We start from the raw sequence: 55,771 nt of genomic DNA, 5'->3' as shown, positions 1-55,771 counted from the left end.
ATCTAAGAATCTAAGAATCTAAGAATCTAAGAATCTAAGAATCTAAGAATCTAAGAATCTAAGAATCTAAGAATCTAAGAATCTAAGAATCTAACTGATGGCTATCAGGGCTCAACAATCTAAAGTCAATAATCTAAAATCTAAAATTCTAAATGGGTGCTTTTGTAATTAGTAAAAGATTTAATGATGAATATAAATTTGTTTTTACTTCCAGAAAAGGAAAAATCATCTTTACAAGTTTGAGTTATGAATTGAAGTTCGAATGTGAAGAAGATGTTGAAAAATTTAAATTGAGTATAGATCAGGCAAGGTTTTTAAAATTTAAAGGTTCCGGAGGGAAATATTTTTTTAAGCTGATGTTGGGAGAACTTCATTTTGCAACAAGCCGTAAATACACGACAGAGTTGCTTTTGCAGAAAGGAATCAAGGAAATTGTTACTTATGCTGCAAGGTCGGAGATTTTGGATTTCTCGTCCAGTGATTCGATTTTTGAAGATGAGGTAGTCGATGAGGAAGTGTTAGAATAAAAAAAAAGCGTTTTGAAATTTTCAAAACGCTTTTTTTTATGGATTTTATGCAAAATAAAATTTTAACATAAAAAAAAACCATCTCAAGGATGGTTTTAAAATTTTTAGAACTTAGGTTCTAATTATTTTTTTACTTCTTCTACTTTAGCAGCAGCAGAATCAACTTTAGCAGCAGCAGAGTCAACAGTTGCGGCAGCAGAATCAACTACAGCAGCAGCAGAATCAACAGTAACAGCAGTAGAATCTACAGCGTCAGTAGCTGGAGCATCAGCTTTTTTACAAGATACAACAGTTAAAACAGCAACAACAGCTAAACTTAAAAATACTTTTTTCATCTTACTTTATTATAAAAGGTTAATTATTAATTCGTGGCAAAGATATAAATTTTTTAATATGTAAAATATTTTTTTATTTTTTTTTTAAAATATTTTCATTGCTCACGAATATCTTAGTTATCAAATAATATGCCAAAATACTAAAATTATGTTATATTATTGTATTTTTTGTATAAATTATTTTTCATTGAATATTCAATAAGAAAATTAGCTTTTTTGATTCTCTTACCAATGGTTTGTTTTGCTTTTTATTGATTATTCTGCAGGCTTTAAAGGTGCAAATAAGCTCTTTTGAGCGACTTTTTTATAATTTACGACTCAAAACCTGTCATTTGATATTTCGAGTTGTTAAAAAACGATTTTCATAATGCTGTCTGTAGCTCCCGTATTGTCCTGAATAAACGACTTGCATATTTGAGATTTTTCTTTAAAAAACTTTTCATCTGAAAGTAAGCGATCGAGATTTTGTTTGAGTTCCTCTTTGTTGTTAATTACAATGCAGCCTCGAAGTTTTACCAGCGCTGTAGCTTCTGCAAAATGGGAATAATTTGGGCCAATTATAATCGGGATTCCAAAAGTAGCAGGTTCTAAAATATTATGAATTCCCGGATTTCCAAATCCCCCTCCAACGTAGGCTATCGTTCCGTAACTATAGATCTTGGTCAGTAAACCAACGGTGTCGATAATAAAGACCTGGTAGTCTGATAAATCAGCGTTTCCTTTTTCGGAAAATAAAATGCTTGATTTTGTGATTTGAGATTTAAGACTTGCAATTTGATCTCCTTTTATGTTATGCGGTGCAATAATGAATTTTACATTCTCCGGAGCGTGATTGATATATTCGGCTAATAGTGCTTCGTCTTTTGGCCAGGAACTGCCGATAACAATTGTGGTTTGGTTGTTTTTGAAGTTTTCAATAAAATCCAGTGTATTGTCTCTTTCCAAGATTGCATTGACACGGTCGAAACGGGTATCGCCGGAAACAATTACATTGTGGAAACCAATAGCTTCTATTTTTTGTTTTGAACTTTCGTTTTGAACAAAGAAATAAGTGAAAGTTTTTAGTGCTTTTCGGTAAAATCCGCCATACCATTTAAAGAACATCTGGTTTTCCCTGAAAATTCCGGAAATTAAAAAAGTGGGTGTTTCGTTTTTTTTGAGCTCTCCCAAATAGTTAAGCCAAAATTCATATTTAATGAAGAACGCCAATTCCGGATGTGCTAATTTCAAAAACCGTTTAGCATTGCTTTTAGTGTCCAAAGGCAGGTACAAAGTGACATCTGCAACGGTATTGTTTTTACGCACTTCGTATCCGGAAGGGGAAAAAAAAGTAACAATGATTTTATGTAAAGGATATTTTTCTTTGATTTTTTCGATAACCGGTAAACCTTGTTCGTATTCTCCAAGGGAAGCAGCATGAAACCAGATGGTTTTGTCTGTGGGTTTTATTCTTTCTTCCAAAATGGTAAAAACATCTTTCCTTCCGTTGATAAAGAGCTTGATTTTCGTACTAAACAGTGCGATAATTTTCAGAAAAAAGGCAGCAAGATAAACGGCTAAATTGTATAGAAAAAGCATGGGTGTAATTTTGGTGCTAAAATACGTTTCTTTCGATTATTTTCATTGTTTGAAGGTATTAAATAACTATTTTTGTTCTTCGTTTTGAAGATTGAATTCCGAAAACAAATCTTAAGTTTTAAAATAAAGAAAGATAAATGAAAAAAATTCAAATGGTTGACTTAAAGAGTCAATACGAAAAAATAAAAACAACCGTTGACGCTTCAATTCAGGAAGTTTTAGATACAAATACTTATATAAACGGGCCATTGGTTCATCAGTTTCAAAAAAATCTTGAAAATTATTTAGGAGCAAAAAATGTAATTCCGTGTGCCAATGGTACAGATGCCTTACAGATTGCAATGATGGGACTGGATTTAAAGCCTGGTGATGAGGTTATTACTGCTGATTTTACATTTGCAGCAACTGTAGAAGTAATTGCTTTGCTGCAATTAACTCCGGTTTTAGTCGACGTTGATGTTACAAATATGAATATTGACATTGAAGCGATAAAAAAAGCAATCACACCAAAAACAAAAGCAATTGTTCCGGTACATTTATTTGGTCGTGCAGCTAATATGGATGCGATTATGGAAATTGCCGCGGAGCATAATTTATATGTGATTGAAGATAATGCGCAGGCAATAGGGGCTGATTATGTTTCTAAATCAGGGACAAAAAGCAAGGTAGGAGTTATTGGTCATGTGGCTGCAACTTCATTTTTTCCCTCTAAAAACTTAGGTTGTTATGGAGATGGCGGAGCAATTTTCACCAATGATGATAAACTGGCTCATATTATCCGTGGCATCGTGAATCACGGAATGTACGAACGCTACCATCACGATGTAGTAGGGGTAAATTCACGTTTGGACAGTATTCAGGCAGGAGTTTTGAATGCAAAATTACCTTTGCTGGATGAATATAATACGGCACGTCGTTTAGCTGCAACAAAATATAACGCAGCTTTTGCGGGTCATAAAAATATAATTACACCGGAATTTGATGCCAATGCAAATGATCACGTTTTTCATCAATATGTGCTAAGGATTGTTGATGCGGATCGTAATGCGTTAATGCAGCATTTGTTGGATAAAGCAATCCCGTGTGCTATTTATTATCCAATTCCACTGCATTCACAAAAGGCTTATGCTGATGTTCGTTACAAAGAAGAACAATTTCCTGTAACCAATCAATTGGTAAAAGAAGTAATTGCTTTGCCCATGCATACTGAGCTTGATGATGAGCAGATTAAATTTATTACAGACAGTGTAATTGAATTTTTAAAATAAATAAAACTAAAATATTAGCCATAAAACAACCACAAAATGAAAGTATTAGTAACAGGAGGATTAGGATTTATCGGTTCGCATACTGTAGTCGAATTGCAAAATGAAGGCTTTGAAGTTGTGATAATTGATGATCTTTCTAATTCTTCGGAAGATGTTTTAAAAGGAATTGAGAAAATTACAGGAAAACTGCCACTGTTTGAAAAAATAGATTTAAGAGAAAAAACAGCAGTTCAGGATTTTTTTAAAAAACATAACGATGTTACCGGGGTTATTCATTTTGCGGCTTCGAAAGCAGTTGGCGAAAGTGTTGAAAATCCATTGCTATATTATGAAAACAACATTGGTACTTTAGTGTATTTGTTACAGCAATTGCAGCAAAAACCAGAGGCAAGTTTCATTTTTAGTTCATCCTGCACGGTTTACGGCCAGGCTGAAAAAATGCCAATTACAGAAGATGCTCCGGTTCAGGCAGCCATGTCTCCTTACGGAAATACAAAGCAGATCGGGGAGGAAATTATAACAGATACCGCTAAAGTGACTAATATTAGTGCTATTTTATTGCGCTATTTTAATCCGGTTGGAGCGCATTCAAGTACGGAAATTGGAGAATTACCATTAGGAGTTCCTCAAAATCTGGTTCCTTTTATTACGCAAACCGGAATGGGATTGCGTAAGGAATTATCAGTTTTTGGGAATGACTATCCAACGCCGGATGGAACTGCAGTCCGTGATTATATTCATGTTGTAGATTTGGCAAAAGCACACGTTATTGCTTTGCAGCGTTTGTTCAATAAAAAGAATCTGGCTAAAGTCGAGACTTTTAATCTGGGAACGGGAAAAGGAAGTTCTGTTCTTGAGGTCATCAACAGTTTTGAAAAAGTAAGTAATACCAAATTACCCTATAAAATTATGCCACGCCGGGAAGGAGATATCACTGAAGCGTATGCTAATACCGATAAAGCTAATGATGTTTTGGGCTGGAAAGCACAATTAACATTAGATGAAGCAATGGCAAGCGCCTGGAAATGGGAACAAAAAGTACGATCGTAAAGACTCACAGCAGTGCATCTTTACTGCAAACAAAAAATCCCGAATTATAGTAGTATAGTTTGGGATTTTTTATTTAAAAAAGGAATTTAATTATCATGAAACAAAGTTTAGATTATAAATTAATTTTTGCCTTAGCAGCTGTTGGCATCATTTGGGGAACCACATTTTTAGGAATTAGGGTTGCGGTAGAAACAATTCCGCCCTGGTTTGTAACTTCTATACGCCAGGGATTGGCAGGACTGATAGTAATGACTATTTTGTTGTTTAAAAAAGAACTGAAATGGATTGGCTGGAAAAATTTAAAATACCAACTCGTTCCGTCTGTACTAATGATTGTTATTGCTAACGGATTTACAACTATTGCGGAGCAGAGTTTACCAAGCGGATTAGCATCTGTAATAAGTGCCATGTCACCCATACTTATTTTTATTGGCAGTATTTTGTTCGGACTGCAAAAAGCAAGCTTAAAAGGATTTGTAGGAGTAATTATCGGATTTTCGGGCGTTATTTTTATATTTAAAGACGGACTTAGTTCCTTTTTGGATGAGGATTATAAAATTGGAGTATTATTTATGATTTTGGCCATTTTGGCCTGGGCAGCCGGGACGATTTATACAAAAACGCATGCCTATAAATCTAATAATATTGCACTCAATTTATTTTATCAATTTACAATGGCTTCTTGTATTCAGCTTGTTTTAGCTTTTATCTTTTCACCAAATCCGGATTTGAGTTCATGGAGTTCAAGAAGTATTTTTGCTTCTTTGTATTTATCTGTTTTTGGATCTGTGATTGCGTTTTTCTGTTATAATTATGCTTTAAAACGTGTTACGGCAGTACAGGTTTCTATCCTGTCTTATGTAAATACAATTATAGCTGTTTTTCTAGGCTGGTTGCTTTTAAATGAAAAAATTACAGTTGATTTCATCATTGCAACGATACTTATTATTTTAGGCGTTTTTATTATTAATTATAAAAAGAAAGAAAAGAATCTCCTTTAGACACGAACAACAGTATATATTGCGGCTTCAAAAGAAATTCCAAATGATCAGGATGGACTATTTGGAATTTTTTGATTTAACGAAATTGTTGTAAATTCGTTATCTAAAGAATGGGATTATGAATGAGAAGAATGAAAATCAGAAAAAGAATAAGGCAGAAGAACCTGCGGTAGAATACGAAGTTCAGAAACCAAAATTGAAGGGAATTGATCCTGATACTTTTGATTTTGATGCTGAATTTGCAAAAGGATTAACGCCAGAGCAGGCAAAAGCAGAGTCAATTAGAAGAATAAGAGAATGGTGGGGGAAATAGAAGTTATCTTTACATCAGACATTATTCGATATCTTGATGATTTGGTGATTACATTATATAAAAAAGAATATTTTAGTTTTATTGAATCTGCAGAAGAATATGTTTCTAAGATTTACGATGCTGTTCCGGAAAGGATTAAAAAAACACCTCACAAGAAAACTTCGGAAAAACTCCTATATCTGGGTTCAAATTATATTTTTTATAAAGCCAATGCCAAAACGACCTGGTACATATTCTTTGAAAAGAGAAACCAAAATTATCTGATTACCGGAATTATAAATAATTATTGCAAAGAAGCTAAGGAACTATAAAAATAAACCCTCATAATGAAAATTTATGAGGGTTTATTTTTATATAGCTTTTCAACTGAAAACTAAAAACTGCGACTGATTACTAAAATTTAAGCATTAGCCGTAACAGCTTCCTTATCAATTTTATTAATCAAACCGGCTAAAACTTTTCCGGGTCCTACTTCAGTAAACAAAGTTGCGCCATCAGCGATCATTTGTTGTACAGACTGTGTCCATTTTACCGGAGCAGTCAATTGTATAATTAAGTTCTTTTTGATTTCGTTGGCATCAGAAACCGCGCTTGCAGTTACGTTTTGATACACCGGGCAAACAGGAGCTGAAAAAGTTGTTGCTTCAATCGCAGCAGCCAGTTCTTCCCTTGCAGGCTCCATCATTGGCGAGTGAAAAGCTCCTCCAACAGGTAAAATCAAAGCACGTTTTGCTCCGGCAGCTTTCATCGCTTCGCAAGCTTTTTCAACAGCAGTAGTTTCTCCGGAAATCACCAATTGTCCCGGACAGTTATAATTTGCAGCAACGACAACTCCATCAATAGAAGCACAAACTTCTTCAACAATATTATCTGCAAGGCCCAAAACGGCAGCCATTGTAGACGGAGTAATTTCACAAGCTTTTTGCATGGCTAAAGCACGTTGGGAAACTAATTTAAGACCATCTTCAAAAGATAAAGTTCCGTTAGCAACCAATGCTGAAAATTCTCCTAAAGAATGCCCCGCCACCATTTCCGGTTTAAAATCTTCGCCTAAAGTTTTGGCTAAAATAACCGAATGTAAAAAAACGGCCGGCTGTGTAACTTTTGTTTCTTTCAGTTCTTCGGCAGTGCCTTCAAACATAATATCTGTAATTCTAAAACCTAAAATTTCATTGGCTTTTTTGAATAATTCTTTGGCTAAAGCCGATGTTTCATATAAGTCTTTGCCCATTCCTGTAAATTGTGCGCCCTGACCCGGAAATACGTATGCTTTCATTTGTCTAATTTAAGATTGAATTTTTTTGAATTGAAAAATTAGTTTCAATTGAAAGGCAAAAATAACACTTTTTTTAGCTTGTATAATCCTTAAACATATAAATCCACACTAATCTTGAAAATCGGAGATTGAAAGAAGTACATAAAGTAATGACCACCGCAATAATCGGAATGATTCTCAGGTCGAAATTTCTTTCAAAGAAAAACTGAGCGATACAATAGGTTGCAATGCCCTGAGCGACTGTTAATCCGTAATTTACATACATGGCACCAAAGAAATAACCGGGCTCTTTTTGAAACTTGTAATTACAATGACTGCAGTATTCGTTCATTTTTGGAAAGCCGAAATTCAGAAAAATATTCTTGTCTTTAAAAACTTTTCCTTTATGACAATTCGGACATTCATTTTTCAAAATATGGACTAGTGTATTTGACATGACTTTGTTATTTTTTATTTATACAAAGGTATTTTACAATCCATTAAAAGTCTTTTTTATATCTTCGCTACTTATAGCACAATAAAGACATTTGTTATGAAGAAATACCCAATTTATACTGTTCAGAATTTTAGTTGCAATGATATTCATCGTGATTTCTACGTCAATATTTTTAAGGAGCATTTAAAAAGCCACAGTTTTATCGAAGAACCGCATCGGCATGATTCATATTTAATGGTATTTTTTACGAATGGGTCGGGGCAGCATGAAGTAGATTTTGATCAATTCGAAATTAAAAAAGGGAGTCTGTTCGTTTTGCAGCCCGGACAAATGCATCATTGGAGTTTGTCTGAAGATATTGAAGGTTTTGTGGTTATCTTTTCGCAGGAGCTTTATAATCTGTATTTTGGACAGAAAAATATCAATGAGTATAATTTTTATCATTCCATTCACAATCGGCCGGAAATGGTTTTTGAAGAAAAAGAAATTCCGAAGATCCTGCCTTATTTTGATTTACTAATTCACGAAAACAATCAGGATGGTAAATATCAGCTGGATAAAATGCTGAATTTATTAGACTGTATTCATATCGAAATTGCCCGTAAGTATGGAGAAACCTATTCTCATCAGACACATTCCTATAATATAAAGATCAGCGCATTTGAAGTTCTTTTAGAAAAACAGTTTAAAACTCAAAAACTGCCTTCATTTTATGCAGAACAATTGCACATCACCTTAAAACATCTGAATAGAATTTGTAACGAAATTTTACAAAAAACAGCCACAGAGGTAATTATGGATCGTGTAATTCTCGAAATAAAAAGAATGCTTGCCGACAAACAATTAGCCATAAATGAAGTTGCGTATGCCGTTGGTTACGAAGATTATTCGTATTTCTCCAGAGTTTTCAAAAAACAAACCGGATTATCACCAACTGAATTTAGAAATAGGACTATTCGCTAAAGGTTTTTTTGCCACAAATTGCACGAATTTAGACAAATTATTTTTTACTTTTTAGACGTAAAAATTAGCGCAATTCGCGGCAAACTAAAAAAACAAAAGCCTGCACTTTCTAAAAAGTGCAGGCTTTTAAAACCAACCAAATTAAAACCTAATATTCTGATTATGCTTGTTTCGCAAATTGTAATTCTATGTTCAGTTTTACTTCTTCTCCAACTAAAACACCACCGGTTTCAAGAGCAGAGTTCCAGTTTAATCCCCAGTCTTTACGGTTAATTTTCCCTTCAATGCTTAATCCAACTTTTGTATTTCCCCATGGATCAGTCATGATTCCGCTGAAGTCTACCGGAAAAGTTACTGATTTAGAAACACCTTTAATCGTTAAGTCTCCGGTGATTTCATAATCTCCGGCGTCAATTTTTTTGAATGAAGAAGATTTGAAAGTTAATTTAGGATTGTTTTCAGCGTCAAAAAAATCAGCGCTTCTTAAATGACCGTCTCTGTCTGCATTTGCGGTATCGATAGAAGCGATATCACCTGAAAATTCGATTGCAGCGTTTTCGAAGTCATTATCTTCTGTCGTAATTGTTGCATCGTAAGTTCCAAATTTTCCTGAAACATTTGTAAACATCATGTGTTTAACTTTAAAACCAATTTCTGAATGTGTTGGGTCAATTGCCCATTTTGTAGTTGCCATAATTTTATTTTTTAAATAATAATAATTTCATTTTGATAGGACAAAGTTACGTCGGGAGTAATCGAAAGACACTTAACCTAGATTAAGAAATGAAAAACTGTTAATTTGATCCTTATTTTTTTTGCTGCAGATTTACGGATTAAGAATGGTTTTTTGTTTCCCGCAGATTTTGCAGATTGGGCAGATCTATTTGTTAGAGTGCGTTTATAAATGATCTGCGCATGCTGCTTATTTTTCTAAAAAAATCTATCTAAACAAGGAATAAAATCCGCTGAATCTGCAAAATCTGCGAGAGACCTTTTTTTGCCTGCTTTTAGATTTAAAGTCTTCTATTGTCCACTTAAGATAATTTGTGAAATATGTAAGAAAAAAAACGATAACAATCTGATAAACAGATTTATTATCGTTTCCTGAAAAAAAAAGTATGTGTTGTTTATGAATTAATAGTTCATCGGAATATCCATCAATAAAAATTCAGCATCAGTAGTTGCTTTGATATTTAAAGTATCAGTTCCTGAAATTCCAACAGCATCACGAGTGTTTAACTCCTGACCGTTGATTGTTACATTTCCTTTTAAAACGAAAGCGTAAACGCCGTTTCCTTCTTTTTTGATTTTGTATTCTGTTGCAATTCCGGCATCAAAATTCCCCATGTTGAACCAGGCGTCCTGATGAATCCAAACCCCTTCATCGTCTGCATTTGGAGATAAGATTTGAGACAGTTTATTGTGTCTGTCGGATACATTCAGAGTAATTTGCTGGTAACGTGGTGCTACGTTTCTTTTGTTTGGAAACAGCCAGATTTGCAATAATTTAGTTTGCTGATCAGCATTTGGATTAAACTCACTATGTTGAACTCCAGTTCCGGCACTCATAACCTGAATATCACCATTTTTGATGATTTCAGTATTTCCCATGCTGTCTTTGTGGGCTAAATCGCCTTCTAACGGAATGGTAATGATTTCCATATTATCGTGAGGATGCGTGCCGAAACCCATTCCTCCCGCAATTGTGTCATCATTCAAAACGCGAAGTGCTCCAAACTGAATTCTGTCCGGGTTGTACCAGCTTGCAAAACTAAAACTGTGATAAGCGTTAAGCCATCCGTGATTTGCATTTCCTCTTGTTTCCGCTTTATGTAATACTATATTTTCCATGATGATAAGTGTTTTGTTATTTTAATAGTACAAATTTACGATCAACATGCATGAAATGCACTTAACCTAGATTAAGAAAAAAAGGTTCTGAGGTTCATAGTTGCAAAGGTTCAAAGGTACAGAGGTTCAACTGCGTGAATAAGGCTATTATAGTCTAAAAATCTAACAATCCAGGAAATTCAACAATCTAAAAAGTCTAAAGATCTAAGAAGTCTAACAATCTAGCTGTATTGCGAGATATATTGCTGTACAACTGCATCGGTATTTTCGTGACGTTTTTTCTTTTCCAGTGCAATTGGAAGTGCGGCTCTTTCCAGACAATCCTTTACGTCGCAGGTTTCGCAGGTAACACCCACAATTCGTTTTACGAGCGGCTTTCCTTCGATGAATTTGAATTTCTTTTTCATTGTCGGATTGATTAAAATTCCAACTGAAATACTGCGGATATTATTGTTTACAAAAGGATCTTTTGTAGCCGATGAAAAAACCAGATATTCATTTCCACTATGTACATAACTGGAAATCTGAGCATCAAAAAAGTGTGATTTGTTTTGCCTGATGGCTTCATCTATGGTTTTTACTGAAACCCATCTTCTGCAATAATGCTCGTTGGTTTCGTTTGCATGAGGTTCCTGCTGATTGGTAATGTGTAGTTCTTTTTTGATTTGATACACGTCAGAACCAATTCTGTGAGACATTCTTAAAAAGAATAAGTTTTTCAAATGAAAATCTTTGGGCAGCAAATTGGTCAGTCTCTGATAAAAGGATTCGGGAGAAACTTCGAAACTTTCGATCAGAGCGACAAATTCTTCCGGATTTGGCTTTTCATTATGTAAGAAGTCATTGATTTTGCCCACTACCAATTGTCTTGGTAATAATAAAGCGCCGGCAAAATAAGAAGCGTAAAAATTATGCAGGACCTGATCGAAGTTTTCAAATTTGATCCAGCTAAAAGTCAGCAAACGATCGGATATTTTTAAATAATTGTAGGCGATTTCTTTGGCGAGAATAAAAGCTTTCTGTGGATTGTCGATTTCTGTTGAAAGCAGTAAAGTCCTGCTTTTCGGAACATAAATAGATCGTAAATCTTCCAAAGCTTCCTGATCTGTAAAAGCGATTTCTTTTATCGTGTAATCAAATTCCTCTGTAAGAATGGCCTCCAGTTCTTCAATCGTGATTTTAGAATCCAAATTAATCTGGAATGATTTTGAAAAAGCAATCACTTTATCTTCAAGATCTTCAAAATAATTGCTGTGGGCCTCCTGGTAAGATCTTAAGGCAGCCAGAAAAAAACTTTCCCTGCTAAGATTATAATGCTGCGCAATTTCAATTATAGTACTGATAAAGGCATTGACTTTGGCGGGAGCATTGGCAATAATATCTATTAAATCCGCTTCCTGAATGCCGAAAAGCTCTAACGGAATCTCTTTTAAAATTCCGGATTTTAAAATTTCTCCAATCGGAGCAAGGTTGTTATCAAGTTTTAAAGAAACCATTTGGTCGTAAGTAACGTCCAGATGTTCGCACAAAAGCAAAATTTTATCTGTTTTTGGATATTTTTTACCCTTTTCAATTTCGTTTAAGTACGATTTTGAAAGATTTGTCAATTTGGCTAAGCCAAAAAGAGAAAGATTTTTTTGTGTTCTGACTTGCTTGAGTTTTAGCCCAAAGATCAGCTTTATATAGTCTTTTTCGATATCCATAAATCAAATATAGCAATTAAAAAAAAACAATCGCCAAAAAATTATTTTAAATATTTAGCGAACGTTCGCTTGTTTTGTAAAAAACTTTTACCTAACATTGTACTGTGAAACTGATTAGCTATTTGTTCGCTATTGTTAAAAGTGTTTTTAAAAAGGCAGAAATAGCAAATACGAAGGTATCTGATTAATGAAAAATAAAATTTGCAGCTATGAAAAACCAATTAGAGATTACCGACACGGCAATGGAATTTTTAGCCGAAAAGAACCTTTCTTATCCGGAGATCTGGACAGAAGAAGCGATTGTTTTTATAACCGCCTTACATCGAAAATTCGAATCGCAGCGAAAATTGTTGCTGGGGCAACGCAATCAAAAACAAGTTTTGTTTGATAAGGGTGTCATGCCATCTTTTCCTTCAGAAACCAAAACCGTCAGAGAAAGTAATTGGATGGCTGGAGAAATTCCGAAGGATTTGTTGGATCGAAGAGTAGAGATTACCGGACCGGTTGATCGTAAAATGATCATCAATGCTCTTAATTCGGGTGCGAAAACGTTTATGGCTGATTTTGAAGACAGTACTTCTCCGACCTGGCAAAATTTAATGGAGGGACAGCTGAATTTAATTGATGCTGTAAAAAAGACAATTTCTTATACAGATGCCGCTAAAAACAAAAGTTATCAGCTAAATGAAAGAATCGCGACATTGATTGTTCGTCCACGAGGATTGCATTTAACAGAAAAGCATCTTTTAATAGAAGGAAAGGAAGTTTCAGGTTCTTTGGTAGATTTTGGATTGTATGTTTTTCATAATCATAAACAATTATTAGAGAATAATTCGGGACCATATTTCTACATTCCAAAATTAGAGCATTATCTGGAAGCGCGCTGGTGGAATACAGTACTTGATTTTACCGAAGATTATTTGAAATTAGAAAGAGGCACTATCAAAGTGACGGTTTTAATTGAAACCATAACCTCAAGTTTTCAGCTGGATGAGATTATTTACGAATTGAAAGAGCATATTGTTGGCTTGAATTGCGGGCGTTGGGATTATATTTTCTCCTACATCAAAAAATTCCGCAAGAACCCGAAATTCATCGTGCCGGATCGCGATCAGGTAAACATGACTTCGCCTTTTATGAATGCATATTCCAATTTAGTGATTCAGAGATGTCATAAACGAGGAATTCATGCGATAGGCGGAATGGCCGCTCAAATTCCGATTAAGAATAATGAAGAGGCCAATGCTGTTGCTTTCGCCAAAGTAAAAACCGATAAAGAACGCGAAGTTCGAAACGGTCACGACGGAACCTGGGTGGCACATCCGGATTTGGTTGCAATAGCCAAAGAAATTTTTGATAAAGGAATGCCAACTCCAAATCAAATTCACATTAAAAGAGAACATCGCAAAATTACGGAAGCAGATTTGATAGAACCACCAATCGGAATCATAACGGAAAACGGCGTTCGTAAAAACATCAATGTAGGGGTTTTGTATCTGGCTTCGTGGCTGAACGGACAAGGTGCAGCGGCATTGCATAATTTGATGGAAGATGCAGCAACTGCCGAAATTTCGAGATCGCAATTGTGGCAATGGCTTCAGAATAAAGTGATTTTGGACAATGACAAACAGCTGAATGTGGCCTATTATCACGAATTGGCATTAGATGAATTCGATAAAATTAAAACGGAATTAGGAGAAGAGAATTACGAGAAAAGACAATTTCCTCTGGCTGAAAAAGTATTGGAAAGATTGGTTGTAAATACCGATTTTATTGACTTTTTAACTATTCCGTGTTACAAATATTTATAAAAAAGTATACCGATCAATACTTTTTTGAGTCTCAGTTGAAAACTGAAAACTGCGACCGAAAACTATTTACTTACTAACCAACTTAACTATATTATTTATGAAAACAACAGAAGACAGAATTCAGGAATTGATTAACGATTGGATCACGAACCCAAGATGGAAAGGTGTTGAACGTCCTTACACGGCTACAGAAGTGGTTACGCTTCAGGGTTCTTATAAAATTGAGCACTCTATTGCCAAAATGGGAGCGGAGAAATTATGGAGAAAGTTAAAAAGTCAGGATTATGTTGCTGGTTTGGGCGCTTTAACAGGAAATCAGGCGATTCAGGAAGTCGATGCCGGATTAGAAGCGATTTATTTAAGTGGCTGGCAGGTTGCGGCCGACGCAAATCTGGCAGGAGAAATGTATCCGGATCAATCCCTTTATCCGGTAAACAGTGTGCCGATGGTGGTTAAAAAAATTAATAGTGCTTTATTGCGAGCTGATCAGATTCAGGTGGTAAATGAAGTTGAAGATAAAAAAGATTATCTGGTTCCGATTGTGGCTGATGCCGAAGCTGGTTTTGGCGGAAATCTAAATGCTTTCGAATTAATGAAATCGATGATTGAAGCCGGGGCTTCAGGGGTTCATTTTGAAGATCAGTTAAGTTCTGCTAAGAAATGCGGACATTTAGGAGGGAAGGTTTTGGTGCCGACTCAGGAAGCAATCAATAAACTGATTGCAGCACGTTTGGCCGCAGATGTAATGGGGGTTTCAACTTTAATTGTAGCAAGAACCGATGCTGACGCTGCTAATTTACTGACCAGCGATGCTGATCCAAGAGATGCAAAATTTATTACAGGCGAAAAAACCAATGAAGGGTTCTTTTATGTAAACAGCGGTATCGATCAGGGAATTGCCAGAGGTTTGAGTTATGCACCATATGCCGATTTGATCTGGATGGAAACCAGTAATCCTGATCTGGTTTATGCTAAAAAGTTTGCCGATGCCATGAAAAAAGAATTTCCGGATAAAATGCTGGCCTACAATTGTTCACCTTCTTTTAACTGGGCTGCAAAATTATCAGTGGCTGAAATGGAAACATTCAGAGAGGATCTGGCTGCGATGGGGTATAAATTCCAGTTCATCACTCTGGCAGGATTCCATGCTTTAAATACGAGTATGTTCGAATTGTCAAAAGCGTATAAAGAGCGTGGTATGGCGGGTTACTCTGAATTACAGGAAAGAGAATTCGCGCTACAGAAAAACGGATTCCGAGCGGTTAAACACCAGGCTTTTGTAGGGACTTCTTATTTTGATGCCGTTCAGAATACGGTAACCATAGGAAAATCAACCACAACAGCAATGAAACATTCTACGGAGGTGGAGCAATTTTAATTCAATAAAAAACACGGCTGTTTAGCCGTGTTTTTTTTTGCCACAGATTTCACGGATTAAAAGGATTAAAAAAATGTTGCCACGAATTACACGAATTTTCACGAAGCAAAGCAATTAAAAAAAAATTGTGAAAATTCGTGTAATTCGTGGCGAACAAAAAAAATCTGTTTAATCCGTGAAATCTGTGGCAAAAAAAAATTATTTTTTCAAAAGCCTGGCTTTCATTTTGCTGAAAAATTCAGGCGTAACACCAATAAAAGAAGCGATTTGTTTTTGAGGGACTTTATGAACCAGTGTTCCGTATTTGGTACAGAATTTCTCAAATCGCTCTTCTGCAGGCAAGCTCAAATTGTCCATTAAGCGCTGTTGATTGGCCACTAATGAATTTTCGATTAGAATCCTGAAAAAACGTTCTAATTTTGGAATTTCAAGGTATAATTGTTCCTGATTTTCTTTCGATAGTGAAACCACTTCCGCCTCTTCTAAAACTTCTATGAAAAGCTGTCCGGGCTTTTGTGAAAAGAAACTGTACATATCACTCATCCACCATCCGGGACATGAAAATGCCAGAACATGTTCGACAATATTATCGTTGATATTAAAGCTTCTTAAAATTCCGGAATTGACAAAATACGAATGTTTGCATACCTCACCGGCATTTAGTAAAATGGTTTTGGCTTTATAGATTTTTGTCTCTGTTCTGGATAAAAATAGTGCTTGTTCTTCAGGTGTCAGCGAAACGTGTTTTGCTATGTTTTCAAGAATTAACTCCATTATTTTTGTTTTACCAAAGTGAATGATGTGGCTTTGAAACGATTGTTTTCTACTTTTCCGGTAACTTCGGCTTTGCGGATCGCATTACAGAAACCGTCTTTTGCATGCGCATCACCATGTTCATCAATAGTAGTTCCGTCCACAAAATAAGCTTTTCCATCAATTCGAACGGCTAAATTACAGCCATTGCCTTTCATCCCAAATTGACATTCGCCACAAGCGGTTTCAACGATCTGAGGTTTCTCGGTTGTTTTTTTATCCTGAGCCTGAGTGGCAATTCCGATAAACAGGAATAACATAAATAATACTTTTTTCATCTTTTAAGAATTTACGGTGATTAGTTTTGAAGTTGCTTTGGCACGTTCTGTGACTTCTTCAATTGGAGTTGCCAATGAATCATGACTTAAAACAACGCCCATTCGGCGATACGGTCTTGAAGTTGGTTTTCCAAAAATCCTGAAATCGGTTTTTGGTAATGCCGCTACTTTTTCGATTCCGGTAAAGGTTGGATTAGCAGAATCTTCGGATGCTAAAATTACGGCACTTGCTCCGGCTTTTTCGAGTATGATTTCGAAAATCGGTAAGCTTAAAATCGCACGCAAATGCAATTCGAATTCATTAAAGTTCTGGGTTCCGGCTAAAGTAACCATTCCGGTATCGTGCGGACGTGGTGAAAGTTCAGAGAAATAAACACCTTCATCAGTCAGGAAAAATTCAACGCCAAAAAGGCCGGCGCCTCCAAGCGCTTCGGTGATTTTTTCCGCCATATCCTGCGCTTCATATAAATCTTTGTCTGAAACTTTTGCGGGCTGCCAGCTTTCCTGATAATCGCCGCGCTCTTGTCTGTGTCCGATTGGAGCGCAAAAAAGCGTTGGATTGTTATTTTGGGTAATGGTTAAAAGTGTAATTTCTGAATTGAAATCTACAAAAGCTTCTACAATAACTTCAATAACATCGCCACGGGAACCTGCAACGGCATATTGCCATGCTTTTTCGATATCGCTTTCGGTTTTTATTGTCGATTGTCCTTTTCCGGAAGAAGACATTAATGGTTTTACGACACACGGAATTCCAACTTCCTGAACGGCTTTTTGTAACTCTTCAGCGGAAGTTGCGTATTGGTATTTCGCTGTTTTAAGTCCAAGTTCTTTTGACGCTAAATCACGAATGGCTTTACGATTCATGGTAAAGTTGGCGGCTTTGGAAGAAGGAACTACGGTAATGCCTTGCTTTTCGTAGTCGTAAAAACGTTCGGTGCGAATGGCTTCTATTTCGGGAACGATAAAATCGGGTTGGTGTTTGGCTACAATCCGGTCAAGTGCTTCGCCATCCAGCATGTTGATGACTTCAAATCCGTGAGCGACCTGCATGGCCGGAGCATTTTCGTAACTGTCAACAGCGATTATGGTTTGTCCGATTCGTTGTGCGGCAATGACAAATTCTTTGCCTAATTCGCCTGAACCGAGGAGGAGTATTTTCATTTTGGAGTTTTGTAATGTTGGAGTAGTAAAAGTAGCGAAAAATGTTTTTAACCGCAATGTTCGCAAAGATTTACGCTAAGAACGCAAAGTTTTTGATATTAAGTTAAAAGAAAAGGTTCGCAAAGATTTTAAAATAATCTTTGCGAACCTTGCGTATTGCTTTGCGCTCTTTGCGGTTAAAATCCTAATAAAAATGATCTTCTTCTATTTCAAATTCAGCATCTTTTTCCCAGATTTCCATTTCGCAGGGTTTGCAGTTGAATTTTAGTTTGTATTCAAGCTCGCCTTGTTTTAAAACCAATGGTTCTTTTACTTTAACGCCCATAATATCTTTTTGGTGTATCGGACATTTTTTCAATTCGTATTTGATACAATATTTTGTTGTCATTACACGGGATTTTCCGGGGTCCCATTGCAATTCAAATGCTTTTTCGATTTCGGTAACGCCGTGACGTTCGTAGAATTTACGAGCTGTTTTGTTCGAAACATTGTACATGAAATCTAACTTCGTTTCCGGATAAGGATGCGAGGTTTTTACTAACTGATGTTCTTCACGTTTGTAATTGGCCAAACGAATTTCTGATAATTGTTCGTAAACGGTTCTTCTCATTTCGTTGATTTTAGAAATAGGAAGGAACCAGTTTTCAGAGAACATTACATTTATTTCATCGGCACTGTAAGGTGTAAAACCGGTTTTTGCCAATTGAACCTTGATGTTTTCTTCAATCGATTCGTTGTTTTTGGTTCTTTCTTTGGCATGTGCAAGTTTTACAATACTAACATTTTCGTCTTCATCTGTCGCGATTAATTCAAAACCTTCTTCATTTTCTGTAAGCAGCAGCGTAGTGCCAATTTTTCTGATCGCACTGTCTTCTCTTTCTACAATTTTGATAAAAGCAGCGTCGTTATTGCGATAAATAAAGGTTCCGTCTTTTACTTCTTTTAAAACGTTTGGATAAATTTTACCGTTCTCCGCTTTGTTTACATAAATTCCGTCTGCTTCGTTATTTTCGTTGATAAAACAAAGTCCGTCGCCGTTGTTTAATAATTCGCCATTTTCGATTTCGTAAGCATTTCCCACGGTTCGGATTAATTTACCAATATATTGTCCTTTTGATTTTGGGCTTTCCCAGGAACCAATACTGTTATTTCTATCGTTTACGAAATAATCGGTATAACCACGGTTAAAAGTTCTGTTTAAAGTAGAGTCAAAAGTAAAAGTACATTTTCCGGAAGAAGCTTTGGTATATTTATCGCTTCCTTCTAAATAACTGTCTAATTTCTGACGCAGATAAGATACATTATTTTTTACATAAACGATATCTTTCAGACGTCCTTCAATTTTAAAAGAAACAATTCCGGCTTCAATCAAATTTGGAATCTGATCAGAAACATCTAAATCTTTAATCGAAAGTAAGTGACTATTTTTGATTAAAGTTTCTCCGTTTCCGTCGATTAAGTTATAAGGTAAACGGCAGTTTTGAGCACAAGAACCACGATTGGCGCTTCTTTCTCCGTTAGCCACACTCATGTAACAGTTTCCGCTGAAGGATACACATAAGGCTCCGGTTACGAAAAATTCCAGTTCAACATCTGCTTCGTCGTAGATTTCTTTTATTTGATGTAAGTTCAATTCGCGTGCTAAAACCACCCGTTTGATTCCGGCATCTTTAAGGAATTTGATTTTGTCGGCATCGCGATTATTGGCTTGTGTACTGGCGTGAAGAACAATAGGAGGTAATTCCATTTCCATGATCGCCATATCCTGAATAATCAGGGCATCAACACCGATATCATACAATTCGTATATCATTTGACGACAGGTTTCCAATTCATTGTCGTACAAAATAGTATTCATTACTACAAAAACCTGAGCATTAAATAAGTGCGCATATTTGACCAAAGCCGCAACATCTTCAATCGAGTTGGTGGCATTTGAGCGGGCTCCAAATTGTGGGGCACCAATATAAACAGCATCGGCACCACTATTTATGGCGGCCATTCCCTGGATTAAATCTTTAGCAGGAGCTAATATTTCGATCTTCTTCTTCATTTCTAAAACTTTAGGCTTTTGTGGTATTCACGGAAAAAAGTGTGCAAAGTTCTTATAAATAATTCGGGATTACTAATGCTGAAGTGACTTTTTTTGAAATAGTTAAGTAATATGGAATGATGATGGTTAATCTTTTTTAATTTATTGATGTAACTTATTAAATTCGTTTCTTTCTTCATTTGAAAAATAAAATTTAAATCCGGTTTGTTTTATTTTTATATCAAAATCTCGTTTGATTGAAAAACTGGTTTCAAAAACTGTTGCAAATAAGATTTCAACACCCAATAATAGTACTGCAATTACGTAAATGAACCTTAGTAGGTTTCTTTTTATTTTGATTTCAGATATATATATGTTTATCAAAAATAATATTGTCGATAAAAAGGCAAAATAAAAAAGAAAATCAATTAAGAGTTCCATTATAAAATATTGTTCTGCCATAGAAGTATAAAATGCGGGAGATTTATAAATTAGTGGGAATCCATACATAACACCGTCAGTTCCATCTACAACATCAGCAATCCACCATTTTGTAAAAAGAATAAATGTGATGATGCTTAATGGTAAGGCTAAATTTAATATTACTTTTTTGTTTGTCATTTTTTAAGTCAAACGTATAGTTGAGATTTTACAGTAAATTAATCTAAGGGAAAAGTATATCCTACAGCAAATACCCCGGATGATTGTTTAGCTGCCGGATGAAAGTAGCCCGAAACAGCAATTTCAAAATTATTCCTTCGACCAATGGCTAATCCAACATTAAAAGGAATATGCAATAAGATATCGCTTTTGTTAAAATTAACTGCGGGTGTAATGGTTTCGAATTTACCTATTGACGTACCGATACCTCCTTCAATAAAAGGTGCTACCCAAGGAATTGGCGCACACAGACGAAGTTTTCCTCCAAGTAAAAAGGCATTGGTTGTTACTTTGTATTGCGGTTGATTTTGTAAATTTTGATTTTTATCAACGGATGTAAATATGGCTCCTGCGTAAGGACGTAAACTAAGCCATGATTTTATTCCAATGATATATTCTCCCTGAAAATATAAACCACCTCCCATGACATCTATTTCATCCTGACTGCCGTAATTTTCAATGTAATAAGAACTACTTGAGCCAAAACCTATTGACGCTTTTATGGCATTACCCGTTGCCTGGGCTTTTGTTTGGTTAGGAAATAGAATTGTAAGAAGGGTGCAAATAAAAATACTGCGTAAAGTTAATGCCATAAAATTTAGTTTTTATTTTAGAAATTGGTTGCGACGAAAATAAGATTTATTTTTCAGTTTTGGCCAAAAACAAAAAAACTACCCAGTTTAATAAACCGGATAGTTTCATTCTCAAAAAATAGTGTCAATTATTAAGACAATCTTTTCGCTTTAATTTTCGTCAAAGTATTCTCGATACTGTTCAATTGTTTTGAAACAATAGCAATCTGACTAGCTTCAAGTTCATTTTTCGCCAAAGCAGATTTATATTTATCGATTGCTGCTTCTTCCCCCGTTACACAAGCATTGATGATCGCTTCTGTATCACCACTTGTGAAAGAGGATTTAATATCAATCCAGGCACGGTGTATTGCTCCTAACGGACCTCCACCTGCTGTATCAGTTGATTTTCCCAGTTTGTTGATTTCGTCTTGTATTTCTACAATAAACAACGCGCGTTCGCGGGCATATTCTAAAAAGTCGGTTTTAATTGCCGGACTGTCTACATGTTCTGCAGCATTGGTATATCCTAGTTTTCCGTCTTCCAGAATTGAAATTAATCCTTCTAATGTACTAACTGCTTCTTTTGTGGTTTCATCTGTATGTATCATGATCAATAATTTTTAATTAATGTATATTACAAAGTTTGGGTTTTATGAAGCGTTATGTCTTACAGAATTTTGGATGTTATTTATAATATTGTAGAATGGGAATTTTGAAAGTGAGTATTTGTTTTGAAAATAAAATTTCCGTGTTTACCGATTTGGGTTAGGGATAGAAGCGGTATCCTTTTATGAAGAGCAACGAAATAAAAGATATAGCGGATAGCCCGGCCGAAGGCAACCCCATAAAAAAGCCTTAGGATTTCCTAAGGCTTTTGGTGTATAAAACAGAAGTTTGAATTATGCCAAAGCTTCTTTGATTCTTTTTAATGCTTCTTTTAAGATATCGTCGCTTGTGGCGTAAGAGAAACGAATACAATCCGGATTTCCGAAAGCATCTCCGGTTACTGTTGCTACGTTGGCTTCAGCTAAAAGATACATCGAAACATCGTTTGCATTTTTAATTTCAGTACCTCTTAATGTTTTTCCGAAGAAAGAAGAGACGTCAGGAAAAACGTAAAATGCGCCTTCCGGAACGTTGATTTTTACACCTGGAATTTCTTTTAACAGTCCAACCACTAAATCTCTGCGCGTGTGGAAAGCCTGAACCATGTGATTCAATACACTTGGATCGGCATCTACAGCCGTAATTGTAGCGCGTTGTGCCACCGAGTTTGCTCCTGAAGTTACTTGTCCCTGAATTTTTGTACATGCTTTAGCGATAAATTCCGGAGCTCCAATATAACCAATTCTGTATCCTGTCATGGCGAATGCTTTTGCCACTCCGTTTACAGTGATTGTTCTTTCTAACATTCCCGGGATTGAACCGATGCTGCAGAAAGTTCCTGAAAAATTGATGTGCTCGTAGATTTCGTCAGCCACTACATATATATTTGGGTGTTTTTCTAAAACTTTTGCCAAAGCGGTTAGCTCTTCTCTGCTGTAAACAGATCCGGATGGATTACAAGGAGAACTGAACCACATCATTTTTGTTTTTGGTGTGATGGCTGCTTCCAGTTGTTCCGGAGTAATTTTGAAATCAGTATCTACAGACGTTGGAACTTCAACAGGAACTCCGCCGGAAAGTTTTACAATTTCGAAGTAAGAAACCCAGTAAGGTGCCGGTAAAATTACCTCGTCACCATCATTTAACATTACCTGCGCAATGTTGTATAAGGATTGTTTTGCTCCCGTAGAAACTACGATTTGACTTGGTTTGTATTCTAAATTATTATCTCTTTTGAATTTTCTGCAAATTGCTTCTCTTAATTCTAAATAACCTTCTACCGGTGAATAGGTACTGTAATTTTCATCGACTGCTTTTTTAACAGCTTCCTTAATAAAGTCAGGAGTATTAAAATCTGGTTCGCCTAAACTTAAACTGATGATGTCTTTTCCCTGTGCTTTTAATTCGCGTGCTAAGGCAGCCATTGCTAAGGTTTGCGAAGTCGCTAAGTTGTTGATTCTGTCCGAAAGAATATGATTCATTATAAAAATTTTGAATGTCCTTAATTATCTACGCTAACTAAGGAAGGTTAATTATTAATAGATTTTTTTGGTTTATACGGATAATTCAGGTTTCATTCCAAGTTCTTTCAAATGCTTGTAATGTGCAAGAACAGCTCCTCTCATGGTTTTAAATTCATAATAAGGCAGGTTGCATTCTTTTGCAGTCTGTTTTACAATTTCAGCAATTTTAGTGTAGTGAACGTGACTGATATGTGGGAAAATATGGTGCTCAATCTGATGATTTAAACCACCGGTAAACCAATTGACAATTTTGTTTTTAGGAGCAAAATTGGCAGTGGTGTACAATTGGTGAATTGCCCAGGTGTTTTCCATTTCCCCTTCTTCATTCGGAATCGGATTTGAAGTTTCTTCGACTACGTGTGCCAATTGAAACACGATACTTAAAATTAATCCTGCAGTGTAATGCATTACGAAAAACCCAATAACCACTTTCCACCATGTTACGCCTAAAAGCATTGGCAAAGCCATCCAGATCAAAACGTATATTATTTTAGTGATTACTAAAACCGTCCATAGCTTAGCAGGACTCTGAGGTGTTCCGTATGATAATTTTCTTCTCAGATAGTTTTTCATTTGCTTGAAATCGGTTGTTAGCGCCCAATTGAAAGTCAATAATCCGTATAAGAAAAAAGAATAATAATGTTGAAATTTATGAAAACGATGCCATTCTGCATTTTTTGTAAAACGAATAATTCTTCCCGCATCCAGATCTTCATCATGACCGTGAATATTAGTATAAGTATGGTGTAGTACATTGTGTTGTACTTGCCAGTTGTGTACGTTTCCGGCTAAAATATAAATACTTCCTCCCATGATTTTGTTAATCCATGATTTAGAAGAGTATGAACCGTGATTTCCGTCGTGCATCACATTCATTCCAATTCCGGCCATTCCGATTCCCATAAGAATGTTTAATAACAATTGTGCCCAGAAAGGCATGTCAAGTGTTAGTATCAAAAAGTACGGGGTCAGAAAAATGGCAAAAAGAATAATGGCTTTTAAATGCAGCTTCCAGTTTCCGGTTTTCTGAATGTTATTCTCTTTGAAGTAATTGTTTACTCGTGAGTTAAGGGTTCTGAAGAACTTCAGATTGTCTTGCTTGGCAAATGTTGGCGCAGTGTTATTCATAATTGTTTTAAATAGGTCTCAAAGGTAATTATTATAAATTTTCAATTTGCAAAATTGAGTTAAATATTTCAATCGTAAAGTATTACTTTTGTTAAAAAATTAGAGCAATGGACGAGATTCTGAAATATTTTCCTGATTTGACCGATATTCAAATCGAACAATTTCAAAAATTAGACTTTTTATACCACGATTGGAATGAAAAAATCAATGTTATATCCCGTAAAGATATTGATGCCTTATATACAAAACACATCTTGCATTCACTTGGAATCGCAAAAATCATGAAATTTGAACCGGGAGCAACTGTTTTGGATGTTGGAACCGGAGGAGGATTTCCCGGTATTCCGTTAGCCATTCTTTTTCCGGAAACGCGTTTTTACCTGATTGATGTAATTGCCAAAAAAATAAAAGTAGTTCAGGGTGTTGTTGATGCCTTAGAATTGAAAAATGTAAAGGCCGAACAAAAGCGTGCTGAATTGGTAAAAGGTGATTTTGATTTTATTGTAAGCCGTGCCGTAACCAATATGCCTGATTTTGTTTCGTGGATTAAGGATAAAATCAAAAAACAGCACAAGCATACGTTGAAAAACGGAATTCTATATCTTAAAGGTGGAGATTTGACAGAAGAATTAAAAGATTTTCCAAAAGCTACTTTATACGATCTGTCTACCATCTTTGAAGACGAATTTTTCGAAACCAAAAAAGTAGTGCATTTGCCTTTGAAGTTTACTATTTAGGTATTCTCTGGACTATAAAATCTGAAAGATTTAATGAATTAAAAAGCCGAATTTGATTTCAAATTCGGCTTTTACTATTATGTATTAAGAATTGACTTTCAATAAAAAATCTTTTTCGATTTTGAAATTAAAAGACTCAACGTAATAGTTAAATCCAGTCCTTTTAACGATTGTTTATTAAAAATATTTAATTAGCTTTTAGTTCCTTGAATTGCTCAGTATACATATCTTTTACTTCCACTTCGGTATTGTCTTTTAATCTGCGTATTTTATAAGATATTGGGGCTGATGATGAAACTAAATCTGAAGGAGTAGGAGCTTTTAAAAATTCTACAAAACTATTATAATCGGTTACTTTTCCACCTAAAGCTAATGGACCTCCAACAATCATTATTTTTATTTTATTTTGTGCAAATAATTTTTTAAACTCTTCAGAGTAGTTCAGATCCAGACCAATATCTACAACTTTTAAGGCCACCCCGACAGATGCTTTTACCATTGTATTATTATAAGACTCATTTTTAGTTGTCTCAATTAGTATGTAAGCAACCCTTCCATAATCTACATTACTTACATATACAGGTTCGTGTGTTCCAAAATTGTTAGCGCTAATATCTCCATCAATCCAATCGGTGTAATATTTTGGATCGATAGTCATGCTGTACAAACGTTGTCTGACTTTTACCATTACATAAGATTTGGTATTGGTTGAGCCACTATTTTGACTATAGCCGAAATTAGCTTTCACTAAACCTCCCAACACATTTACATTTAAATGCGCATCAAGTGCTTTTTTAAAACTGTCTTCAGTTGTTATTTCATCACTTTGATATTCATAATAAGTGGGAATAGAGGTATAATCAATTAAATTTTTATTTTTACTTATAAGACCGTTAATAACAGTGTTTACTTCACTGGGAGTTGGCAAAGAGTTAGCACTAATTGATAAATCCCCTCTTAAAGACATAGATAAAGTGACTGGTTTAAATGCATTTTTTAGGACAAGAGGATCATAAGTTGCATTTATAAAACTTGAGCCGCGCAAGATACTTCCCGGGTAGATAACGTCTAAATTTGCTTCGTTTATAATAGAAAGCGGTGATAGAGTTGTTTGTTTTTCTACAGTAGTAAGGTATACATACTCATTGTTTCCTGTAGTAGGGTTTAATTCTTGCACTCCTGTTTTTTTTGAGCTGATCGTTTTGTCCGGTTTAGTTGCAAAAGTTACCGGTTGCAAAGAGTTTAAATTGCTCTCTGTGCTGTCTTTACTGTTCTCATTGCTGCAAGCAGTAAATAAAGTTGAACCAATCGCCAATGCTAAAACTATTGTGTGTTTCATTTGCTTTTTCATATTTTGGTTTTTAAGTTACTATTTCTGGATAAGGATTAAATTATTGTAATTAATAATGTTATCAGGTTCATGATTTCTTTTTTGTGTTATTTTAAGTTCGGATAATATCCAGTTCGGTACAACCTGGGCACCTTTCTGCGTGTTTATTTTCTCGCTAAATGTCATTGGCTTATTTATAGAAATACTTCCATTGTATTTATTCCCGTTATATAAGGCCACATATGTATTTTCTTTTGAGTCACTGTTGGTGAGATATGTATCGTTTGTTTGATCTCCATCGTCTATGATAAATTCGTAATAACGGCTGTGCTTCGAATTTGAAAACAGGGTAGAATTGTCCGTTTGTTCGTTCCATGTATACACTTCAATTTTTACAGCAGAAAATAGTATTTCCTGAGTAGATCCTGCAACATACTTGTTTGCTGACATTTTACGTAATTCGTATTGTTGTGTGAAATTCCCGGGATTTAAAATGGAAACAAAAAAGGAGGAATTAGGTCTTTTGATGATGATACTATCCTTAGTTTTCCTAATAAGAATACTGTCTTTTGCAGAAGAAATGATACCAGAAGCGGATACTTTTATTTCTTCCTGAAAATTATAGTCAAGTTTATTGCGCTGATGTTTTGTTACGTCTGTTGTAATTGGTTTAAGGACATATTGTACATCGGGACTAGTGTCAAAATCTTTGATTTTGACATCAAACTTCAGGAGCTCACCGGTTTGAATATTGCTCCAGTCAATTCTTTCAATGTTTTTAGTTAAAATGAAATCAGCTTTATGATTTCGAATTTCTGATTTTGAAGAACGGTCTTCTGTACTACAAGAGAATAGTATTGCTAAATACATAAAATATAAATAGTTTCTCATTTTTTTATTTTTTTTTAAAGAAATAACTATTTATTGTGTTCGATAGACCCGAAAGGACATTAAAATACTATAATAAGACAATTTTAAAAACTGGATGTAGTTGTAATGCTTCGGAGTATTCTATGCTTAAAAAGCAGAAACCCGAAAAGAATAGATATTCTTTCCGGGTTATTTTTTTTCAGTGTCGTTTGAAAATCGACTATTACTGGCAGCTATTTATTCAGTCTGCTTTATTTTAGAATAATTGTCTCTAAATGACTTAGCCAATTTTCTTTGTAACTATTTCCAATGGGAATTTCGATCGTATTTATTTCAACTTCATTTTTAGAATACGCGGTGAGTTTTTTGGTTTGAATAATAAAAGAACGATGAACTCTGACAAAATTAGCATCTAACAATTTCTCAAAAACAGAAATATTTTGTTTGATATGATGTGATTTCCCGTTTTCCAGGTGAATGGTAATATAATCTTTGAGGCTTTCGATGTATAAAATTTCGTCAAATATAATCTTAATGTTTTTACTTCCGCTGGTCACAAAAATATGATTCTCGTTGGTTGGTTTTATTTCCTTTTTTGGAAGCTGTAACTGTTTGAATTTCTCTACTGAAACAAAAAAACGATCAAAAGTAATGGGCTTCAAAAGGTAATCGATCACGTTGAGTTCATATCCTTCAATCGCATATTCTCTGTAGGCGGTCGTAAAAATTACCTTAGGCGGATTTTTTAGTTTTTTCAGGAAATCATTTCCTTTTAATAAGGGCATTTCGATATCCAAAAAAATCAAATCGACTGTATTTGTTTCTAAAAAAGCATAGGCTTTTAAGGCATTTTCGAAAGAATCGACTAATTCAAAACTTTCAAAATTCATCAAATGGGAGGCAATTAATTCTCTGGCTAAAGGTTCATCGTCAACGATAATACATTTGTATTTCATTTAAAAATAAAGGTTTTTTAATGTCTAAAATCTAATTTACTGCATTGGATTGTCTTTTGCCAATCTTTCTAAAACTTCTTTTCCGTTTTTATTTTCAGGATTTAATTCAACAGATTTCCGGTACATTTTTATCGCTTCTTCTTTTTGGTTTGTTTTTAATAAAGCTTCGCCATAACTGTCGTAAGCATTTGCACTTGCTGGGTTTAATGTCAGATTTAATTTAAAAACGGCTGCTGCTTTTTGGGTTTCTTCTTTTCGTAATAAGGCGTAACCCCAGGTATTTAAATCATCTTCTGAATGATAAAAAGCCAGATCTTCCGCTTTTTCTTCATTACAAGCTGTTACAGCATATTGCAGCGCACGTTCCTGAATCTCCGCTTTTTGTTTAGACGTATTGGCATACATTTTTGCTATTGTAGTGATTACCAAAGGTGGATTGCCAACCCAGATCCCATGTCCGCAGTCATTTGCTGTAATGCCAGTAACGTTAGGATGGTTTTCTACATATTTTTTATGGCATTCTTTCCAGCGTTCAATTTCCTCAGGTGCTTTCAAAAAAGGAATTCCGTTTACAAAATCAACAACCGGAATATGCTGTGGAATTTCTATTTTGCTCATTATCCTGACTGTTTCAAGAATAGTGGCCGACATATAATAAGTTCCTTTGTTGTTTTTCTTCCATTCCGGAATCAGCTTTTCCTGTTTCGCTAATTCCTTTTCGATAACACCATCTTCAAAGTAGTTGTGATTCACATCAATAAGTACAATACCTTTCACCAATTTGGGATGTCTGGAAGCATAAAGAGCCGAAAGGTAACCGCCATAAGAATGTGATATCAATACGATTTCCTTATCATATCCCAGTTTTTTTAATCCAATTTCCAGATCTTCAATACTACTCATAATTCCGTGTTTGGAATCATCGGTTTGTAAGGTGTCAATAGTACTTGTCCCAAATCCGGCACGATCGTAGGTGATCAGAGGGGCATTTGTTATGGTAGAAATCTGATCGAGAATAGAATTCCAGACAGCGCCGTTGTTTCCGCCACCGGAATCAAATAGTATTGGTTTCCCTGTACCTTTTACAATCTTAAAATGAATTTTATGATGACCAACATCAACCAGTGTATCTATGACTTTAGATTGACTCCTTGCAGCAAAAGTGCTGAAAATTAAAATAGAAATTAAAAAAAGGTTTTTCATATTAGGTGTTGAGATAAAGTTTGACTTTAAAATTGTTTTGTGTTTCTTCAATTTCCAGCTGATGTTTTTTCGGATACAATAAGTCCAGTTGTTTTCTCACGTTTTCGAGTCCAATTTGAGATTTGTCTGTAAGGAAAGCCGATTCATTTTGAGGTTTTGTGTTTTCAATACAAAATACAATCTGGTTCTTTTTACTTTCCAGATTCAATTGAATTTTGGCTTTTTCGGTTTCGTTTACGACTCCATGTTTAAAGGCATTTTCGATGAAAGTCAAAATTATTAACGGAGATATTGTATTGTTTTCTGAAATGTCTTTTGTAAACGAAATGTTTAATCTGTTTTGGTCATAACGAAGTTTTTCCAGGGCGATATAATTTTCAATTAAAGCAATTTCTTTTTCTATTGAGACATAATCCTCAGTGCAGCGGTAGAGAACAAAATCTAAAATCTCCGATAATTTTGCAATTACTTCAGGGGCTTTATCATCTTTTTTCAACGTCAGTGTGTAAAGATTATTTAAAGTATTGAAAAGAAAATGAGGGTTGAGCTGGTTTTTCAGGAACTTCAATTCCATTGATTTTTTTTCTTCCTCCAGTTTTAAAAGGCGTTGCTGCTTGCGGTTAAAACTGATAAACCCCAGGATGATAATAGGATAGGTGATAAAAGAAAACTCTCTGAAGATTAATTTAAAAGAAGTCAGTCTTTCGGGAACAGTCATTTTCTGACCCAGCCAGCCGTCAAAGAAAGCAGGGAACCTGGGTTGGAGATAGTAATATTTAAAAGTCATTAAAAGAGCAAAAACCAGATAAAGCCAACCCGTTGCGCCTACAATAAAAAGGAGATATTTCTTTTTATTAAGTGTCTGCGGAATAATCCAGTAAATCAATCCGTAGGCAGCGGTAACCTCGGCTAAAATTTTCCACATATAAATAAATGTGAAAACAAAATAAGTGTCTTCTTCAGACTTGCCGGAAATATATAAAAGCAAAAAAGAAATCCAATATACACAATGCATAAGGACTCTTTTTAAATCAAAGTTTTTCAGAAAAATCATATTCGGTTTTAAGTGGCGGCAAGATAATAAAATATAGGAACGGGTCTTCTTCGTCAGGATAAATAAGAGGATTTAGCTTCCGAAAATAACCCTTTAGCATACGAATGAACTATTCTTTGAAAATTTAGTATTTGAATGCTAAAACGGTGTTTTCATTTGCGCATAAAACAGCATAAACATTTGAAGATTATATTCGATTAAAAATAAATAATCATGATTAAAATTATTCTGCTAATAGTCCTTTTTCTGGGAAGTAAACTGAACTAAAAACTGAATTTTAAAAGCCGAAAAACAATTAAAATCGAAACAAGAAAATGACGAAAATAATTAAAAACACAGTTGCTGTTCTGATCTTAATCAGTACGACAAATTTATGGGCACAGAAGGGCAAACAGGAAATTATGTATCGTGAGGATTCAAAATTTATACAACCCACTTTATCTGAAGACCTTATAATACCTATATTGTCTGCCGAAAAAGTAAAAGTGAGCAAAGTTGATGCTGCCCTAAAAGACATGATTCAGAAAAACAATATTATTGGATTGCAATTAGCGATTGTCAGTAATAATAAGATTGTCAAAACAATGAATTATGGTTTGGCTAACATTCAGGATTCTGTCTGGGTTGACAGCAAAACCGTTTTCAGTATTAATTCAATGACCAAAGCGTTTACCGGAGTTGCTCTTATGCAATTGGCAGAAGAGGGAAAACTAAATTTAGATGATCCCATTTCAAAATATTTGGATAGCCTTCCCAATACCTGGAAAAATATCACGATAAAACAATTAGCCGGCCATACTTCAGGAATTCCGGATATTTGGAATTCGGAGCGAAATATGATAACCGAAAATAATCAGATAGCATTGAAAAAAATAAAAGAGCTGCCAATAGTTTTTCAACCCGGAGAGCGCTTTGGTTACAATCAGACGAATTATCTTTTGCTTGGCATGCTCATTGAAAAAATTAGCGGGAAATCATTTGAAAAATATCTCACAGAAAACCAGTTCAATAAGGTTGGAATGAAGAATTCAGCCAAAGCCGGATTGGCAGATTATTACAAAGTAGTTCAGCATTCCGCAAGATCTTACACGCATTTTAGAAACGGCAGTTTAACGAATATGTATGAGGAAATTCCTGAAAATTTAAGAACGGCAGCAGGAATTTATTCCACCGCAACAGAAATAGCGGAATGGATAATAGCTTTACAAAGCCGCCAGTTAGTCAAAGAAGAAAAGAATCTTGAAGCACTTTGGACGCCAATGGTGCTTACTAATGGAAAAACACAGGGAATGAGTGATTTTTTAAACGGATATGCCATTGGTTTTTACACCAGTTCAGGAACAGGAAATTCTGTTATTGCTTCATTAGGCGGCGTGAGATCAGGGATGTACATTTATCCAAAAGACAATATTTCGGTCATAATTTTAACCAACTCACAGGGTTTCCATCCGGAAGACTATCTGGAAGAAATCGCCTGTTTGTATCGTACAGAAAACAAATAGCTCCTGGCTATGCGAGTGCTAAATTTCATTCATCCCCTATTATTTTCCTTTCCTGTACTTTTATTTGTCCAGTCTGTATTAGAGAAATATCTTTACTACAGCACTAACAACTTTTATTTTGAAAACAGGTACAGGAATATCGGCATATTGGAAAATTCAGCTCACAGGATGGATTACGACTTCACTGTATTGGGGCATTTCGGCTTTTTTCAGCGGTAATTTTATTTGGAAAATAGGCATTGCAGATGTAATAATGGACGTATTTGTTGGTATTACACTGACACATATTTACAGGAATTTTGCCTTAAAAAAAGGATGGAATAAAGTAAACCTGAAAACTTTAGTCCCAAAAATGGCAGTTAGTGTTTTAGTACTTTCTTTATTATACATGTTTTTGATTGTAAGCAAGCTTTATCTGATACGCTTGTTTGTTCTACAAAGTAATCCGGTTTCATTTATCACGTTTTTTAAAGTAACACAAGTGCAGCTTTTTATCACGGGTATCAGACTCATGTCTATTTGGATATTGGCGTACCATCTGTACCATTATTCCAGGCTTGAAATACAAACGGTGAAAGAAAATGCACGATTGTCAGTCGCAGTACAAGAAGCACAACTCAATAACCTGAGTGCACAACTGAATCCGCATTTCTTTTTTAATTCTTTGAATACGATAAAATTCCTAATATTAGAAAATCCACATTCAGCCAGAAGAGCGATAGACCTTTTATCTGATTTACTAAGGAATTCCTTAAACGGGAACATTAAAACAGTAGTACCCTTAAATGACGAAATTAATCTTGTCAGAGACTATCTGGAATTAGAAAAAATACGATTTGAAGAGCGTTTGCAAATAGAAATCGAAACAAGCATTGATTTATCGAAACATTTAATCCTGCCTTTGAGTATTCAGTCCCTGGCTGAAAATGCAATAAAACACGGAATTGAAAAAAGAAAAGCCGGCGGATTTATTAGTGTAAAAGTGGACAAAGAAAACAATTTTATAAAAATCAGTGTTCAAAACTCCGGGAAGCTAAATAAAGAAAGTACAGATTCAGGTATCGGACTACATAACCTGAAAGAAAGGCTGTTGTTGCAATATAGCGAAAAGGCTTCTTTTGAAATTAAGGAAATGGAAGACGAAACGGTTTTGGCAACTATTTTAATACCGTCGAAATGAAAAAAATAAAAGTGATAATAGTCGACGATGAACGTTCATCGAGGGAAGAACTCAAAATAGCATTAAAGGCGTATGAAGACTTTGTTCTTACAGGTGAGGCAGAAAATGCCGATGAAGCAAAGGATTTGATTGAAACGACAATGCCTGATCTGATTTTTTTGGATATTGAGATGCCTGAGAAATCCGGTTTCGATTTACTGGAATCTTTGGATAACGTGCCGGCAGTATTATTTATTACAGCTTATAACCAATATGCGGTGCAGGCATTTGAAGTAAATGCACTGGATTATTTAATGAAACCTATACGGAAAGAACGTTTTGCAAAAGCAATTGAAAAAATAAGGAATACCATTACACCAAAATATTCTTTAGAGAATGTAGCAAAAGACCGCAAAATTTTCATTAAGGATGGAGAGAAGCGATTCTTTGTCCGTATAGATGAAATTTACCGGATAGAATCACTTGAAAATTACACCAGACTCTATTTTGAAGGTAAAAAAGCACTGCAAAGACGTTCCCTCCGCCAATGGGAAGAGATGCTGGATGAAACTATTTTTTTCAGAATAAACAGAACCGAAATTGTAAATATTAAATATATACAGGAAGTAAACAGGGCAGTCAGCGGTAGGTTAGAAGTAAAACTAAAGACCGGAGAACTACTGGAAGTATCAAACCGGCAGGCGGTCAAATTCAAAAACCTCAATAGTATTTAATAAATAAATAAAGTATTCAATCTTTATACTGCTTAAGCATAGCTGATAAAGTAAAACCTAATTAGAAAACTCCGAAAAAAGCCGTTCGATGAAACCAATCTTAAATTTTGCATTCCTTATTTTAATACTATCAAACGCATTCGCACAGCAGACCAGTGTAACAAAATCAGAAGATTTAAAAACTGCTTATGATATTCAGGACAGTGTGATGATCAAAACACATGATGGTGCTTTTATATCAGCGATCGTTGTTCGGAAAAAGGGAATAGTTACTCCTAAACCCGTTATACTTCAGTACACGATTTATGTACGGGACAAAGGGAGAGATATTAAATCCCTAAAGGAAGCTGCTGATCATGATTATATAGGTATAATGGCCTATACCAGGGGAAAACGATTCAGTACGGATGAAATATTTCCGTATGAGAATGACGGAAATGATGCTTATGATGTTATTGATTGGATCAGTAAACAAAAATGGTGTAATGGAAGCGTGGGAATGTATGGCGGAAGCTATAACGGATTTACGCAATGGGCAGCCTGTAAAAAAATGCATCCGTCACTTAAAACGATAGTGCCTTATGTGGCCAACAGACCCGGAATGGGGCTGCCGATGGAGAACAATGTTTTTGTAAATCCAAATTACGAATGGTCTTTTTATGTAGGGAACAATAAATATTTAGATACTCTTACAGGAAATGACAGGCAGCGTTTCAGGAAGATGATGTTTAAATGGTGGGAAACCGGAACTGCCTACAAAAAAATGGATAGTATAGACGGTACACCAAACAAGCTTTTCCAGCGATGGCTGGAGCATCCCTCATTTGATGCCTATTGGCAAAAAATGGCTCCTTACGGAAAAGAATTTAGAAAAATAAATATCCCTGTCTTAGCATTTGACGGCTATTATAACGACTCTCAAAATTCAGGTTTGTATTATGTAAGAGAACTGCAAAAATACAATCCGCAAACTCCGGTATATGTAATTATTGGGCCCTACGGTCACTTTGGTACGCAAGTTGGCGGTGAAAGTGAATTGTATGATTACAAAGTTGATTCAATAGCATTATTCAATATAAAAGAAATAACCTATCAGTGGTTTGATTATATTCTAAAAAACGGTACTAAACCGGAAATGCTGAAAGATAAAATCAACTATGAAGTGATGGGAGCGAATGAGTGGAGAAGCGCACCTTCTTTGGATAAAATGCATAATAGTTTCCTGAAGCTGTATTTGACCGATAGCAAATCAGGAAAATTTTACGCCTTGGAGGACAGGAAACCAATTCAAAAAAAATACCTGTACCAGGAGGTTAATTTTGCGGACCGGCAAACACAGAATAATGAATATTATCCGGATCCGATTATTAGGAAAGAAATTGATACCAGTAACGGATTTGTTTTTATAAGTGAACTGCTCAAAGAACCCATGTTGATTAATGGTTCGTTTTTAGGGGAAATAAAAGCAAGTATTAACAAAAGAGATATGGACATTGGCGTTACGCTATATGAAATAATGCCAAATGGAGAATATTTCCATTTGTCTTATTTTTTAGGTCGTGCGAGTTATGCTAAAGATAGTACGAAAAGAAATTTGCTAAAACCAGATACCATAGAATCAGTTCCTTTTTCGAATACGCATCTGATAAGTAAACAACTAAGAAAAGGAAGCCGTTTGGCTGTTGTTATAAATGTCAATAAAAATCCCTTTTCGGAACTCAATTACGGCACTGGAACAGTCGTGGCAGAAGAAACCATAAAGGATGCAAAAGAACCTTTAAAAATAAAATGGTATACGGATAGTTTCGTGAAAATTCCAATTTTAAAATAAATATTAATTCAAAAAAAAAGGAACCCCACCAGTTTTTATACTTGTGGGGTTTTATTGGATTTAATCTTTTAAAAGATATACCCGCATTATATTTTATTGTAGAGTTTATCCATTTATAAACTTTTTGTTTTTGCTGCAAAATAGATTTGCTTCGTAATCTATATTTAAAATAAAATCAGTTAATGCTGATTTTGTTGCTTCATTACAATTGTTAAACATGGGTTCGAAGAAAAAGTCACGACAAATAAGTGCTTCACCGGACGAGTCGTAAACGGCATCTTCAGAAAATGGAACTTCCGGATTTTGGTTTGGAAATTGATTGACAAGCTTATAAATTGTGCCTTCAAACCATTTGTCAAATTTCTTTCTCTTCGGCGCTACATGTCGCACTAATAGCACCAATCCAACCAATTCACTCTGAAGCATAAAGGATCTTTTTTTGTACAAAACATCAATTATCCTGACATTCATAAGCGCAATCCATATCGGGCCGTTTATAAAACCGGAAGCAGGAATGTCTAATTCTGCATCAAAGAGCAGTGGTTTGGTGTTTTCAGGATTTTCAACAGAATACCACAATGATTCAATTCGGTGGCGTATGTCATCAGACATTGTGGTGTAATCTTTAAAATACCAGTAAATCCATTCAAGCAAGGAGGCAGTTAAGCCTATTGCGGCTTTGTGACCAATTTTGTTTAGTATATTGTCCAGTTCATCATTTCCTTCAAAAGGATCCAATAATCCTAACATGATTTTTTCATTCCACTTGTAATCAATAATGTGGTTCATACACTTTGATTTTTGAATTACTTCGGGTACTTTTTCTAAATTTCTCATATTCATACTCATTTGTTAAAATTAATTTCAGTTTATAAACATTGTATAATCCTACACAGATGTTTAGTTTTAGAATCAAGGACAAAATTATCCTTAGTAATCTTTTGAATATGTCTGTAAAAGCTTTTAAAATAATAAAATAAGGTTTTTTTTCGATTATAAATGATTAATATTTAATAAAATAAGAAAAAGATTACATATTAATTAGGGTTAAAAACTAAGTAAGAAATAATTTTAAATAAAAAACCCGCAAATTTCAAATGCATTGAAACTTACGGGTTTGTACTTATTGGTGTTTTCTAGAATATTATCCTAAAAACGGGTATCTGTAATCTTCCGGAGTTACAAATGTTTCTTTGATCGTTCTTGGAGAAGCCCAACGTAATAAGTTCAATGCAGAACCTGCTTTGTCGTTAGTTCCTGAAGCTCTTGCTCCACCAAAAGGCTGCATTCCTACAACAGCTCCTGTTGGCTTATCATTGATGTAGAAGTTACCGGCAGCATTCTGCAATTTGGTAGTTGCTACTTCAATCGCATAACGATCCTGGCTAAATACCGCTCCGGTTAAAGCGTACTCAGAAGTAGTATCAACCAGTTCTAAAGTTTCTTCCCATTTGGCATCTTCGTACACATAAATAGTCATTACAGGCCCGAATAATTCGGTTTCCATTGTAGTATATTTAGGATTTGTAGTGACAATAACCGTTGGCTCAATAAAGTATCCTACAGATTTATCGTAATTTCCTCCAACGATGATTTCGGCATCAGCATCTTTTTTAGCCTGATCAATATAACTGGCCAATTTATCAAAAGAACCTTCGTGAATTACTGCTGTAATAAAGTTTCCGAAATCTTCCGGAGAACCCATTTTAAAAGATTTTACATCAGCAATTAATTGTTCTTTAACAGCTGGCCATAAACTTTGCGGAATATAAGCTCTTGACGCCGCAGAACATTTTTGACCCTGATATTCAAATGCACCACGACTAATTCCGGTTGATACTTGTTTTGCGTTAGCGCTTGGATGTGCAATGATAAAATCTTTACCACCAGTTTCACCAACAATTCTTGGGTATGTTTTATAGTTGTGAATGTTTGCCCCAATTTTAGCCCAGATATCTTTAAATACATGAGTAGAACCTGTAAAGTGAATTCCTGCAAAATCACGACTTGCCAAAACAGTATCAGTAATCATTAAAGCATCACCAAAAACAACGTTGATAACGCCATCCGGAACACCCGCTTCTTTAAAAACTTCGATAATGATTTGTGTAGAAAATACCTGACTGTCACTTGGTTTCCAGATTACCACGTTACCCATCATAGCGGCACTGGCAGGAAGATTTGCAGCAATTGCAGTAAAGTTAAAAGGCGTAATTGCGTAAACAAAACCTTCAAGGGGTCTGTATTCTAAACGATTCCAAACCGTAGAATCTGATTTTGGCTGATCGTTGTAAATTTGCGTCATGAATTCTACGTTGTAACGTAAAAAGTCAATTAATTCGCAAGAGGCATCAATTTCTGCCTGATGAATATTTTTAGACTGACCGATCATGGTTGCAGCATTAATGCGGGCTCTGTAAGGACCGGCGATAAGTTCTGCTGCTTTTAGGAAAATAGCTGCACGTTGTTCCCATGCCATGTTTGCCCAGGCTGTTCTTGATTCAAGAGTATTAGCAATCGCTTTTTCGATATGTTGTTTTTCAGCTAAGTGGTAAGTTCCTACGATATGTTTGTGATCGTGAGGAGCTGATATTGTTTTCGTATTTCCAGTTTTAATTTCTTCACTCCCAATATATAAAGGAACATCAATTTTAGAGTTCCACATTGTAGTGTAAGCTGCCTGAACAGCTGCTTTTTCTGGTGAATTGGGTGCGTATCCTTTTACTGGTTCGTTTACCGCTTTTGGTACATGAAAGAATCCTTTTAGCATGTTATTTAAAATTAGATAATTAGACAATTTAACGGTTAGAAAATTTGATTTGTTACGAATAATCTAACGCTGCACAAAAGTACAAAGGATAAATTAATAATTTGATAGTTTTGTGAATAAGATAACTATAAGAAATATAGTTTTAACTTAGATTTAATTTAAAGCAAACGGAGCACACATCCTGAAGGTAGGAACGATAACTTTGAATGTTTTTGTAGTGGTAAAATTAATCATATTAAAATGACCTTTCATGGCTCCGTAAGGAGATGATAATAAACAACCGGAACTGTAAGTGTGATTTTCTCCAGGTTTTAAAACTGGTTTTTTACCAATAACACCTTCACCGTCAACTACTTCAATGTCATTTAAGGAGTCGAAAATTTCCCAGTGACGAGACGTCAGCTGAACAGAATCTTTACTGTGATTTTCGATTGTGATAACGTAACTAAAGGCAAAATGAATCTTGTAGTTTTTGAAGTAAGTACCTTCAAAACTAGTTAAAACAGATATTTTTATGCCTCGTGTTATCTGAGAAACCATACTAACGTAGTATATATGTGTGTGTTATAGTTGCAAACTTACAAAAAAAAATCCTTTGACCGAAATCCTTTAACAATGTTTTTAATTGGTGATATTGACGGAGTTAGCAGTTCCTTTTCCAATAACTCTTTCATAACGATCCGAACTTTGCTTGTAATAAACCAATATGATGTAGTCATTTTCGGTTTGGTAGAAGTTTCCGTCAATCGCATTTTCATAATCAATAACTCCTTTTTTATCCGCAATCTGATATTCAAAATTGGTAAAACCCTGTTTGATCATCACGGCTTTTTCGTAAACCCCTTTATCGGCATTGTAATCCATTTTGTATTCCGGAGTTAAACTGTAATTGTTAAACATTCCCGTTATGTAAATGTCTTTATTTAATCTAAAAGCAGGGGCAGAAAGTGTAAAATAGACCCACGCATAATCAGCTTCAATCTGGTTATTGGATCCGTTTATATTTTTAACCACAAAGTTTCCGTTTACATCCTGATTCAAAGTATAAATCTGATTGGCTCTTGCCTGATTGGTATATAAGTAAGAATTGTAAATATCACTATTAGAACCCACTTTTCCAACATTGTTGCTTGCTGACCGGATGTCTTTATTCTCAAAATACAGAAATTCATTTCCGGCCCAGAATTGTGTTTCTTTATCGTACTTGTAAACCAATTGGTTTCCAAGGGTGTATTGTGGTACAATGTTTTTAATGGTCGTGTTAAAATCTCCATTTTGCAGCAAAAGCACTTTTACATTTTGCAAAGGATTCTGAAAAACAATATCATTAGAGAGTATGGCAAAATCAAGATTCTGTTTATAATCGATATTGCTGAGGTTTCTTGTCCTTTTTACCTGAGCAGTTACGGTCGAATGCTCTTCATATAAAATGAATTTTCTCGAAAAAACCACATCTTTATCCTCATTCAGGATTTTTAAGATGTAATTGCCTGAAATTCTTAATTGCGTTGTAAACTGGTTGGGGAAAGCAAGCCTGTAATGCGAATAAATCTGAAGCGTATTGAAGGAATTGGAATAATCAGTAATCCTTTGATTATCAAAACCAAGAACATAATCCGTTTTCGGAATATCGCTTGGTTTCCAGTTGTAATCGCAATGGGTGATATCAAAATAATAATTGGCTTCACTGCCAAATAAGTCATCAAACTGGAGTTCAAAAGCAGAACCCAATTCAAATATCGGAATAACATTCGCACCATTCTGAACAAACGAAACCGTTTTAATATTGTAGGGAGGCGGAACTTCATTTTGTACTTCCTGTGCCGTCACCGAAGCAAAAAAGAAAAACAAAAGCAGGTTCTGAAACAAAAATTTAGGCATCTTATTAGGTTGTAAGATTGTAAATATAAGAATTTATGCCACGTAATGAGAGGTGAGCTGCAATTTATTAAGAACCCAGAATGTATTCCAGATTAGCTTCGATTTCATCATTAATATAGCTTTCTTCTAAAAGCGAATCAGACAATAGCTTTTTGTTTTCCTGCAGTTTGATTATTTTTTCTTCGACTGTATTTTTCGAAATAAACCGGACAACATTTACTTTATTTAATTGTCCAATTCGATGCGCCCTTCCAACTCCTTGTTTTTCAGCAAAAGGATTCCACCACGGATCCAGGAACAAAACATAAGACGCTTTGGTGATGTTCAGGCCGACACCACCTGCTTTCAGCGAAATAAAAAACAGTAAAGGCTCTTCGTTTTCCTGAAACAGATTGACCTGCTGCTCTCTTTTTCCGGCAGGAGTGGCACCTGTAATTTCACAAAATGCGATCTTATTTTGTTTGCACCAGTTGGTGTAAAAATTCAAATTAGTAACAAACGAGCTGAAAATGATCGTTTTTTGTTTCTCTTTTACTAAAGTTTCCAAATAATTAGTGACTGCTAGATATTTTCCGGAATCAATTTCCGAATCCTGATCTACCATTTTTGGATGATTGCTCAGTTGTCTTAACTTCATCAGCGTGTTGATGATACTAATTTTGTCAGATGTTGATCCGTCTGTCTTCAGTAAAAAATTCCGTGCTTTAGATTTTTCTTCTTCATATAACTTTTCCTGTTCAGGATCCATATTGCAGTAATAAATCTGTTCAGACAGTTCAGGTAAGTCTTTCAAAACCTGTTCTTTGGTTCTTCTTAAAATATAAGGCTGAATAAGGTTTTTTAATTCAGACAAACTATTTCCGTCCTGCTTTTTCTCAATCGGAATTTTAAAATTTTCTGCAAAAAAGGCATAACTGCCCAAAATATCCGGATTTATAAATTGCATTTGAGACCATAAATCATCCAGTGAGTTTTCGATAGGCGTACCACTCAGCGCCATTTTATGAGCCGTATTTATTTTATTAATGGCTTTGAAAATCTTAGAATTTTTATTTTTGATGTACTGACTTTCATCCAGAATTAGATAGCGGAAATTGTATTTTTCCAAAATTGAAATATCGCGATGAACAATGTTGTAGCTGGTAAAAATTAAATCTGACGCTTCCAGTCTGTTCAGCAATAGTTTCCTGTCGTTACCAATATATTGCATTTTTGAAAAATGCGGTGTAAATTTCAGTGCCTCGTTATACCAGTTGAAAACCAGTGAAGAAGGCAAAACAATCAAAGCTTTTAATGGTTCTCTTTCAATAACAGTTTCGTTTTGAAACAAATCAAAATTTGTAGTTTTAGTTGTAAATGCTAACTGTTCCTGTACGGCAACCAGAACTGCTAAGGTTTGTAATGTTTTTCCAAGCCCCATATCATCAGCCAGACAAGCACCTAAATTCGAGTTAAAATGACCTAAAAGCCATTTTACTCCATCGATCTGATAAGGCCTTAAAGTTGCTTTCAGCAAATCAGAAGAGGTATATTCTGCTTTGTGAATTACATCTTTTTTGATTTCCGGAATTGTATCCAAAGCAGCAAAATTACTTTTACGCAAAAAGAGATTTCCGTTTTCTGTTTTCGCCAGTTTTGCCAATGCGCTATATTTGCTGAGCCATTCTGAAGGAATCAGAAAATAACTTCCGTCAGGTAATAGAAACAGCCTTTCTTTACTTTTTATGTTCGGGATAATTTCACTGAAATTAATCGTGCAATTTCCAATTGTAATGATGATTCGGATGTCAAACCAATCTTCTTTTGTTTCTTCTCTTGAAGCTGAAATGGTATAGTTTTCTGTGCTGATTTTCCTGCTTTCCAGTTTTAAATTCTCTATTGTAAACCCTAAACTTTCCAGTTCTTCCTTATAATCAATAATCCATTGAATATTGGAATAAGGATCATGAATTTCCGCATCAGTATTAGATCCAAATAATTCGTTTTTGACTTTTGTTAAACCAATTTCAAGTAATTTGTCGGTGTATACAATTTCATCAGAACTGCGTTTAAACTGAATTATTTTGGGTTCATTGGCAACGCTGAAATCGACAAACGAATGTGTTTTTTTAGTTTTACCGGCCTCAAATACATAACCGTTATAATCAAAATAAAGGTTGAGGTAATAACAGTTTTTAAAAAAATCATAAACCGGCTGAATCGTGCAGGAAATGATTTTATCCCGATGTTCAATTTCAAAACCGGTGGCTTCGATATCTATTTTTTTGGCTATTTGCGGAATGAAATTTTTAAAATAATCATCGACTAATTTTGAAGGTATTTCGATGGATTGCTTCTTTAAAAAAGGAGAAAGTTTTTTTGAATTAAGCTCTTTTAACTGCCCTAATTTTTTATCGATAATCAACCATCCCGGCTCATCCAGCAGCGCCTCTGCACTACAATTCATGGGAAAGAATGTAGTTTCGTTTTCTTTTAAGGATAAAGTATACGTAATTCCGTCGGCATGTTTGTCAAATTGAATCTGAGGTTCGAAATAAAGTGGATTCGTAGCAACTCTGGAGCGATAAAAATCCTTTTCAGCTCCCATGTTTACAGATAACGGAAACTGTTCCTGTACAATCAGGGTGTAAAACGAATCTAAATTTATTTTTAAATGCTGACGAATTGCAAAATCAATTTTGGAATCTTTTTGCAGGTCAGCAATTGTTTTTGCGGACTTGATTTTTGCACTGAATTTTTTGAAAATAAATTCAGGTTTTAAGGCTTCGCAAATCGTTAGTATTTTTTTTGTATTGGAATCTAAATTTTCAAAAACGATTCCAAAACTTTCCAGCACGTCCGTAGTTGCTTTTTTATTCAAATACTTAATTTCATTGGTGTTTTCAACGATATAAGCGGTTGGCGTATAAACATTCAGATTTTTTTCAAAACTGATGTCAAAACAAAACTGAAATGATTTTGAAAGTTCCAAGGGTAATAATTTAATTCTGTTGGAATTGGAGAAAGTAATTTAGTTTTGTAACCATATAAGTGATATAAGTTTATTTAAATTTGAAGCAGAAAGCTTTAAATCAAATGCTTATAATTTATTGTATCACTTATATGGTTTAAAAAAATCGAATTGTTTTAGTTTTCCTGTTTGAAGCAAAGCGGAATGATTTCGCCTTTTGCCAGACAATATTTTTCTACCAGTTCGGGTGAGATTTTATGCGTATAATCTTCTTCGATTACGATAAAACCAATACTTCTTAATTTGTCAAAATAATCTCGGCCATACACACGAACGTGATCGTATTGTCCGAAAATTGCAGCACGTTCTTTCTGATCTGTGATGGAATCATCAGCAAACGTAGTCGCTCTTGATAAATCCTGCGGAATCTGAAGAATTGCCATTCCGCCCGGTTTCAGTACGCGGTACAATTCCTGCATGGCTTTGGTGTCGTCCGGAATGTGCTCTAAAACGTGATTACATAAAATCACATCGTATTCGTTATCCTTAAAAGGCAAATTACAAATATCTGCTTTTACGTCTGCCAAAGGCGAAAGTAAATCAGTTGTAGTATAATCAAGATTTTTCTGCTTGCGGAATCTTTTATAAAAAGCCTGTTCCGGAGCAAAATGCAGCACTTTTTTTGGAGCTGTAAAAAAATCAGTCTGATCGTTTAAATACAACCAAAGCAAACGATGTCTCTCTAATGACAAGGTGCTTGGCGAAAGTACATTCGGGCGTTGTTTGCCATATCCGTAAGGCAAAAACATCCTGAAACTTTTTCCGTCAATCGGATCAGTATATTTATTCCCTTTTAACGAAAGAGCCAAAATCGGACGGGCCACGTAACTCAAACGAATTAATAATGGACGTGGTATTGTGTTAAGTATTAGTTTAAAAAGTTTTTTCACGGTTAAATAAATTTGAACACGAATTTCACAAATTAACACAAATTAATTGCATGGGTGAAATTTCACGAACCTTGATTGGGGTTAAAGTATTATTCTTTTATATTTAAGGCTATCTTCTCCAAAATTGATTAATAAACCTAGTTTGTTTTTTGATGCAGCTAAATAATTCAGTGTTTGTTTAATTTCACTTGTTGACAGTGCTGCAATTGCTTTTAATTCTAAAATAATTTCGTCATAAATAACAAAGTCGGCAAAATAATAGCTTGGTAGTATAATGTCTTTGTAGGCGATGTTATATTTTAATTCTCTTTTGTAAGGAATTTTATTTCTTTGAAACTCATATTCCAGAGCATCACTATAAACTTTTTCACTATGTCCTTTCCCTAAAATTTTATGGACTTCCATACAAATTCCAATAATTTTATAAGACTCCTCTTTTAAATATAATTCACTCATCATTCTTCTAGTGAAATTTCAACAAAATATTATTTCGTGCTAATTTGTGGAATTTGTGTTATAAAACCAACTGCACTTTTCTAAATTCGTCTTCTTCATTGCTTTCAATACCTAAAGCTTTATAGATATAATAGAAAGTCGATAAAATTTCCGGTTTTCCATCAATTAGGGCAACGTCGTGTTCGAAATGCGCACTTGGTTTTCCGTCAGCAGTCAGGATTGTCCAGCCGTCTTTTAATTGTTTGATGTTTCTTGTTCCCATATTGATCATCGGTTCAATAGCAACTACCATTCCTTCCACGAAAAGTTTTCCACGGCCACGTTTCCCGTAGTTTGGCATCTCTGGTTCTTCGTGCATTTTCTGCCCTAAACCATGACCAACCAATTCGCGAACAACGCCGTAACCATGAGACTCTGTATATTTTTGAATCGCATTTCCAACATCTTCCACGCGATTTCCGGCTTTAAATTCTCTGATACCAACGTAAAGAGATTCTTTGGTAACTTGTAAAAGTTTTTTAGTTTCCGGAGCAACGTCTCCAATTTCAAAACTATAGGCATGATCTCCGTGATATCCATTTTTGTAAGCACCGCAATCTACAGAGATAACATCGCCGCTTTTTAAAGGGGTATTGTTAGGGATTCCGTGTACAACCTGTGCATTCGGACTCATACAAAGTGAATTCGGAAAATCATATAAACCTAAAAAACTAGGTGTTGCACCGTGATCACGAATGAATTCTTCGGCTAATTTGTCAAGATATAATGTGGTAACGCCTTCCTTAATTTCGGAGGCAATCATTCCTAATGTTTTAGAAACGATCAAGGCACTTTCGCGCATTAATTCAATTTCTTCACGTGATTTTACAATAATCATAATTTCGGATTTTCAGTTCGCAAAAGTACAATTTTAATATAAATTTTTCGTCACGAATTTCACGAATTAGCACGAATTGAATATTAATAGAAAAATTGAATTCAGAAATTGCATTGCATTTAAAATTCACACCTTAAATAATTTATTGGAAATTAATGAAATTCGTGACGGACCTTTTTAATTTTCATTACTTTCCTTAAAAACTCAACGCTTTTTCAGCGTATTATTTAACAGAAAAAATGTAAATTAGTAATAAAAACATTTCAATAATGAAAACTACTGTCGATCAGGAAAATATATCCAAAGAAAAAGCTCTTAAAAGCATGAAGAGAAATGCTCTGGCACTTTTGGGAGTTGCCGTACTTCTTTTTATAATTGCTATTTACTTTAAAATTCCGATGCTGCAGGCTTTTAGCGAAGCCGCAATGGTAGGGGGAATTGCCGATTGGTTTGCCGTCGTTGCCTTATTTCGCCATCCGTTGGGAATTCCGATTTGGCATACGGCTATTATTCCCACGAAAAAAAATGAGATTGGGGAGAATCTGGGAAATTTTGTTTCGGAAGAATTCCTGAATCGTGAAAAATTAGAAATTAAACTGGAGGAATTTAACTTTGCTACAAAAGCTTCCGATTGGTTATCGCAGGAAGAGCATGCAAATAAAATTGCTGATTTAGTTGTCGTAAACGTCATTCCCGGCATTCTGAAAACCATAAAAGATGAAGATGTAAAAAGATTTATACAGGTACAGTTTGCTGCAAAACTGGAATCGATAAATTTCGGGAATTGGGTCGCGCTGGCTCTGGAACCTTTGCAGAAAGGAAATGTAAAAGATCAGTTGCTGACCAATCTTCTGGAAGTAATGAGTAGCGAATTGAGTAATAATAAAGACCTGATTCAAAAAAAAGTAAAAGAATCAACCCCTTTTCTGAGTTTTGGCTTGGCTGATAAAAGTATTTCAGAAGGGGTTTTTAATGGATTACAGGATTTCCTGGATGAAGCTAAAAATCCGGAAAGTGACATTAGGATTAAAATAGACGAATACGTTTATAATTTTCTGGATAAAGTTAAAAACTCTGAAGAAATGAGAGTGAAAATCAATACAATGATTATGGATTTTGCCGGAAAAAAAGAAGTTCAGGAGTATGTCAACGGAATTTGGGATGAGATTAAACTATCAATAACGAATGATTTAGAGAAAGGGGATGAGTCTTCCATTAAAAAGAATCTTTCCAGTTTGATTCAAAGCTTTGGAAACGGACTTAAAGAAGACCAAGTGATGATTGACAAAATCAATAATTTCATCAAAAACGATTTGTTGTCGGTTCTTCTGAATAACAAAAAAGTAATTGGAGACCTGATATCCTCTACAGTGAAAAGCTGGGACGGAAAAGAAGTTTCTGAAAAATTAGAATTAGAAATAGGGAAGGATCTTCAGTATATAAGAATCAACGGAACTTTGGTGGGCGGATTAATTGGTATTATCATTTATAGTGTCGAATGGATGTATCACCATTTTTTGGTTTAATACCTTTATTTCAAGACACGAATGTCAGGCTGAGCGAAATCGAAGCCCTTTCTGTGTTAAAAGCCTTCGACTTCGCTCAGGGTGACATAACGTAATGATAGAAACAAAAAAGAGACAAATTATAAAACTTGTCTCTTTTTTTATGCTTCAAAGTATTTTTTACAATAGTGAATGACAAGTCATTGCAGCTGGTTGCTGAACGCCCATTAATTCTAAAATAGTGGGAGCGATATCTCCTAAAACACCATCGTTGATATTTTTCAGTTGCTTGTCAACCAGAATAATAGGTACCGGATTTGTGGTGTGTGCCGTATTTGGGCTCCCGTCAGGGTTAATCATGGTTTCACAATTTCCGTGATCGGCAATAACAATCGTGGTGTAATCATTGGCCAAAGCAGCTTCGATCACTTCTTTTACACAGGCATCAACAGCTTCACAAGCCAGAATTGCGGCACTCATAATTCCCGTATGGCCAACCATGTCACCATTAGCGAAATTCAGACAGACAAAATCAACCTCTCCTTTATTTAATTCAGGAACAAGTGCATCTTTAAGCTCAAAAGCGCTCATTTCCGGCTGTAAATCGTAAGTGGCTACTTTTGGAGAGTTTCTTAAAATCCTTGATTCGCCTTCAAACGGCGTTTCTCTTCCTCCCGAAAAGAAAAATGTCACGTGCGGATATTTTTCTGTTTCAGCAATACGAATCTGTTTTTTACCCGCTTTCTCTAAAACTTCACCCAGCGTTTCGGTAATATTATCTTTATTGTAAACTACTTTTACGTTTTGATACGTTTCGTCGTAGTTGGTAAGCGTAACATAGTACAAGTTTATTTTGTGCATGTTTTGCTCGTGAAAGTCTTGTTGCGATAAAGCTTCTGTAAGTTCGCGCCCTCTGTCAGTCCTGAAATTGAAGAAAATGACAACATCACCTTCAATAATAGTTGCCAATGGTTTTTCCTCCTCATCCACCATTACGATTGGTGCAATGAATTCATCAGTTACATGGTTGGCATAACTGTCAAGAATGCTTGCAACGGCATTGTGAGATGGGGTTCCTTTTGCATTTACCAGCAAATCATAAGCCAGTTTTACACGTTCCCAACGCTTGTCACGGTCCATCGAATAGTAACGGCCAATGATAGAGGCGATTTTTACCGGAGTATCTTTAATATAATCTTCTAAATCATGAATATATTTTGCACCCGATTTCGGGTCAACATCGCGACCATCTGTAAAAGCGTGAACAAAAACATTTTCTAAACCATATTCCTGCGAAGCATCAATTAAGCCACGTAAGTGAGAGGTATGGGAGTGAACGCCTCCGTCTGAAACTAATCCCAAAAAATGTACTTTTTTATTGTTTTCCTTAGCATAGGTAAAAGCATCAACAAGAACCTGTTCTTTGGCAAGTGTCTGGTGTGCTACGGCTAAATTTATTTTGGCTAAATCCTGATATACAATTCTTCCTGCTCCAAGATTCATGTGACCTACTTCGCTATTTCCCATTTGTCCTTCAGGCAGACCAACGTTTAGACCATCAGTTCTAAGTTGGGCGCTGGGATAATTTCGGTAAAGACTGTTTATAAAAGGAACATTTGCATTGTCTATTGCAGATACTTTAGGGTCAGGAGATTTTCCCCAACCATCTAAAATCATAAGGATTACTTTCTTGTTCATTATTTTTTTGTTTTCTACAAAGATAAACCATTTATAAAATGCGCAGGTAAGCACGGGTTACAATTGTATTTAATAAAATGAACTGTATTGAAAAATACTAATTTAATTATAGAAGTCTTTATTTTTTAAAATTAATTCAGACTAAGCTCTGTTTCTAATCTTATTTTTGACAGCATTATAGTCAATAAAATATTTGACACTTACAGAAAAAATATGTTTTAACGCATCGTTATTAAGCAAATTGGTAACGCTTGTTTTGAATTCCTTATCAATAACACGTTCAAAATTAGAAGCATTATTTCGATATAAAACCGAAAGCTGACTTCCGGGAGCAAACCACCAGGAATAAGATAAATCGGTATTCCACGAATAAAAACTCGAGTTTTTGTTTTTGGTATATTCGGTATAAGGTGTTAAAGTTCCGTCCGGCTCCAGTTGCAGAATGTCTTTATTCTCCGCATAAGACCAATACTGGCGTACGGAAAGATTAAGTGTCATGGCGCTGTTTAAAGCATATTTTCCGCCTAATATATTGGAATAGGTAATAACGTTTCTATTAGCAAAAACAATATCCTCCGGCGTATTTTCATTATCGTCATTATCAAAACTGTCAATGTATCCTTTATTGTTGTTTTTTCTGAAAAAGCTAAACGTATACGTTAAGAGCAGTTTGTCGCTAAAACGATATCTCGGGCCAATATCAAAACCATAATTCATTCGTTCGCTTTCGTCAAAAAGAGCAATAGAAGGATTTAGATCCAATGCGAATTTATGATTGTAATTGGTCGAGATACTTCCCCATGCTTCTATTCTTCCCGGAACAATCAGATATCTGTTTTCTGCGCGGGGTTCGTAATAATCATTTCCTTTTGTGTAAACGGTTATTCCGGCTCCATAATAATTATTTTTAACGGTCGTCAGATTAAGGTTGACATTTATATCGCTTTCCTGAACTTTTCCGGATTCTTTATTATACTCAGCATACATATTGTAGTTGAGTTTAAAAGTATTGAAAAGCTTGGTAGGGTTTAGAATCCTGTAATTGGCATTTCCGTAAAAGTTGTAATAATTGGTATAGAAATTAATTCCCAGATCATTGGGGTCAAAATTTTTCGTAACAAAATCAGACCCTACACTATAGCGGTATTTTCCGCTGGTTTCTGCAAAACCAATTGTGGTATAAAGTCCTTTTGTGTCTTCAGTATCATTGATAGTGCTGTACTTGATATTTCCGGATAAATTATAAGTATTTGCTTTTGTGTTTAAATCCCAGGCCAAACCGGACACATTAGAATCCCTGAAATGACCATTTCGGGTGACATTTGTATTGATAAAAGTGACCGATGAGTTTTTACGAAAACGCTGATCCAGGACCAAAACATTATAATTCATTAAAGGCTCGACGATCTCTTTTCTGGTTTCGCCGGTGATAGTGTCTTTTATAGTAGCAAATGTTTTTTCGGTTACGGCATTTAAAATCCCGACTCCAAGTCCCTTTTTGGTTCTTCCGGAGACCTTTAAAGCATTAATAAGGTTTACGCTTTGCGGGTCTTCAATTCTCTCCTCATTCTCCTTTAAATCCGGTTCGACAGAAGGTTTTCCGCCAATTCTTCTCGAGTAAAACATTCCTCCTTTGTTAAAAAGGTCTGTTCCTTCCGTAAAAAAAGCTCTGTTTTCGTTGAATTGTTGTTCAAACGGACCCAGGTTCAAAATCTGATCATCGTATTTGGCTTGTCCAAAATCAGGAATCAGAATAGCATCAAGCGTAAAAGCATCGTTAATGCCGTATTTGATATCCATTCCACCTTTCATAGTGCCATACGTTTTCTGGCCATCAGCAGCGTTCAGGTAATAAGAAGCATAAGGCATAAGAAACAATCGGGTAGGAGGTTTGATGTTTTCAATTCCTTCCAGATTCCCATTTTGCTGTGTAAAAGTGCCAATTTTGGTATCAATTAACGACCAGGTATATTTTTTTCGTTCCCTTTTTATTTCCCTGAAAAAATTAATTCCCCAGGTTTGTTTGTTGCCTTCCGAAAAACGCAAAGCGGCATATGGAATCTTCATTTCTACCGTCCATCCTTTATCTGTAAGTACTGCTTTACTGATCCAGATAGCATCCCAGGAATAATCTTCACCGTTGGAATCCGTCATGATGCAGTCTCCCTGCACATCGGCTGCAGACACAAAAAACTCAAAATTCTGCTGACCGTCATTAAAACCGTTTATAAAAACACCAAAAATATCTGCTGTTCCGAAATTATCCCTTTGTGAAATTTCTTTTAATACTTTATTTGGTTCATCATCGTACATAACGGCGCCAATATAAAGAGCGTCATTATTGTATAAAACTTTCACTTCTGTTTTTCTTCCCTCAGGGATTGGTTTTCCATTATCAGGTTCAAACATGACAAAATCTGAGGCTATAGTTGCATGCTCCCATTCCGGTTCCTCTAATTTCCCATCTATGGAAATACTTTGCAAAATTTGCTGTGCCTGCAAAGTTTTCTTTTGGCTGTAAGAGTACAACGAGGAAAGAAAGAGAGTAAAAAAGACTAATTTTTTCATGTGGTTTTTAAAACGTAATTTTTGGAATAATTTATTGTCGGAGTAATAGACAGTCTTTTTTTATAATTGTTACACTTTAATCTAGAGTATTTCAAGGGAACAAATTTATATTATTTTCAGAAAAAGTTATATAATTAAAATTCCAATTTCACTTTTTGTAAGTAAATATCTGGTAAAAATAACGTTTTCATGCTTTTTTGCTAATTTTTTGTTTTAGAATTGTTAAAGTTTAAACAAAAATGCACTGATTGACAGACTTTTATTTTGTCCCCTGTATTTTTTGTCTATTTTTGTCATGCCCAAATTTTTTATTAACCTAAAGGAATTCAATGATTTACAAAATTTATCCATTATTGGTGTTTTTACTATTGTCTTTTGGTAAAGATTCAAAAAACACAATCGAATTAAAAAAGGTAACATCGAAGAGTATTGCTAAAGTTGAAAAACTTGCAATTGACACAAAAATTGAGAGTGTTTACAGCACTTTAAAAACCAACAATTTTTCGTTACCGGAACTTAGGACTTTCTCAGAAGCTTTAAAAGGTTTTTACTTATTGAAAGAGAAAGGTGTCGTTCAAAAAGATATTTTAACGTTAATTGATTTTAGTTTATCCTCAAACACCAAACGTCTTTGGGTGATTGATTTGTCTACTAATACCATTTTGTTTCATTCTCTGGTTGCGCATGGCAGGAATACAGGAGAAGAATTTGCCTCGGCATTTTCTAATTCAAATTCCTCTTTCAAAAGCAGTTTAGGGTTTTATGCCACTGGTGAGATTTACAAGGGAAAACACGGAGCATCGTTGCGTTTAGACGGCCTGGAAAGAGGTGTTAATGACAATGCCCGCGAAAGAGGTGTCGTGGTTCATGGTGCAGATTATGTGTCGGAATCTTTTATCAATAATAATAAAAGATTAGGAAGAAGTCAGGGATGTCCGGCTCTTCCGGTTGAATTGACTAATAAAATTATTGAAGTTATTAAAAACAAATCGTGTTTGTACATCTACCATCCGTCAAGAAGTTTTGCGATGGAAGAAAAGCTAATTTCTTAATTTAGCATACAAATCCGAATCTAAATTATAAATATCAGCTCTGAAAATGAGCTGATTTTTTTTGCTCCATGCGGTCCAGTACCATTGATATAAGGCGTATTTTTTTGTGATTTTGAAACTCATCGTTTTTTTAGAAGCGATAATAGTATCAATTCTGTCTTGAGGCCAATTTCCTTCTTCATCCAAAATATGCCGCGCCAGTTCTAACGGATTTTCAACACGCACACAACCTGAACTCATAGAACGATTATTTCTTTCAAAATAATTACGATGATTGGTGTCGTGCAGGTATACACTGTGATGGTTTGGAAACAATATTTTCATCAATCCTAACGAATTGTTGTAACCCGGACTTTGTACATAACGGTATTTACCTGGATTTTTTTCATTCCATGCGGCAGGTGCTACTACATTTCCGGAACTGTCATATATGGTAATATTTTTTTTAGCCAGATAATTTCGGTTACGTTTCATTGCCGGAACAACATCTTCCTTTAGGATTGTAGGCGGAACTGTCCAGGTAGGATTAAAAACGACTGTTTTGAGCTTAGAGGTTATGATTGGTGTTTTTCTCTTGCTGGTTCCCACTACCACATTTCGAACCAGGGTAGTGTCTTTGCTTTCAACAACATGTAAACTGTAATCCGGAATATTGATGATAAAATAATTTTCGGCAAATTCATTATTATACCATCTCCAGCGTTCTAAATTAGCAATGATTTGTTCCTTTCTTTTGGTTTTAGAAAAATTTAAAGCGCTTATAGTTCCTGCTCCGATCACGCCATCAGCAGCCAGGCCATGTCTTTCCTGAAATTTTTTAATAGCTTCGAAAGTTTTTTGATCGTAAATTTTGGTCAGGCTATCCTTTCTTCCGGACATGTCTTTCCAGAATAAAAGTCTTTTTTTGATATTTATTAAAGCAGGATTGGTGTCATGGAGTGTTATTTTTTCAGCAGATTCTATCTTGCCAATATTGTCCTCCGGAAAAGTTTTAATGATCTCAAGTGCTTTCAGTAATTGTTTGTAGGTATCTGATTTCGATTGAAGACGATCTGCAATACTGTCCAGTTTGTTTTTATTGAATGCTTTTATCAGTGTATTGTTTACATCAAATGGTTTCTCTGCCAAATCCCAATTGCCGTATAATTTTTTTGGATCTAATTTGCCTTTGTACAAATGGGTTAAGTATAATTCAAAATTATAAGTAAGCAATATGTCATAAGTGGCTAAATCAGCATCGCTCAGGGCACTTATCCTTTTCTCCAGTTTCTCGAGTTTTCCAATTTTATAATCATTTGAATTTAAACCCAGTTCGTCTGATTTTTTCAATAAAGATAAAATGTAGGTTCTTTTTTTAAGATTTCCCCAAACCGTTTTATTTTCAGAAGAATTATAAAATTGTTTCAGTGTTTCGCTTTTAAAAGCATTGATTTTTGCGGTATCGATTTGAACTGTTCTTTCATCAGTAAGTATGATTGCAGGCTGGCTTTTTTTTACAGGAACAGCTTTCGGCTTATCTTTACAGCCGATAAAAATGCATAATACTAATAAAAGATAAAGTTTCTTCATGTTACAATTTTTTAAACATTAAATAATGTTCGCCCACATCTTTGATATCAAATGCTTCGCCAACGGTTTTGTAATTCATTTTTTGATAAAATCCAACAGCAGCTGTTCTGGCGTTAAACCAAATCAGGTCTGTGTTTTTTTGCAGGCAATAGTTTTCGCAATGTTTGACCAAAGCTTCACCAATTCCTTTTTTCTGGTGTTGCTCTAAAACCGCCATTCCGCGGATCTGAGCCTGATTTTTCTGTGCAAAGGTAGTGTTGATTTTCGAGTATAACGAAATAATTCCTATTAATTCACTGTCAAGAAATAGGCCGAAATGATGTGTAGTTTCTAAATCATCCCCCTCGAAGAGGCAACTTTCCAGAGGTTTTCCTTTTCTTAAAACAGGGTGACGAACAATATAAGTTTCTTTTGATTGTATTTCTTGAATGATATTCATGATTTGTTTAAATAAAATAAATGTATAACTTTTTAATTTTAAATAGGTTATGGAAAATTGTTGTTTTTAATTGATTTTTTTTGAAAAAAAGCTTGTTTTGAACTTAACTTATTTTTTATATTTGCACCACAGTAATGCGAAAGTAGCTCAGTTGGTAGAGCTCCAGCCTTCCAAGCTGGTTGTCGCGAGTTCGAGCCTCGTCTTTCGCTCTAAAAAACCGAAACTTAATTGTTTCGGTTTTTTTATCAAAGTTAAAATAATTATTGATTTTTGTTTTTTTAAATGATTTAATTGTTTTACATTTGCACCCTGTTAATGCGAAAGTAGCTCAGTTGGTAGAGCTCCAGCCTTCCAAGCTGGTTGTCGCGAGTTCGAGCCTCGTCTTTCGCTCTTCAAAATCCTCAAGCAAATTGTTTGGGGATTTTTTTTTATGCTTTTTTTTTAAAACCCTATAAGTGATGTAAGTTATTGTAAGTTTTTTGTCAGCCTTACTTAAATGAACTTACATCCCTTATAGGGTTACAAATTAGTTTAGATTGCTCAAATCACTTTCAGTTGCTAATTCCTCCGGATTTTGATTTTTCAAAAATAGACGAGCGGATAGATCTCCCTTTAAAGTAATCCTGCTTCCTTTTACTTCCAGCCAGCTTCCTTCCCGTAATCCTAAAACAGGTATGGAATTGAAGGCATGAAATTCTTTAATCCTTGTTTCGCGTGTTTCTCCCATATGCTTGGACTGTGTTTCGGGATCTAAATAGTGCGGATTTAAATTGAAAGGAATTAATCCTAAAGTTTGAAAACTTGGAGGGTAAACAATAGGCATGTCATTGGTTGTTTGCATCGATAAACCACAAATATTGCTTCCTGCACTGGTTCCTAAATAGGGAGTTCCGTTTTTCACTGTCTCAGAAAGAAGCTTCATGATGTTTTGCTGGTACAATTGTGTTACCAGAAGAAAAGTATTTCCGCCTCCTGTAAAAATACCTTCTGCATTTTTTATGGCGCTTTCTGTATTTTCAAATTCATGAATTCCTTTTACGGCAATATTGATTGTTGCAAAGGCGGCGGCTGCTTTTTCAGTGTATTCGTCGTGTGTGATTCCGCCCGGTCTCGCAAATGGAATAAATAAAATGCTTTTGCAGTTGGCGAAATGTTGTTTTAGTGTAGGTAGTAAGTATTCTAAATAGCTGCCTCCGTGTAGGGTAGAAGTGCTGGCGATAATAATGCTTTTCATAAAATTTTAACTCAGATTGATGTCGTTAAAGATATTAAAAACTCTTTTTTGATGTTGAAATTTCAAACTTTAATTAACATATTTTTACCATGCCGTTAGTATTAAATTTGGAAGACATTAAGATATTTTTACACTTTTAAGAATAAATCTAATTTTTTTATTTTGAGCGATAAGTTT

General features: G+C 35.1%; 51 protein-coding genes and 2 tRNA genes (1 of these 53 cut by a window edge). 19 read left to right on the top strand and 34 right to left on the bottom strand.

The window, feature by feature from the left end:
* Window positions 1-152 precede the first annotated feature (152 nt).
* Window positions 153-527 (top strand): DUF1508 domain-containing protein, encoded by a 375-nt coding sequence (locus tag EV142_RS20860; RefSeq protein WP_132037777.1) that lies wholly within the window; start codon window positions 153-155, stop codon window positions 525-527.
* A gap of 122 nt (window positions 528-649) precedes the next feature.
* On the opposite strand, the gene EV142_RS20855 is transcribed toward EV142_RS20860, so the two are convergent.
* Both EV142_RS20855 and EV142_RS20850 read right to left on the bottom strand, forming a co-directional pair.
* Window positions 650-862, bottom strand: a complete 213-nt coding sequence (locus tag EV142_RS20855; RefSeq protein ID WP_132037776.1) for a PG1828 family lipoprotein — start codon at window positions 860-862, stop codon at window positions 650-652.
* A 348-nt stretch (window positions 863-1,210) separates the two neighbouring features.
* Window positions 1,211-2,440, bottom strand: coding sequence for a 3-deoxy-D-manno-octulosonic acid transferase (locus EV142_RS20850; RefSeq protein WP_132037775.1), 1,230 nt, complete (start codon window positions 2,438-2,440; stop codon window positions 1,211-1,213).
* 137 nt (window positions 2,441-2,577) lie between these two features.
* Here EV142_RS20850 and EV142_RS20845 point away from each other — a divergent pair, with 137 nt between their 5' ends.
* From EV142_RS20845 to EV142_RS20825, 5 genes are all read left to right on the top strand, one after another.
* Window positions 2,578-3,708, top strand: coding sequence for a DegT/DnrJ/EryC1/StrS family aminotransferase (locus tag EV142_RS20845; protein ID WP_132037774.1), 1,131 nt, complete (start codon window positions 2,578-2,580; stop codon window positions 3,706-3,708).
* A gap of 36 nt (window positions 3,709-3,744) precedes the next feature.
* Complete coding sequence (gene galE / locus EV142_RS20840) at window positions 3,745-4,758, top strand: UDP-glucose 4-epimerase GalE (protein ID WP_132037773.1); 1,014 nt, start codon at window positions 3,745-3,747, stop codon at window positions 4,756-4,758.
* A 95-nt stretch (window positions 4,759-4,853) separates the two neighbouring features.
* Window positions 4,854-5,759, top strand: a complete 906-nt coding sequence (locus EV142_RS20835; RefSeq protein ID WP_132037772.1) for a DMT family transporter — start codon at window positions 4,854-4,856, stop codon at window positions 5,757-5,759.
* 118 nt (window positions 5,760-5,877) lie between these two features.
* Window positions 5,878-6,072, top strand: coding sequence for a hypothetical protein (locus EV142_RS20830; protein ID WP_132037771.1), 195 nt, complete (start codon window positions 5,878-5,880; stop codon window positions 6,070-6,072).
* Window positions 6,057-6,383, top strand: a complete 327-nt coding sequence (locus tag EV142_RS20825) for a hypothetical protein (protein WP_132037770.1) — start codon at window positions 6,057-6,059, stop codon at window positions 6,381-6,383. The genes EV142_RS20830 and EV142_RS20825 overlap by 16 nt, the downstream gene beginning before the upstream one ends.
* Before the next feature lie 89 nt (window positions 6,384-6,472).
* On the opposite strand, the gene fabD is transcribed toward EV142_RS20825, so the two are convergent.
* On the bottom strand, window positions 6,473-7,348 hold the full coding sequence (fabD, locus tag EV142_RS20820; RefSeq protein ID WP_132037769.1) for an ACP S-malonyltransferase: 876 nt from the start codon (window positions 7,346-7,348) through the stop codon (window positions 6,473-6,475).
* 73 nt (window positions 7,349-7,421) lie between these two features.
* Window positions 7,422-7,784: a DUF983 domain-containing protein gene (locus EV142_RS20815; protein ID WP_132037768.1), complete on the bottom strand. Its 363-nt coding sequence runs from the start codon at window positions 7,782-7,784 to the stop codon at window positions 7,422-7,424.
* Window positions 7,785-7,880: 96 nt separating this feature from the next.
* On the opposite strand from EV142_RS20815, the gene EV142_RS20810 reads away from it, so the two are divergent.
* Window positions 7,881-8,747, top strand: coding sequence for an AraC family transcriptional regulator (locus tag EV142_RS20810; protein WP_132037767.1), 867 nt, complete (start codon window positions 7,881-7,883; stop codon window positions 8,745-8,747).
* 160 nt (window positions 8,748-8,907) lie between these two features.
* On the opposite strand, the gene EV142_RS20805 is transcribed toward EV142_RS20810, so the two are convergent.
* The 3 genes from EV142_RS20805 to EV142_RS20795 all read right to left on the bottom strand — a co-directional run bounded on the left by EV142_RS20805 (window position 8,908) and on the right by EV142_RS20795 (window position 12,301).
* Window positions 8,908-9,441 (bottom strand): YceI family protein, encoded by a 534-nt coding sequence (locus EV142_RS20805; RefSeq protein WP_132037766.1) that lies wholly within the window; start codon window positions 9,439-9,441, stop codon window positions 8,908-8,910.
* A 440-nt stretch (window positions 9,442-9,881) separates the two neighbouring features.
* A complete protein-coding gene (locus tag EV142_RS20800) occupies window positions 9,882-10,598 on the bottom strand; it encodes a pirin family protein (protein WP_132037765.1) in 717 nt (238 codons plus the stop codon).
* A 221-nt stretch (window positions 10,599-10,819) separates the two neighbouring features.
* Window positions 10,820-12,301 carry a helix-turn-helix domain-containing protein gene (locus tag EV142_RS20795; RefSeq protein WP_132037764.1) on the bottom strand — a complete coding sequence of 494 codons (1,482 nt, stop codon included), beginning with the start codon at window positions 12,299-12,301 and terminating at the stop codon, window positions 10,820-10,822.
* Window positions 12,302-12,510: 209 nt separating this feature from the next.
* Here EV142_RS20795 and aceB point away from each other — a divergent pair, with 209 nt between their 5' ends.
* The gene (aceB, locus tag EV142_RS20790) at window positions 12,511-14,112 is read left to right on the top strand and encodes a malate synthase A (protein WP_132037763.1); all 1,602 of its coding nucleotides are present in this window, start codon (window positions 12,511-12,513) and stop codon (window positions 14,110-14,112) included.
* 97 nt (window positions 14,113-14,209) lie between these two features.
* Window positions 14,210-15,490 carry an isocitrate lyase gene (gene aceA / locus EV142_RS20785; protein ID WP_132037762.1) on the top strand — a complete coding sequence of 427 codons (1,281 nt, stop codon included), beginning with the start codon at window positions 14,210-14,212 and terminating at the stop codon, window positions 15,488-15,490.
* 198 nt (window positions 15,491-15,688) lie between these two features.
* Here aceA and EV142_RS20780 read toward each other — a convergent pair whose 3' ends face one another.
* The 9 genes from EV142_RS20780 to EV142_RS20740 all read right to left on the bottom strand — a co-directional run bounded on the left by EV142_RS20780 (window position 15,689) and on the right by EV142_RS20740 (window position 24,269).
* Entirely contained in the window at window positions 15,689-16,264 is a 576-nt protein-coding gene (locus tag EV142_RS20780) for a Crp/Fnr family transcriptional regulator (RefSeq protein ID WP_132037761.1), read from the bottom strand.
* Window positions 16,264-16,581 carry a DUF6370 family protein gene (locus EV142_RS20775; RefSeq protein WP_132037760.1) on the bottom strand — a complete coding sequence of 106 codons (318 nt, stop codon included), beginning with the start codon at window positions 16,579-16,581 and terminating at the stop codon, window positions 16,264-16,266. The genes EV142_RS20780 and EV142_RS20775 overlap by 1 nt, the downstream gene beginning before the upstream one ends.
* A gap of 3 nt (window positions 16,582-16,584) precedes the next feature.
* Complete coding sequence (purT, locus tag EV142_RS20770) at window positions 16,585-17,745, bottom strand: formate-dependent phosphoribosylglycinamide formyltransferase (protein ID WP_132037759.1); 1,161 nt, start codon at window positions 17,743-17,745, stop codon at window positions 16,585-16,587.
* A 184-nt stretch (window positions 17,746-17,929) separates the two neighbouring features.
* Window positions 17,930-19,798, bottom strand: a complete 1,869-nt coding sequence (locus EV142_RS20765; RefSeq protein WP_132037758.1) for a peptidase U32 family protein — start codon at window positions 19,796-19,798, stop codon at window positions 17,930-17,932.
* 141 nt (window positions 19,799-19,939) lie between these two features.
* Window positions 19,940-20,398, bottom strand: coding sequence for a hypothetical protein (locus tag EV142_RS20760; protein ID WP_132037757.1), 459 nt, complete (start codon window positions 20,396-20,398; stop codon window positions 19,940-19,942).
* Window positions 20,399-20,436: 38 nt separating this feature from the next.
* Window positions 20,437-21,030 (bottom strand): hypothetical protein, encoded by a 594-nt coding sequence (locus EV142_RS20755; protein WP_132037756.1) that lies wholly within the window; start codon window positions 21,028-21,030, stop codon window positions 20,437-20,439.
* A 131-nt stretch (window positions 21,031-21,161) separates the two neighbouring features.
* Window positions 21,162-21,620, bottom strand: a complete 459-nt coding sequence (locus tag EV142_RS20750) for a ferritin-like domain-containing protein (RefSeq protein ID WP_132037755.1) — start codon at window positions 21,618-21,620, stop codon at window positions 21,162-21,164.
* A 291-nt stretch (window positions 21,621-21,911) separates the two neighbouring features.
* A complete protein-coding gene (locus EV142_RS20745; protein ID WP_127339343.1) occupies window positions 21,912-23,099 on the bottom strand; it encodes a pyridoxal phosphate-dependent aminotransferase in 1,188 nt (395 codons plus the stop codon).
* A gap of 72 nt (window positions 23,100-23,171) precedes the next feature.
* Window positions 23,172-24,269, bottom strand: coding sequence for a fatty acid desaturase family protein (locus tag EV142_RS20740; RefSeq protein WP_132037754.1), 1,098 nt, complete (start codon window positions 24,267-24,269; stop codon window positions 23,172-23,174).
* Window positions 24,270-24,376: 107 nt separating this feature from the next.
* Between EV142_RS20740 and rsmG the strand changes: the two genes are divergently transcribed.
* On the top strand, window positions 24,377-25,006 hold the full coding sequence (rsmG, locus tag EV142_RS20735; RefSeq protein WP_132037753.1) for a 16S rRNA (guanine(527)-N(7))-methyltransferase RsmG: 630 nt from the start codon (window positions 24,377-24,379) through the stop codon (window positions 25,004-25,006).
* A 187-nt stretch (window positions 25,007-25,193) separates the two neighbouring features.
* Here rsmG and EV142_RS20730 read toward each other — a convergent pair whose 3' ends face one another.
* From EV142_RS20730 to EV142_RS20710, 5 genes are all read right to left on the bottom strand, one after another.
* Window positions 25,194-26,345 (bottom strand): thiol-activated cytolysin family protein, encoded by a 1,152-nt coding sequence (locus tag EV142_RS20730; protein ID WP_158286357.1) that lies wholly within the window; start codon window positions 26,343-26,345, stop codon window positions 25,194-25,196.
* A gap of 30 nt (window positions 26,346-26,375) precedes the next feature.
* On the bottom strand, window positions 26,376-27,227 hold the full coding sequence (locus EV142_RS20725) for a hypothetical protein (RefSeq protein WP_132037751.1): 852 nt from the start codon (window positions 27,225-27,227) through the stop codon (window positions 26,376-26,378).
* Between the two features lie 230 nt (window positions 27,228-27,457).
* Entirely contained in the window at window positions 27,458-28,162 is a 705-nt protein-coding gene (locus EV142_RS20720) for a LytR/AlgR family response regulator transcription factor (RefSeq protein ID WP_132037750.1), read from the bottom strand.
* Window positions 28,163-28,198: 36 nt separating this feature from the next.
* A complete protein-coding gene (locus tag EV142_RS20715) occupies window positions 28,199-29,365 on the bottom strand; it encodes an alpha/beta fold hydrolase (RefSeq protein WP_132037749.1) in 1,167 nt (388 codons plus the stop codon).
* Between the two features lies 1 nt (window position 29,366).
* Window positions 29,367-30,380, bottom strand: coding sequence for a sensor histidine kinase (locus EV142_RS20710; RefSeq protein ID WP_158286356.1), 1,014 nt, complete (start codon window positions 30,378-30,380; stop codon window positions 29,367-29,369).
* 353 nt (window positions 30,381-30,733) lie between these two features.
* Here EV142_RS20710 and EV142_RS20705 point away from each other — a divergent pair, with 353 nt between their 5' ends.
* The 4 genes from EV142_RS20705 to EV142_RS20690 all read left to right on the top strand — a co-directional run bounded on the left by EV142_RS20705 (window position 30,734) and on the right by EV142_RS20690 (window position 35,645).
* Entirely contained in the window at window positions 30,734-31,921 is a 1,188-nt protein-coding gene (locus EV142_RS20705; protein ID WP_132037747.1) for a serine hydrolase domain-containing protein, read from the top strand.
* A 118-nt stretch (window positions 31,922-32,039) separates the two neighbouring features.
* Window positions 32,040-33,101: a sensor histidine kinase gene (locus EV142_RS20700; RefSeq protein WP_132037746.1), complete on the top strand. Its 1,062-nt coding sequence runs from the start codon at window positions 32,040-32,042 to the stop codon at window positions 33,099-33,101.
* Entirely contained in the window at window positions 33,098-33,814 is a 717-nt protein-coding gene (locus EV142_RS20695) for a LytR/AlgR family response regulator transcription factor (protein ID WP_132037745.1), read from the top strand. The genes EV142_RS20700 and EV142_RS20695 overlap by 4 nt, the downstream gene beginning before the upstream one ends.
* A gap of 88 nt (window positions 33,815-33,902) precedes the next feature.
* Window positions 33,903-35,645, top strand: coding sequence for a CocE/NonD family hydrolase (locus EV142_RS20690; RefSeq protein WP_132037744.1), 1,743 nt, complete (start codon window positions 33,903-33,905; stop codon window positions 35,643-35,645).
* 105 nt (window positions 35,646-35,750) lie between these two features.
* Here the strand turns inward: EV142_RS20690 and EV142_RS20685 are convergent, their stop codons facing one another.
* The 8 genes from EV142_RS20685 to map form a co-directional block, all read right to left on the bottom strand.
* Window positions 35,751-36,482 carry a hypothetical protein gene (locus tag EV142_RS20685; protein ID WP_132037743.1) on the bottom strand — a complete coding sequence of 244 codons (732 nt, stop codon included), beginning with the start codon at window positions 36,480-36,482 and terminating at the stop codon, window positions 35,751-35,753.
* A gap of 307 nt (window positions 36,483-36,789) precedes the next feature.
* Window positions 36,790-38,415 carry an L-glutamate gamma-semialdehyde dehydrogenase gene (gene pruA / locus EV142_RS20680; protein WP_132037742.1) on the bottom strand — a complete coding sequence of 542 codons (1,626 nt, stop codon included), beginning with the start codon at window positions 38,413-38,415 and terminating at the stop codon, window positions 36,790-36,792.
* A gap of 153 nt (window positions 38,416-38,568) precedes the next feature.
* Entirely contained in the window at window positions 38,569-38,955 is a 387-nt protein-coding gene (gene apaG / locus EV142_RS20675) for a Co2+/Mg2+ efflux protein ApaG (RefSeq protein ID WP_132037741.1), read from the bottom strand.
* 81 nt (window positions 38,956-39,036) lie between these two features.
* A complete protein-coding gene (locus EV142_RS20670; RefSeq protein WP_132037740.1) occupies window positions 39,037-40,296 on the bottom strand; it encodes a type IX secretion system plug protein in 1,260 nt (419 codons plus the stop codon).
* A gap of 67 nt (window positions 40,297-40,363) precedes the next feature.
* Window positions 40,364-43,267, bottom strand: a complete 2,904-nt coding sequence (locus EV142_RS20665; protein WP_132037739.1) for a DEAD/DEAH box helicase — start codon at window positions 43,265-43,267, stop codon at window positions 40,364-40,366.
* A gap of 155 nt (window positions 43,268-43,422) precedes the next feature.
* Complete coding sequence (locus EV142_RS20660; protein WP_132037738.1) at window positions 43,423-44,196, bottom strand: class I SAM-dependent methyltransferase; 774 nt, start codon at window positions 44,194-44,196, stop codon at window positions 43,423-43,425.
* A gap of 81 nt (window positions 44,197-44,277) precedes the next feature.
* Window positions 44,278-44,652: a GxxExxY protein gene (locus EV142_RS20655; protein WP_132037782.1), complete on the bottom strand. Its 375-nt coding sequence runs from the start codon at window positions 44,650-44,652 to the stop codon at window positions 44,278-44,280.
* Between the two features lie 58 nt (window positions 44,653-44,710).
* Entirely contained in the window at window positions 44,711-45,529 is an 819-nt protein-coding gene (map, locus tag EV142_RS20650) for a type I methionyl aminopeptidase (RefSeq protein ID WP_132037737.1), read from the bottom strand.
* A 269-nt stretch (window positions 45,530-45,798) separates the two neighbouring features.
* On the opposite strand from map, the gene EV142_RS20645 reads away from it, so the two are divergent.
* A complete protein-coding gene (locus EV142_RS20645) occupies window positions 45,799-47,055 on the top strand; it encodes a DUF445 domain-containing protein (protein WP_132037736.1) in 1,257 nt (418 codons plus the stop codon).
* A gap of 159 nt (window positions 47,056-47,214) precedes the next feature.
* Here EV142_RS20645 and gpmI read toward each other — a convergent pair whose 3' ends face one another.
* Together gpmI and EV142_RS20635 are read right to left on the bottom strand one after the other, a co-directional pair.
* Window positions 47,215-48,732, bottom strand: coding sequence for a 2,3-bisphosphoglycerate-independent phosphoglycerate mutase (gene gpmI, locus EV142_RS20640; protein ID WP_132037735.1), 1,518 nt, complete (start codon window positions 48,730-48,732; stop codon window positions 47,215-47,217).
* A gap of 141 nt (window positions 48,733-48,873) precedes the next feature.
* Entirely contained in the window at window positions 48,874-51,300 is a 2,427-nt protein-coding gene (locus EV142_RS20635; RefSeq protein ID WP_132037734.1) for a DUF5916 domain-containing protein, read from the bottom strand.
* Between the two features lie 329 nt (window positions 51,301-51,629).
* Between EV142_RS20635 and EV142_RS20630 the strand changes: the two genes are divergently transcribed.
* Entirely contained in the window at window positions 51,630-52,352 is a 723-nt protein-coding gene (locus EV142_RS20630) for a murein L,D-transpeptidase catalytic domain family protein (protein WP_132037733.1), read from the top strand.
* Here the strand turns inward: EV142_RS20630 and EV142_RS20625 are convergent.
* Both EV142_RS20625 and EV142_RS20620 read right to left on the bottom strand, forming a co-directional pair.
* Complete coding sequence (locus tag EV142_RS20625) at window positions 52,341-53,921, bottom strand: L,D-transpeptidase family protein (RefSeq protein WP_132037732.1); 1,581 nt, start codon at window positions 53,919-53,921, stop codon at window positions 52,341-52,343. The genes EV142_RS20630 and EV142_RS20625 overlap by 12 nt on opposite strands.
* A 1-nt stretch (window position 53,922) precedes the next feature.
* Complete coding sequence (locus tag EV142_RS20620; RefSeq protein ID WP_132037731.1) at window positions 53,923-54,360, bottom strand: GNAT family N-acetyltransferase; 438 nt, start codon at window positions 54,358-54,360, stop codon at window positions 53,923-53,925.
* Window positions 54,361-54,496: 136 nt separating this feature from the next.
* Here EV142_RS20620 and EV142_RS20615 point away from each other — a divergent pair.
* Both EV142_RS20615 and EV142_RS20610 read left to right on the top strand, forming a co-directional pair.
* Window positions 54,497-54,569 (top strand) — tRNA-Gly (locus EV142_RS20615).
* Between the two features lie 108 nt (window positions 54,570-54,677).
* Window positions 54,678-54,750: transfer RNA gene (locus EV142_RS20610), tRNA-Gly, on the top strand.
* A 136-nt stretch (window positions 54,751-54,886) separates the two neighbouring features.
* Here the strand turns inward: EV142_RS20610 and pepE are convergent.
* Window positions 54,887-55,594, bottom strand: a complete 708-nt coding sequence (gene pepE / locus EV142_RS20605; protein ID WP_132037730.1) for a dipeptidase PepE — start codon at window positions 55,592-55,594, stop codon at window positions 54,887-54,889.
* Window positions 55,595-55,756: 162 nt separating this feature from the next.
* Between pepE and EV142_RS20600 the strand changes: the two genes are divergently transcribed.
* On the top strand, window positions 55,757-55,771 hold the start of the coding sequence (locus EV142_RS20600) for a carboxypeptidase-like regulatory domain-containing protein (protein ID WP_132037729.1). It continues 753 nt past the right edge of the window; the window shows 15 of its 768 coding nt (coding positions 1-15); it begins with the start codon at window positions 55,757-55,759; its stop codon lies beyond the right edge, outside the window.

Origin of the sequence: Flavobacterium circumlabens, from assembly GCF_004345565.1 — a bacterium.
GTDB classification, from domain to species: Bacteria; Bacteroidota; Bacteroidia; order Flavobacteriales; family Flavobacteriaceae; genus Flavobacterium; species Flavobacterium circumlabens.
Note: the sequence above shows the minus strand (reverse complement) of the source record. Positions and strands in the feature narration are given on the sequence as shown.

Excerpts from the sequence above, each read along its gene's own strand:
- EV142_RS20800 (WP_132037765.1), bottom strand. The coding sequence starts at position 10,598 with ATGGAAAATATAGTATTACATAAAGCGGAAACAAGAGGAAATGCAAAT.
- EV142_RS20780 (WP_132037761.1), bottom strand. The coding sequence starts at position 16,264 with ATGGAGTTAATTCTTGAAAACATAGCAAAACACGTTTCGCTGACACCT.
- fabD (WP_132037769.1), bottom strand. The coding sequence starts at position 7,348 with ATGAAAGCATACGTATTTCCGGGTCAGGGCGCACAATTTACAGGAATG.
- rsmG (WP_132037753.1), top strand. The coding sequence starts at position 24,377 with ATGGACGAGATTCTGAAATATTTTCCTGATTTGACCGATATTCAAATC.
- EV142_RS20620 (WP_132037731.1), bottom strand. The coding sequence starts at position 54,360 with ATGAATATCATTCAAGAAATACAATCAAAAGAAACTTATATTGTTCGT.
- EV142_RS20810 (WP_132037767.1), top strand. The coding sequence starts at position 7,881 with ATGAAGAAATACCCAATTTATACTGTTCAGAATTTTAGTTGCAATGAT.
- EV142_RS20670 (WP_132037740.1), bottom strand. The coding sequence starts at position 40,296 with ATGCCTAAATTTTTGTTTCAGAACCTGCTTTTGTTTTTCTTTTTTGCT.
- EV142_RS20745 (WP_127339343.1), bottom strand. The coding sequence starts at position 23,099 with ATGAATCATATTCTTTCGGACAGAATCAACAACTTAGCGACTTCGCAA.
- EV142_RS20695 (WP_132037745.1), top strand. The coding sequence starts at position 33,098 with ATGAAAAAAATAAAAGTGATAATAGTCGACGATGAACGTTCATCGAGG.
- EV142_RS20765 (WP_132037758.1), bottom strand. The coding sequence starts at position 19,798 with ATGAAGAAGAAGATCGAAATATTAGCTCCTGCTAAAGATTTAATCCAG.
- EV142_RS20855 (WP_132037776.1), bottom strand. The coding sequence starts at position 862 with ATGAAAAAAGTATTTTTAAGTTTAGCTGTTGTTGCTGTTTTAACTGTT.
- EV142_RS20705 (WP_132037747.1), top strand. The coding sequence starts at position 30,734 with ATGACGAAAATAATTAAAAACACAGTTGCTGTTCTGATCTTAATCAGT.
- pepE (WP_132037730.1), bottom strand. The coding sequence starts at position 55,594 with ATGAAAAGCATTATTATCGCCAGCACTTCTACCCTACACGGAGGCAGC.
- EV142_RS20685 (WP_132037743.1), bottom strand. The coding sequence starts at position 36,482 with ATGAGAAATTTAGAAAAAGTACCCGAAGTAATTCAAAAATCAAAGTGT.
- EV142_RS20775 (WP_132037760.1), bottom strand. The coding sequence starts at position 16,581 with ATGAAAAAAGTATTATTTATGTTATTCCTGTTTATCGGAATTGCCACT.
- apaG (WP_132037741.1), bottom strand. The coding sequence starts at position 38,955 with ATGGTTTCTCAGATAACACGAGGCATAAAAATATCTGTTTTAACTAGT.
- EV142_RS20815 (WP_132037768.1), bottom strand. The coding sequence starts at position 7,784 with ATGTCAAATACACTAGTCCATATTTTGAAAAATGAATGTCCGAATTGT.
- EV142_RS20635 (WP_132037734.1), bottom strand. The coding sequence starts at position 51,300 with ATGAAAAAATTAGTCTTTTTTACTCTCTTTCTTTCCTCGTTGTACTCT.
- EV142_RS20795 (WP_132037764.1), bottom strand. The coding sequence starts at position 12,301 with ATGGATATCGAAAAAGACTATATAAAGCTGATCTTTGGGCTAAAACTC.
- EV142_RS20625 (WP_132037732.1), bottom strand. The coding sequence starts at position 53,921 with ATGAAGAAACTTTATCTTTTATTAGTATTATGCATTTTTATCGGCTGT.
- EV142_RS20645 (WP_132037736.1), top strand. The coding sequence starts at position 45,799 with ATGAAAACTACTGTCGATCAGGAAAATATATCCAAAGAAAAAGCTCTT.
- EV142_RS20760 (WP_132037757.1), bottom strand. The coding sequence starts at position 20,398 with ATGACAAACAAAAAAGTAATATTAAATTTAGCCTTACCATTAAGCATC.
- EV142_RS20845 (WP_132037774.1), top strand. The coding sequence starts at position 2,578 with ATGAAAAAAATTCAAATGGTTGACTTAAAGAGTCAATACGAAAAAATA.
- EV142_RS20715 (WP_132037749.1), bottom strand. The coding sequence starts at position 29,365 with ATGAAAAACCTTTTTTTAATTTCTATTTTAATTTTCAGCACTTTTGCT.
- EV142_RS20720 (WP_132037750.1), bottom strand. The coding sequence starts at position 28,162 with ATGAAATACAAATGTATTATCGTTGACGATGAACCTTTAGCCAGAGAA.
- EV142_RS20825 (WP_132037770.1), top strand. The coding sequence starts at position 6,057 with ATGGTGGGGGAAATAGAAGTTATCTTTACATCAGACATTATTCGATAT.
- EV142_RS20750 (WP_132037755.1), bottom strand. The coding sequence starts at position 21,620 with ATGATACATACAGATGAAACCACAAAAGAAGCAGTTAGTACATTAGAA.
- gpmI (WP_132037735.1), bottom strand. The coding sequence starts at position 48,732 with ATGAACAAGAAAGTAATCCTTATGATTTTAGATGGTTGGGGAAAATCT.
- EV142_RS20860 (WP_132037777.1), top strand. The coding sequence starts at position 153 with ATGGGTGCTTTTGTAATTAGTAAAAGATTTAATGATGAATATAAATTT.
- map (WP_132037737.1), bottom strand. The coding sequence starts at position 45,529 with ATGATTATTGTAAAATCACGTGAAGAAATTGAATTAATGCGCGAAAGT.
- EV142_RS20710 (WP_158286356.1), bottom strand. The coding sequence starts at position 30,380 with ATGCATTGTGTATATTGGATTTCTTTTTTGCTTTTATATATTTCCGGC.
- EV142_RS20690 (WP_132037744.1), top strand. The coding sequence starts at position 33,903 with ATGAAACCAATCTTAAATTTTGCATTCCTTATTTTAATACTATCAAAC.
- EV142_RS20740 (WP_132037754.1), bottom strand. The coding sequence starts at position 24,269 with ATGAATAACACTGCGCCAACATTTGCCAAGCAAGACAATCTGAAGTTC.
- aceB (WP_132037763.1), top strand. The coding sequence starts at position 12,511 with ATGAAAAACCAATTAGAGATTACCGACACGGCAATGGAATTTTTAGCC.
- aceA (WP_132037762.1), top strand. The coding sequence starts at position 14,210 with ATGAAAACAACAGAAGACAGAATTCAGGAATTGATTAACGATTGGATC.
- EV142_RS20730 (WP_158286357.1), bottom strand. The coding sequence starts at position 26,345 with ATGAAACACACAATAGTTTTAGCATTGGCGATTGGTTCAACTTTATTT.
- galE (WP_132037773.1), top strand. The coding sequence starts at position 3,745 with ATGAAAGTATTAGTAACAGGAGGATTAGGATTTATCGGTTCGCATACT.
- EV142_RS20725 (WP_132037751.1), bottom strand. The coding sequence starts at position 27,227 with ATGAGAAACTATTTATATTTTATGTATTTAGCAATACTATTCTCTTGT.
- EV142_RS20805 (WP_132037766.1), bottom strand. The coding sequence starts at position 9,441 with ATGGCAACTACAAAATGGGCAATTGACCCAACACATTCAGAAATTGGT.
- EV142_RS20655 (WP_132037782.1), bottom strand. The coding sequence starts at position 44,652 with ATGAGTGAATTATATTTAAAAGAGGAGTCTTATAAAATTATTGGAATT.
- EV142_RS20850 (WP_132037775.1), bottom strand. The coding sequence starts at position 2,440 with ATGCTTTTTCTATACAATTTAGCCGTTTATCTTGCTGCCTTTTTTCTG.
- EV142_RS20755 (WP_132037756.1), bottom strand. The coding sequence starts at position 21,030 with ATGGCATTAACTTTACGCAGTATTTTTATTTGCACCCTTCTTACAATT.
- EV142_RS20630 (WP_132037733.1), top strand. The coding sequence starts at position 51,630 with ATGATTTACAAAATTTATCCATTATTGGTGTTTTTACTATTGTCTTTT.
- purT (WP_132037759.1), bottom strand. The coding sequence starts at position 17,745 with ATGAAAATACTCCTCCTCGGTTCAGGCGAATTAGGCAAAGAATTTGTC.
- EV142_RS20830 (WP_132037771.1), top strand. The coding sequence starts at position 5,878 with ATGAATGAGAAGAATGAAAATCAGAAAAAGAATAAGGCAGAAGAACCT.
- EV142_RS20835 (WP_132037772.1), top strand. The coding sequence starts at position 4,854 with ATGAAACAAAGTTTAGATTATAAATTAATTTTTGCCTTAGCAGCTGTT.
- pruA (WP_132037742.1), bottom strand. The coding sequence starts at position 38,415 with ATGCTAAAAGGATTCTTTCATGTACCAAAAGCGGTAAACGAACCAGTA.